The sequence below is a fragment of the Pseudolabrys sp. genome (assembly GCF_035943735.1).
Lineage (GTDB): Bacteria > Pseudomonadota > Alphaproteobacteria > Rhizobiales > Xanthobacteraceae > Pseudolabrys.
Window position 1 is genome coordinate 1 of the sequence record NZ_DASZBV010000017.1, and the last position, 57,671, is coordinate 57,671.

At 63.1% G+C, this 57,671-nt stretch carries 40 protein-coding genes; 26 read left to right on the plus strand and 14 right to left on the minus strand.

From position 1 onward, the window contains the following. Positions 1 to 694 (plus strand): threonine synthase (locus tag VGV41_RS11185; protein WP_326863914.1); only part of this gene is annotated, 694 nt, incomplete at its 5' end. A 179-nt stretch (positions 695 to 873) separates the two neighbouring features. Further along, a complete protein-coding gene (locus VGV41_RS11190; protein ID WP_326863915.1) occupies positions 874 to 1,023 on the plus strand; it encodes a hypothetical protein in 150 nt (49 codons plus the stop codon). A 166-nt stretch (positions 1,024 to 1,189) separates the two neighbouring features. Here VGV41_RS11190 and VGV41_RS11195 read toward each other — a convergent pair whose 3' ends face one another. From VGV41_RS11195 to VGV41_RS11210, 4 genes are all read right to left on the minus strand, one after another. Beyond that, the gene (locus tag VGV41_RS11195) at positions 1,190 to 1,981 is read right to left on the minus strand and encodes an ABC transporter ATP-binding protein (RefSeq protein ID WP_326863916.1); all 792 of its coding nucleotides are present in this window, start codon (positions 1,979 to 1,981) and stop codon (positions 1,190 to 1,192) included. Position 1,982: 1 nt separating this feature from the next. Continuing rightward, positions 1,983 to 2,945, minus strand: a complete 963-nt coding sequence (locus VGV41_RS11200) for a branched-chain amino acid ABC transporter permease (protein WP_326863917.1) — start codon at positions 2,943 to 2,945, stop codon at positions 1,983 to 1,985. 1 nt (position 2,946) lies between these two features. After that, positions 2,947 to 3,804 (minus strand): branched-chain amino acid ABC transporter permease, encoded by an 858-nt coding sequence (locus tag VGV41_RS11205; protein WP_326863918.1) that lies wholly within the window; start codon positions 3,802 to 3,804, stop codon positions 2,947 to 2,949. 82 nt (positions 3,805 to 3,886) lie between these two features. Then, positions 3,887 to 5,098, minus strand: coding sequence for an amino acid ABC transporter substrate-binding protein (locus tag VGV41_RS11210; RefSeq protein WP_326863919.1), 1,212 nt, complete (start codon positions 5,096 to 5,098; stop codon positions 3,887 to 3,889). Positions 5,099 to 5,608: 510 nt separating this feature from the next. Here VGV41_RS11210 and VGV41_RS11215 point away from each other — a divergent pair. Genes VGV41_RS11215 through VGV41_RS11230 form a run of 4 tightly spaced genes read left to right on the plus strand, consistent with a single transcriptional unit; the run spans position 5,609 to position 10,081 of the window. Then, positions 5,609 to 6,328, plus strand: coding sequence for an ABC transporter ATP-binding protein (locus VGV41_RS11215; RefSeq protein ID WP_326863920.1), 720 nt, complete (start codon positions 5,609 to 5,611; stop codon positions 6,326 to 6,328). Positions 6,329 to 6,343: 15 nt separating this feature from the next. Next, positions 6,344 to 7,207, plus strand: coding sequence for a xanthine dehydrogenase family protein subunit M (locus tag VGV41_RS11220; protein WP_326863921.1), 864 nt, complete (start codon positions 6,344 to 6,346; stop codon positions 7,205 to 7,207). Beyond that, the gene (locus VGV41_RS11225) at positions 7,204 to 7,701 is read left to right on the plus strand and encodes a (2Fe-2S)-binding protein (protein WP_326863922.1); all 498 of its coding nucleotides are present in this window, start codon (positions 7,204 to 7,206) and stop codon (positions 7,699 to 7,701) included. The genes VGV41_RS11220 and VGV41_RS11225 overlap by 4 nt, the downstream gene beginning before the upstream one ends. Before the next feature lie 10 nt (positions 7,702 to 7,711). Then, complete coding sequence (locus VGV41_RS11230; RefSeq protein WP_326863923.1) at positions 7,712 to 10,081, plus strand: xanthine dehydrogenase family protein molybdopterin-binding subunit; 2,370 nt, start codon at positions 7,712 to 7,714, stop codon at positions 10,079 to 10,081. A gap of 106 nt (positions 10,082 to 10,187) precedes the next feature. Here the strand turns inward: VGV41_RS11230 and VGV41_RS11235 are convergent, their stop codons facing one another. Further along, positions 10,188 to 11,123, minus strand: coding sequence for a helix-turn-helix transcriptional regulator (locus VGV41_RS11235; protein ID WP_326863924.1), 936 nt, complete (start codon positions 11,121 to 11,123; stop codon positions 10,188 to 10,190). Between the two features lie 1,142 nt (positions 11,124 to 12,265). Between VGV41_RS11235 and VGV41_RS11240 the strand changes: the two genes are divergently transcribed. The 4 genes from VGV41_RS11240 to VGV41_RS11255 all read left to right on the plus strand — a co-directional run bounded on the left by VGV41_RS11240 (position 12,266) and on the right by VGV41_RS11255 (position 33,930). Then, the gene (locus tag VGV41_RS11240; protein WP_326863925.1) at positions 12,266 to 12,610 is read left to right on the plus strand and encodes a hypothetical protein; all 345 of its coding nucleotides are present in this window, start codon (positions 12,266 to 12,268) and stop codon (positions 12,608 to 12,610) included. Positions 12,611 to 13,720: 1,110 nt separating this feature from the next. Continuing rightward, positions 13,721 to 31,483, plus strand: a complete 17,763-nt coding sequence (locus tag VGV41_RS11245; protein WP_326863926.1) for a leukotoxin LktA family filamentous adhesin — start codon at positions 13,721 to 13,723, stop codon at positions 31,481 to 31,483. Positions 31,484 to 31,547: 64 nt separating this feature from the next. Then, positions 31,548 to 33,233 carry a ShlB/FhaC/HecB family hemolysin secretion/activation protein gene (locus tag VGV41_RS11250; RefSeq protein WP_326863927.1) on the plus strand — a complete coding sequence of 562 codons (1,686 nt, stop codon included), beginning with the start codon at positions 31,548 to 31,550 and terminating at the stop codon, positions 33,231 to 33,233. A gap of 1 nt (position 33,234) precedes the next feature. After that, positions 33,235 to 33,930, plus strand: a complete 696-nt coding sequence (locus VGV41_RS11255) for a hypothetical protein (RefSeq protein WP_326863928.1) — start codon at positions 33,235 to 33,237, stop codon at positions 33,928 to 33,930. Positions 33,931 to 34,510: 580 nt separating this feature from the next. Here VGV41_RS11255 and VGV41_RS11260 read toward each other — a convergent pair. Next, positions 34,511 to 34,990, minus strand: coding sequence for a MarR family winged helix-turn-helix transcriptional regulator (locus tag VGV41_RS11260; protein WP_326863929.1), 480 nt, complete (start codon positions 34,988 to 34,990; stop codon positions 34,511 to 34,513). Between the two features lie 138 nt (positions 34,991 to 35,128). Between VGV41_RS11260 and VGV41_RS11265 the strand changes: the two genes are divergently transcribed. The 6 genes from VGV41_RS11265 to VGV41_RS11290 all read left to right on the plus strand — a co-directional run bounded on the left by VGV41_RS11265 (position 35,129) and on the right by VGV41_RS11290 (position 44,930). After that, a complete protein-coding gene (locus VGV41_RS11265) occupies positions 35,129 to 36,091 on the plus strand; it encodes a tripartite tricarboxylate transporter substrate binding protein (protein ID WP_326863930.1) in 963 nt (320 codons plus the stop codon). A 72-nt stretch (positions 36,092 to 36,163) separates the two neighbouring features. Then, positions 36,164 to 37,651: an amidase family protein gene (locus tag VGV41_RS11270; protein WP_326863931.1), complete on the plus strand. Its 1,488-nt coding sequence runs from the start codon at positions 36,164 to 36,166 to the stop codon at positions 37,649 to 37,651. 683 nt (positions 37,652 to 38,334) lie between these two features. Next, the gene (locus tag VGV41_RS11275; RefSeq protein WP_326863932.1) at positions 38,335 to 40,368 is read left to right on the plus strand and encodes a tripartite tricarboxylate transporter permease; all 2,034 of its coding nucleotides are present in this window, start codon (positions 38,335 to 38,337) and stop codon (positions 40,366 to 40,368) included. A gap of 43 nt (positions 40,369 to 40,411) precedes the next feature. Next, positions 40,412 to 41,443 carry a Bug family tripartite tricarboxylate transporter substrate binding protein gene (locus VGV41_RS11280; protein WP_326863933.1) on the plus strand — a complete coding sequence of 344 codons (1,032 nt, stop codon included), beginning with the start codon at positions 40,412 to 40,414 and terminating at the stop codon, positions 41,441 to 41,443. A 116-nt stretch (positions 41,444 to 41,559) separates the two neighbouring features. Continuing rightward, positions 41,560 to 43,935, plus strand: a complete 2,376-nt coding sequence (locus VGV41_RS11285) for a xanthine dehydrogenase family protein molybdopterin-binding subunit (protein ID WP_326863934.1) — start codon at positions 41,560 to 41,562, stop codon at positions 43,933 to 43,935. 11 nt (positions 43,936 to 43,946) lie between these two features. Beyond that, a complete protein-coding gene (locus tag VGV41_RS11290; RefSeq protein ID WP_326863935.1) occupies positions 43,947 to 44,930 on the plus strand; it encodes an ABC transporter substrate-binding protein in 984 nt (327 codons plus the stop codon). Positions 44,931 to 45,093: 163 nt separating this feature from the next. Here VGV41_RS11290 and VGV41_RS11295 read toward each other — a convergent pair whose 3' ends face one another. The 7 genes from VGV41_RS11295 to VGV41_RS11325 are packed head-to-tail and all read right to left on the minus strand — an operon-like array spanning position 45,094 to position 50,228. Next, positions 45,094 to 46,158 carry a tripartite tricarboxylate transporter substrate binding protein gene (locus tag VGV41_RS11295; RefSeq protein WP_326863936.1) on the minus strand — a complete coding sequence of 355 codons (1,065 nt, stop codon included), beginning with the start codon at positions 46,156 to 46,158 and terminating at the stop codon, positions 45,094 to 45,096. A gap of 59 nt (positions 46,159 to 46,217) precedes the next feature. Continuing rightward, on the minus strand, positions 46,218 to 46,619 hold the full coding sequence (locus tag VGV41_RS11300) for a cupin domain-containing protein (protein WP_326863937.1): 402 nt from the start codon (positions 46,617 to 46,619) through the stop codon (positions 46,218 to 46,220). Between the two features lie 15 nt (positions 46,620 to 46,634). Next, positions 46,635 to 47,621 (minus strand): amidohydrolase family protein, encoded by a 987-nt coding sequence (locus VGV41_RS11305; RefSeq protein ID WP_326863938.1) that lies wholly within the window; start codon positions 47,619 to 47,621, stop codon positions 46,635 to 46,637. A 25-nt stretch (positions 47,622 to 47,646) separates the two neighbouring features. Further along, positions 47,647 to 48,000: a hypothetical protein gene (locus tag VGV41_RS11310; protein WP_326863939.1), complete on the minus strand. Its 354-nt coding sequence runs from the start codon at positions 47,998 to 48,000 to the stop codon at positions 47,647 to 47,649. Between the two features lie 14 nt (positions 48,001 to 48,014). Continuing rightward, positions 48,015 to 48,410: a RidA family protein gene (locus VGV41_RS11315; RefSeq protein ID WP_326863940.1), complete on the minus strand. Its 396-nt coding sequence runs from the start codon at positions 48,408 to 48,410 to the stop codon at positions 48,015 to 48,017. Beyond that, positions 48,403 to 49,500 (minus strand): Ldh family oxidoreductase, encoded by a 1,098-nt coding sequence (locus VGV41_RS11320; protein WP_326863941.1) that lies wholly within the window; start codon positions 49,498 to 49,500, stop codon positions 48,403 to 48,405. The genes VGV41_RS11315 and VGV41_RS11320 overlap by 8 nt, the downstream gene beginning before the upstream one ends. Then, positions 49,497 to 50,228 (minus strand): GntR family transcriptional regulator, encoded by a 732-nt coding sequence (locus VGV41_RS11325; RefSeq protein WP_326863942.1) that lies wholly within the window; start codon positions 50,226 to 50,228, stop codon positions 49,497 to 49,499. Before VGV41_RS11325 ends, VGV41_RS11320 begins: the two co-directional genes overlap by 4 nt. 189 nt (positions 50,229 to 50,417) lie before the next feature. On the opposite strand from VGV41_RS11325, the gene VGV41_RS11330 reads away from it, so the two are divergent. The 3 genes from VGV41_RS11330 to VGV41_RS11340 are packed head-to-tail and all read left to right on the plus strand — an operon-like array spanning position 50,418 to position 53,021. Next, a complete protein-coding gene (locus tag VGV41_RS11330) occupies positions 50,418 to 51,443 on the plus strand; it encodes an ABC transporter substrate-binding protein (RefSeq protein WP_326863943.1) in 1,026 nt (341 codons plus the stop codon). A 13-nt stretch (positions 51,444 to 51,456) separates the two neighbouring features. Further along, the gene (locus VGV41_RS11335; RefSeq protein ID WP_326863944.1) at positions 51,457 to 52,263 is read left to right on the plus strand and encodes an ABC transporter ATP-binding protein; all 807 of its coding nucleotides are present in this window, start codon (positions 51,457 to 51,459) and stop codon (positions 52,261 to 52,263) included. Beyond that, positions 52,260 to 53,021 carry an ABC transporter permease gene (locus VGV41_RS11340; RefSeq protein WP_326863945.1) on the plus strand — a complete coding sequence of 254 codons (762 nt, stop codon included), beginning with the start codon at positions 52,260 to 52,262 and terminating at the stop codon, positions 53,019 to 53,021. Before VGV41_RS11335 ends, VGV41_RS11340 begins: the two co-directional genes overlap by 4 nt. 372 nt (positions 53,022 to 53,393) lie before the next feature. Here VGV41_RS11340 and VGV41_RS11345 read toward each other — a convergent pair whose 3' ends face one another. Then, positions 53,394 to 53,615 carry a DUF3606 domain-containing protein gene (locus VGV41_RS11345; RefSeq protein WP_326863946.1) on the minus strand — a complete coding sequence of 74 codons (222 nt, stop codon included), beginning with the start codon at positions 53,613 to 53,615 and terminating at the stop codon, positions 53,394 to 53,396. Positions 53,616 to 53,859: 244 nt separating this feature from the next. Here VGV41_RS11345 and VGV41_RS11350 point away from each other — a divergent pair, with 244 nt between their 5' ends. The 7 genes from VGV41_RS11350 to VGV41_RS11380 all read left to right on the plus strand — a co-directional run bounded on the left by VGV41_RS11350 (position 53,860) and on the right by VGV41_RS11380 (position 57,665). Then, positions 53,860 to 54,117 carry a hypothetical protein gene (locus VGV41_RS11350; protein ID WP_326863947.1) on the plus strand — a complete coding sequence of 86 codons (258 nt, stop codon included), beginning with the start codon at positions 53,860 to 53,862 and terminating at the stop codon, positions 54,115 to 54,117. Beyond that, positions 54,117 to 54,416, plus strand: coding sequence for a DUF1488 domain-containing protein (locus VGV41_RS11355; RefSeq protein WP_326863948.1), 300 nt, complete (start codon positions 54,117 to 54,119; stop codon positions 54,414 to 54,416). The genes VGV41_RS11350 and VGV41_RS11355 overlap by 1 nt, the downstream gene beginning before the upstream one ends. 27 nt (positions 54,417 to 54,443) lie before the next feature. Next, positions 54,444 to 54,716, plus strand: coding sequence for a hypothetical protein (locus VGV41_RS11360; protein WP_326863949.1), 273 nt, complete (start codon positions 54,444 to 54,446; stop codon positions 54,714 to 54,716). A gap of 704 nt (positions 54,717 to 55,420) precedes the next feature. Further along, complete coding sequence (locus VGV41_RS11365; RefSeq protein ID WP_326863950.1) at positions 55,421 to 56,248, plus strand: sensor histidine kinase; 828 nt, start codon at positions 55,421 to 55,423, stop codon at positions 56,246 to 56,248. A 53-nt stretch (positions 56,249 to 56,301) separates the two neighbouring features. Next, positions 56,302 to 56,511, plus strand: coding sequence for a hypothetical protein (locus VGV41_RS11370; RefSeq protein WP_326863951.1), 210 nt, complete (start codon positions 56,302 to 56,304; stop codon positions 56,509 to 56,511). Between the two features lie 744 nt (positions 56,512 to 57,255). Continuing rightward, positions 57,256 to 57,426 (plus strand): DUF2934 domain-containing protein, encoded by a 171-nt coding sequence (locus VGV41_RS11375; RefSeq protein WP_326864106.1) that lies wholly within the window; start codon positions 57,256 to 57,258, stop codon positions 57,424 to 57,426. An 11-nt stretch (positions 57,427 to 57,437) separates the two neighbouring features. Beyond that, complete coding sequence (locus VGV41_RS11380) at positions 57,438 to 57,665, plus strand: DUF6894 family protein (protein ID WP_326863952.1); 228 nt, start codon at positions 57,438 to 57,440, stop codon at positions 57,663 to 57,665. The last annotated feature ends 6 nt before the right edge of the window (positions 57,666 to 57,671 follow it).

A 57,671-nucleotide genomic window follows, 5' to 3' on the forward strand; every position in this document is an offset into this window, starting at 1 on the left:
CGCGAACGTCTACCGCGTCAACGGTCTGATCGACGACTGCGGCAAGATCGTCGGCGAGGGCAAAGCCAAAGTCGGCTGGTTCGACACCTCGACGCTGAAGGAGCCGTACCGCATCGAGGGCAAGAAGACGATGGGCCTCGAACTCGCCGAGCAGCTCGGCTGGGACGTGCCGGACGCAATCTTCTATCCAACCGGCGGCGGCACCGGGCTGATCGGCATGTGGAAGGCGTTCGACGAGTTGGAGAAGATCGGCTTCATCGGTTCGAAGCGCCCGCGCATGATCGCCGTGCAGGCGGCGGGCTGCGCACCGATGGTCAAGGCCTACGAGGAAGGCAAAGAACACGCGCCGCGCTGGGAGAACGCGCACACCATCGCGTCCGGCATCCGCGTGCCGCAGGCGGTCGGCGATTTCCTCATTCTACGCGCCGTGCGCGAGTCGAGCGGTTTCGCCATTGCTGTGGAGGATCCGGCGATCGAAGTGGCGCTCGACGAGATGGCGCGCGAGGAGGGCTTCCTGTTGTGCCCCGAGGGCGCCGCGACCTACGCCGCCTACAAGCAGGCGCTCGCCGACGGCCGCGTCAAGAAGTCGGACCGCGTCGTGCTGTTCAACTGCGCCAGCGGCTTGAAGTATCCGCTGCCGAAGATCGAGAAGAAACTCGATCGGCACGAGCCGATCGATTACGCGGCGCTGTAGCTTTTTGCTATCTCCTGGTCGCGGGAGGGTGACTTGCATGTGACTAATCGGTACTGCCGCTCCAGTTTAGCCGTGAAGGGAAGCGGAGCCGAGCTAGTGGGAGTGCGGGCTGAGTGTCCGCTCGCTAGTCAGTCCGCGGGAGGCAGTAGATAAACGTCGTCTCAAATGAGCGCGTACGCATGGACATCCTGTCGTTCGCCCGGAGCTTTGCGTTCGTGCTCAAGTGGACGCCGGCTCAGTCTCTAGAGGCGATCGACAGTCGCTATTCAAACCGCAGTGGTGTCATTGTCGAAAACGAGCGGGCAACGCTGCGGAAAGCAGGATGCTGAGTGACGTCCTGCACCCGTTCGTTGCCGAGATGATCGTGTGTCCGTCTCGAAGGCTGCTTAGGTAGTCCGCACCATACCGCAGCATTCTAGCTCTCCGAAATTGTCGATCGCGTGATATGTCCAACGACGATGTAGCCAGGAAACATCGCTGAGTGGCCGATCCCGCTTACGGGCTTGGACGTCCCTCTTCCGTCGCCTCGTTCGCGCTCTCCGTCTGTGCGAATCGTTGTGCGAACTTGTTCCCGATGTAGGCCTTGATAACCGTGGGATCGCGCAGCACGTCGGCCGGCCTGCCTTCGCTCAGCTTTGCGCCGTGATGCAGCACAATGATACGGCTCACCAGCGAGGCGATGATCTTGAGCAAATGCTCGATGATGACGATGGTGACGCCACGCGCTGCAATATTGCGGATTAGTGCCAGTGCCGCGTCGAGCTCGCCGGTGTTGAGACCGGCATTCACCTCGTCAAGGAACAGGAGACGTGGCCGCATGGCGAGGCTCTTGGCGAGCTCGAGGTGCTTGCGGTTGGCCAACGAAAGTTCGGAAGCGAGATAGCCCGCGTGACTGTCCAGTCCGGTAAATTCGAGACATTCGTGCGCCATCGTCACAGCGGCGGCATGGCCGCCATTGCGGCCTGAGAAGATCGCGCCTGCGAGCACGTTTTCGAAGACGGTCATTTCCGAGAAGGGCTGCACGATCTGGAACGTGCGCGCGATGCCTTGCCGGGCGATAAGGTGCGGGGTGGCCGCCGAAATATCGCGTCCTTCGAAGCGTACGGTGCCGGCGGTCTTCGGCAGGAATCCGGTGATGAGATTGACCAGCGTCGTCTTGCCGGCGCCGTTGGGTCCGATCAGGCCGACGATCTCGCCTGGCGCGAGCGACAAGGACACGTCGTTGACGGCGACGACGCCGCCGAACCGGCGCGTGAGACCCTGCACGTCAAGGATCGCTTCTGCCATGTCAGGCTGCTTTCGCCGTGTCGCGCCGCAGTAGCACCGAGCCGCGCTTGACGAACTCGCGCACGACTCCCTGCGGGATGAAGTAGATCACCGCGATGATGATCACGCCGAGCACGGCCGAGTGATAGTTGATGAAATTGATCCAGACGAAGTTGTCGAGGACCATATATATGACGGCGCCGACCAGCGGACCCAGCACCAGGCCCGCGCCGCCCAGCGTCACGATAACCGGCACGCTGATCGACATCAGGATATTGAAGGCGTCGTCCGGATTGATGAAAGCGACCATCGACGCGTAGATCGCGCCGGTTGCTGACATCAGCGCGCAGGACACGACGAAGGCCGCCACCTTGTAGCGCAGCACGCCGATACCGACCATCGAGGCGGCCTGCTCATTCTGCTTGATGCAGCGCAGGCCGAACCCGAATTTCGAGCGTGCGATCAGAAGCGTCAGCAGCAGCGCGAATCCCGCGAATGCGGTCATCACGAAGAAGAACAGCATGCCGACTTCGCGGGGCGAACCGGCCACGATCGGCAGGTTGAGGCCGGTGGCGCCGGCGGTGAGGGCCTCCCAGTTATTGGAGACCTCGCGCATGACCTCGACCACGGCGATGGTGCCGATCGCGAAGTAATGGCCGCGCATGCCGAGCAGGATGCGGCCGAGCACCGCAGAAAAGATCGCGCCGCCGAGCGCGGCGGCCGGCCAGGCAAGCCACATCGGTGCGCCGGCGTTCTGCGCAATGGCGCCGGCATAACAGCCGAAGCCGAAGAAGGCGGCCGTGCCGAAGGACGGATAGCCCATGTAGCCGCCGACGATGTTCCAGGCATAGGCGAGTGCGACGTACATCGCGAGCGTCGTGCCGGCCTGTAGCAAGAAATTATTGGCTGTTACGCCGAAGCCGATGGTCGCGAGTACGAGCGCGGCGCCGAATGCGATTGTCCAGGTGCGCTGCTGCGTCTTCATCTCACTCGAACCCGGACCTGCCGGCGATTCCTGCCGGCCTGAAGACCAGAATGGCCAGCATGATGACGAAGCCGACGGTCGCGCTCCATTGCGAGCCCAACGTTACCGCCCCGAAGCTCTCGAGCAGGCCGAGGACGAGACCGCCGATCAGCGCCCCCGGCACGCTGCCGAGGCCGCCGAGGACGCAGATGACGAAGGCCTTGCCGAGGAAGGTGCCGTCAAGCACGGGGGTGATGGGAAAGGCCATCGCCATGGCGCCGCCGCCGGCCGCAGCCATGAGCGCGCCGATGCCGAAGGTGACGGCGTAGATGCGTGGCACGTCGAGGCCGAGCAGGGTGGCAGCATGCCGGTCCATACGCACGGCGACGATGGCGCGGCCGATGGAGGAATGCTTGAGCAGCCAATAGAGCAGCCCGGTCAGCAGCAGGGCAAAGCCCATGGCGATCAGGCGCGCGACGGACAGGCTCAATCCTGCGATCTGCAGGCTGCCATAGCCAATAGTCAACGAACGCGGCGTTGCGGTGAAGACGTTGATCATCAGGTTCTGCGCCAGCAGATCCATGCCGAACGTCAGCGTGAAAGTGATGAAGATCGGCGCAGCCACGACCTTGTTGATGAGGCCGAGCTGAACGAGGTAGCCGATGGCAAAGAGAATGATGCAGGCCACCCCGGTCCACAGGATCGGGCTGCCCCCGAAGGACTGGACGCCGAAAATGACGATATAGGCGCCGAGCACGACAAAAGCGCCGTGCAGCATGTTGATGATATTGAGAACGCCCCAGACCAGCGAAAAGCCGACGGCCAGACACGCGTAGAGCGATCCGATCAGCAATCCGTTGATGATGTACTGAGCCAGCATTCCGTGCGCTTCGCCGATAGGAAGGCTGGCTGAGGATCAGGGAGCTGATCCGCAGCCGGCATCGAGGGGCAGGGCCGTCCGACTATTTCTGCAACGGGGTCTCGACGTTGCCGGTCTTCACCGAATCCGGTGCCAGCACTGTGAAGTTGCCGTTCTGGATCTGCAGGATGACAGGGCTCGCCACCTTGTTCTGTCCGTCTGGGCCGAACTTGACCGGCCCATAGAAGGTATTGAAGGTCTTGCTCGACAGCACCTTGCGCACCGCGGCGTGCTCGGTGGTCTTGGCCTCCTCGACGGACTCGGCCAACACCTCGCAGCCGGCGGTTGCCGCGGCCTCAAGATAGCTCGGCTCTTGCTTGTATTTCGCCTGGAAGACCTCGTCGTACTTCTTGGTGTCGCCGAAGATGTACGCGTCCTGGTAATTGACGCTGCCGTGCCACCAGGCGCTGCTGGTTACGTGGTCGGCGAGCGGCCCGAGGTTGCGCTGGTATTCGCGATAGGCGGCCGCAGCGTTCATCGTGACGATCTTCGGGTTGAGGCCGAGGCTCGCCATCTGCTTGCGCATCAGCACGAGCTCCTGGATGAAGCCGGTGGCATAGATCCAGTCCGGGTTCTTCGCCTTGATCTCGGTGAGCACGTTGGAGAAATCGAGCGTGTCGGGCGAGTAGAGGCCGTCATAGACGGTCTGCAGCCCTTCCTTTTCGGCCGACTTCTTCAGTTGCGCGCCGATCGCCTTCGGGAACAGCGAGTTCATCGCGATGATCGCCACGGTTTTCAAGCCGGGCACCGCCTTCTTGTAGTAGGCGGCTTCCGCGTCCGAGATCGCCTCGTTCGGGAAGAGGATGCCGTACAGGTTCTTGAAATGCTGGTCGAAGACCGACGGCGTTGCCGCAGCCGTCGACATCATCGGCAGGTCATAGCGCTCGGCGGTCACCGCGGTGACCTTGGTGGCGCCGGAGTTGTACGGCGCCATGACGAAGTCGACCTTGTCGACGGTGGCCATGCGCTGGATCATCTGCGACGCCTTGTTGGTGTCGCTCTGATAGTCGTATTTGACCAGATCGATCTTGCGCATTTCGCCGCCGACCTTGACGCCGCCCTTGGCGTTCACCGCGTCGACGCACATTTCATAGCCGTGCAGCAGCTTGCCACCTTCGTCAGCAAGCGAGCCGGTGAGCGCGACCGGTGCGCCAAGCTTGATCGGATCGGCCGCGTGACCGGGCGTGACGAAAGCGAGCGCCGACACCACGGCGGCGCCGGCCGCAAAACAATTCCTCTTCGCGGTCTTGATCATCCCTTCATCTCCCCTGACGAAAATCGTGCTGCGAGCCCAGACTATCGAAAACGTTAGCATACGGCTTTTCGCTGTCAACTTTTTGGGACAAGAGCCAAACGTGTGCCACCTTGCGGAGGGCGGCGGGCGAGGGGAAAGGCAGGGGCTGACATGCGAATGGCATCTGCAAGCGCCGGCAAGGCGCTGATTCCGGAGCTTCGCGTTGATCGCGCCAGCTTTTTGCCCGGGCGCTGACGAGATTCTGGGCATGGCGAGAGGTCCTGATTTTAGCGACAAAACGCATCGCCGCGCACGGCCTGGCGCGGGCTGTGCAACGGTCGGGAGGATGACCGAGGATGGCCGACACAGGCGTTCGTGCCACTCTGGTGCGGTGCGCACTTTGCGTCCGACAAGGCGTCGAGGGACCAGGAAACGACTCCGCCGGCGATCGGCGCGCGGTGCGGACTGGACGCCACCAAATGCGTAATGTACTCTTTTCGTTACACTAGTTTCCGCGCTTTCGGACCCCACATGATGCCTGAACCCCTGCTCAGCGCCCGTGCTCTCGAAAGCGGCTACGGCGACGTGCAGGTGCTGTGGGGCGTCGACATCGACGTCGCGCCGCGGTCGATCGTGTCGATCGTCGGCTCCAACGGAGCGGGCAAGACGACGCTGCTGCTGACGTTGTCCGGCATGCTCAAGCCGCGACGCGGCAGCGTCGCCTTTGCCGGTGAGAGCCTGGCCGGCCTCAAGCCCAGCCAGATTGTCACGCGCGGTATTGCCCATGTTCCGGAGGGGCGGCGGCTGTTCAAGACGCTGAGCGTTCGCGACAACCTGTTGCTCGGCGCCATCCACCGCAACGACGGTTCGGCCGTCCTGCGCGACCTCGACTTCATCTATTCGGTCTTCCCGATCCTGCGCGAACGCGCCGGGCAGGATGCGACCACCTTGTCCGGCGGCGAGCAGCAGATGTGCGCAATCGGCCGCGGGTTCATGGCGCGACCGAAGCTGCTGATCATCGATGAACTGTCGCTCGGCCTGTCACCCGGCATGGTCGAGGTGCTGGCGGAAAGCCTGGCCAAATTCCGCGATCAGGACATGGCGATCCTTCTGGTCGAGCAGGATGTCATCACGGCTTTCGAGATTTCGGATTACGGCTACGTGCTGGAGTCTGGCCGCGTCGCCTTCCACGGCGAACCGGACCAGCTCCTGAACACGGCCAGAATCCGCGACTCTTATCTCGGCATGTAGCGTGAGAACCGCGGCATGAAAGCCCCGAACATCACCTATATCCGTCCGTGCTCGCTCACCGAGGCGTGCCGCATCCTCGCCAAGCACGATGGCGAGGCGGTGCCGCTCGCGGGTGGACAGAGCCTGCTCGCCGCGCTCAATCTACGGCTCGCTGCGCCGAAGCTGCTCGTCGATATCGGCGAGTTGCAGGAACTGCGAGATTCATCGTTCGGCTCCGGCGATATCCGCCTTGGTGCTCTTACCCGCCATCACGAACTGCTCGACAGCGACGAGGTAAGACGCGCGCTGCCGCTGCTGCCGCGCGCCGCCGCCTTTATCGGCCATGCCGGCATCCGCAATCGCGGAACGTTGGGCGGGAGCCTCGCCTTCGCCGATCCTGCGGCGGAGCTGCCGGCCTGCGCCGTCGCGCTCGGCGCGACCATCTCGATCGCCGGGCCGGGCGGCGCCCGCGAGCTGGCGGCCGCAGATTTCTTCACCGGGTTGATGGAGACCGCGCTACGGCCGGGCGAACTGATCGCCGCCGTGCGTTTCCCCGCGGCCACGCAAGGCACGCGTTATGTCATCGACGAGCTGTCGCGCCGTCACGGCGATTTCGCCGTCGCCGGCCTAGTCATCGCCGCGCCGATGGACGGCAAGCGTGTCGGCGAGGCACGCATCGTCTATTTCGGCTGCGTCGACCGCGCCCAGGTGGCGCGCCAGGTCTCCACCGCGCTTAGCGGCCGCGAGTTGACCCAATCCACCGTTGAGGCCGTGATCGACGCGGTCGGCGAGGATCTCGCGCCGGACGACACGCCCGGCTGGCGTGCCGAAACGAAATTGCGGCTGGCGCGAACGCTGACACGACGCGCGCTGGCGCAACTGACAGGAGCGGCGGCATGAGTGTGGCCGAGAGCGGGCACGAATTCATCGACGTCGAAGTAATTGTCAATGGCCGCACGGTGCGGAGCCGGGTGCGCGCCCGCCAGCATCTTGCCGATTTCCTGCGCCAGGAGCTTGAGCTCACCGGGACCCATCTCGGCTGCGAGCACGGCGTCTGCGGCGCCTGCACGGTGCTCATCGACGGCCGCACCGCGCGCGGGTGTCTTACTCTGGCGGCGCAGGCGCACGGCAAGCGCATCGAGACGGTCGAAGGCTTGTCGGGGCAGGGCGCCTTCGCGCGCCTGCAGGACGCTTTCATCGGGTTGAACGCGGCCCAGTGCGGGTTCTGCACCTCGGGCATGCTGCTGACCGCTTACGAGCTGGTGTCGGAAAAGGTGCCGCGCACGCGCAACGAGATTCGAGACTATCTGTCCGGCAACATGTGCCGCTGCACAGGTTACCACGCCATCATCGATGCCGTCGCCTCGGTGCTGGCCGAAGTCGCGCCAGCTTGAGGAAACTTCCATGAGCGAGGCGACTACAATCGGCAACGTCATTGGCGCCAGCATCCCGCGGCGCGAGCTCAACCGGCTGGTCAGCGGCAAGGGCCGTTACATCGACGATATCAAGCTGCCGCGAATGCTGCATCTCGCCTATGTGCGCAGCCCGCATCCGCACGCGCGCATCAAGGCGATCTCGACCGAGGCGGCCCTGGCCGCGGCAGGTGTCGAGGCGGTGCTGACCGCCGCCGAGATCAATCCAATGTGTCAGCCGCTCGTCGGCGTGGCGCAGCACCGGCCCGGCCATAGGTCGCCGCCGCAGAAGCTGCTCGCCGAGGAGCGCGCGCTCTGGCAGGGTCAGCCGGTGGCTGCGGTGGTCGCTGCGACACGCGCCGAAGCGGAGGACGCGGCTGCTCTGGTCGAAATCGCATGGGAGCCGCTCGAGCCGGTCTGGCTGCCGCACGATGCGCTCGATGCCAGACGGCCGGTGGTGCATCCGGAGCTTGGCGACAACGTCGCCTTCGACTTTAGCATCGAGAAGGGCAATGCCGCCAAGGCCTTTGCCGAGGCGGCGGTGATTGTCGGTGACGATTTCCGCTTCGAGCGCCAGCAGGCAATGACGCTGGAAGCGCGCGGGCTGATCGCCGATTTCAATTCCGCCGACGGCACCCTCACGGTGCACCATGCGCACCAGTCACCGTTCCAGATGCAGGATCTCTATAGTCGGCACTTCGACATCCCCGAGCACAAGGTGAAGGTCGTCGCACCGGATATCGGTGGTGGCTTCGGCATGAAGCTCAATGTCTACACCGAGGAGTTGGCGGCGGTCGCCGCCAGCATCCGCCTAGGCCGGCCGGTGAAATACTGCGCCGACCGGCTGGAGGCGTTTCTCGGCGATGCGCATGCGCGCGATCACGTAATGAGCGCGCGCATGGCCGTCTCCGCCGACGGCAAGATCACCGCTATGGAAGTCGATGATGTCGGCGCCGTCGGGGCTTACGGCATGCCGCTGCGTTTCAACGTGGCCGAAGGCATGATGCTGATCACCATGTGCGGCGCGCCTTACGATTTCTCCGACTATAAGGCGCGCACGCGCTCGGTCTACGTCAACAAGAATTTGATCGGCATGTATCGCGGCGTCGGAATGCCATTCGCCTGCATCCTGCCGGAAGTGCTGGCTGACCGCGCCGCCAATCAGCTTGGCATCGATCCGGTTGAATTTCGCCGCCGCAATTTCCGCCGCAAGGAGACTTTCCCCTGCCTAACGCCAGGCGGTCAGAGGCTGCAAGGACTATCGTTGCAAGCAAGCCTCGACAAGCTCGTCGTCTCGATGGACTACGACGCGCTGCGCGCCGAACAGACAGAGTTGCGCAAGCGTAGCATCTATCGCGGCATCGGCATCGCTACTTTCCTCGAGCAAACGGCTTACGGCCCGCCATACTATGGACCGTCCGGCGCGCGGATCTCGACGCAGGACGGTTGCCATCTGCGGCTGGAGCCGTCGGGCACGATACGCTGTGTCACCAGCATCACCGACCAAGGGCAGGGAACGCTCACCGGAATCGCGCAGATCGTCGCCGATAGCGTCGGCGTCGGTTACGATGATGTCGGCATGATTGCCGGCGATTCGACTATCTCGCCTTACGGCGGCGGCGCCTGGGCTTCGCGCGGCATGATGGTCGGCGGAGAGGCAGCGCTCGGTGCGGGCCGCAAACTGAAGGCCAACATCCTCGCCTTAGCAGGCGCCATCACACAGACGCCCCTCGGCGATCTCGACATCGTCGCCAGCCAAGTGGTGAATACGGGCACCGGCATGGCTGTCATCAGCCTCGCCGACGTCGCCAAGATCGGCTACTTCCGCCAGGACACGCTGCCGCCGAAATTCGACGTGCAGCTTTCTGTCACCCACAGCTTCGTGACCGGCGAGCTCTGCTATATCGCCAATGGCGTTCAGGCAAGCTATGTCGAACTCGATCCGGAGACGGGCTTCATCAAGATGCTCGGCCAGTGGGCAGTTGACGATTGCGGCCGCATCATCAATCCGCTGCTGGTGAACGAGCAAGTGCGCGGCGGCATCGCGCAGGGCATCGGTGCCGTGCTCTACGAAGAATGCATGTACGGACCCGAGGGCTATCTCGAAAACGGCACTATGATCGACTATCTGCTGCCGATGGCCGCCGATCTTCCCGACATCGTGGTCGAGCACGTGGAGACGCCGGAGGCGTCGACGGATCTCGGCGCCAAAGGTATCGGCGAGGCAGGCCTGATCGGCGCCATGGGCGCGGTATGGGTGGCGGTAAACGACGCGCTTGCGCCGTTTGGCACCGCCATCACGCATCAGCCGTTCACACCTGAGCGCGTGCTCGATGCGCTAGCGAAGTCCACCCGCGGGTAGCTAGCTGCGTGCGCTCGTAGATATTCTGAAAATCCAGAAAGTCGACAGTCCGAAGTTGCGCCGGTGCGTAACGTCCTGCGTCAAAAGCGCATCTAAACAATGTGACTCATGAATAAATTGCCGGCGCTAATGACGGGTAGGAATTTGCAGCACGCTGGTTCGCCTCCGCCTTGGCGAGGAGCTCGCGCAGGTAGGCGGCCGCCTCGCGGCCCTTGATTGCGGTGTACCAAGCTTCCTTCACGACGTCTTCGTGCAGGCTCAGCGCGTCCGGCGCGGAGCTCACTACGGCGACGCCGACGCGGATGTTCGGACGTTCGCCGAGGCGGAACGGGCTGATGGTGAGCACGTCGCCCGAGCGGCGGCGGAAGATATGGAAGCCCATGTGCGGCAGGCTGTCGGTGACGAGGCCGACCTGCACGCCGATCGACTCCTCTTCGGCGATCGAGGCGAAATGCTCGACCTCGGCGCGCGCCATGTCGCGGCGCACCGCCTTTTGCCGTTCGGTCAGGGTGACGCGGCCGATCAGGCCGTTGTTGAGGAACGGCTCGATCTGCATGGCGGAGATGAGATTGACGATCGGCGGCTTGCGCTCGTGATAGGCGCGTTTGCGCTCGTGCAGGATCTCCATGATCTTCTCGACGTCGGCCAGCGCCTTGGCGCGATTGGACAGGTCGTCGGGAATGCTCTCGCGCAGCACCTGGTCGAGCGCCATCTCGAAATTGTTGGAGCCGAGCAGAAAGGAAATGGGGCCGGACAGCACGACGATGTGCTCGGCCGTCTCCTCGAGCTGCCGGATGCGCTCGAAATAGGCGACCGCCGACGGGATGTATTCGATGCCGACGCCGAGCAGGGTCGGCAGCGAGACGTTCAAGAGCTCGGACAGACGCTCGAGCGTCTCGATCTTCGCCAACTCGCCCTTCTCGAAGCGGTACAGCGCGGTCCGCGAGATGCCGAGCCGGTCGGCGACCTCGTCGGCGCTCAGTCCGGACGCCAGCCGGAAGGCCCGCAGGCGCTGTCCGATCTCGTCATATTGCAGCGCCATTTGCCTTTGCTCCAGAGCTCAACACAGTTGAGCCGGGGGGACCGCCGCGCGCGTTCACGTCACATTCCATCGGTCGCTTTCGTCGTTGTGTACCATAGCGCGCCATCATGTCTTCCTAACGCTGTAAAGCCGCATTTCACGATGGCGTTTAGCGGCCCCGCAACTGTTCAGCAACTTCGCCAAATCCCGCGACTCTCTCGCGATTGCGTCGGACGAAGCGCTGACGGCACTTATCGTTATCTCGCGAAAGAGCATCGCATATGACGGCGGATAAGCGCGCTCGGTATCACGCGCTTTCTCGCCGTAGTTTTGGCTGAGCGCCTGCTGATGCCTTGGGCTGAACCGGCCATCGTTAGTGCCGCAATTATCGGTCGATCAGCTTTGAGGCGGAATGATCAGCTCCCTGTTATCGGCTCCGGCTTCCCTGTTCCCGCGAGTCATTTTCCCTGATCTAGGGAGTAGGGAATGTGGCTCTAACCCGCTGATTCGCCGCGCCAAAAGATGCTGGGTTGGCCATGGCCGGCGGGATTTCATCGAAATTCCCTGCAAAATTCCCTGTTTGCAGGGAATTCGTTGAGAGACCGGCGCGATCAGCACTGCCGCCCCAGCCAGGCAGTCGGGTCTCTCCCCCAGGTGGTCGCTAAAAACGCGAAAAGGCCGCGAAACCGCGACGTCTTGTGGCTAGAGACGGGTCTCCGGACTACCGAATTCCCAGGGTACGTGCCGACGTACGGGGAAATCTCCAGGCACGTCCGCCAAAATTCCCATTTTGGGGAGACGGGAGCCGGAGACTGGCGTCTCGCGTGGCGGGGAAGCCATCGGCTTGTCCGGCCGCGATTGGTTCGTGCCCTCTAAGCGCGCACACGAGAGCGCCCGCCGCAATCCTCAGCCGCAAGCAAAACGTCAAATCATACCCGAAACGACGCCCCAGCCGCGTCTTCCGCGCGGCTATTTAACGCGCGGCGATATACAAGCTGAATTAGCGAAGTACTATATGCACGGCGTCGTGTAGTGTTTCTTGTATATCGCGGCCAACCGAGGCGGCGCGAAGATTCGGTTGACGCGATACCGGCGGTTGATTGCTTTCACCGGATCAGGTCCGGATACTCGGCCGCGGGAAGTTCGGGGCTAGGCTTGTGATTGTGAAAAAGGCGACCGTTGCGGTCGCGTGGGTAACACTGACAGCTATCGCCGTTGCAGGCTGCTCGTCGCAATCGACGTCCATCGTCGGTGACGATGCGGCGCTGTGCCAATATTCGACAGATGCAGGCAGCGGCGATGACATCTCGCGTTGCCGCGGCCGTCTCGACGACCAGCACCGGCGTCTCACCGCGGGCAACGCGACGCGGATCGACGGCTACGCCTTGCTTAATACGCCTGAGCAGCAGCCGAGCGCCGTGGTCGATCGATGTAAGACCCCGAACGCCCCGAAAGATTGTGGCGCGGGCGACATAACCGGCACGATTCCTGCGGGACCGAGGCGCTGAGACGGAAGGTCTCAGCCAGCTGAAGTCACTATGTTTCGGCAGGCCCGCGGAGGCCATCAGCGCTTTGGTCTGCCGAAGGCGTTCAAGATAGAGCGGGCTTGCGTTCGCTATCGGCAAGGAAACATTGTCAGGTGTCGATCCGGGCCGCAGTTTCGTACCGGCTGCGATGGCAGCCTCGGCGTCCTTGTGTCGGCCGAGGCGTTCATAGGCCGCGGCAAGGACGAAGTGCGTACGGCCCGGCGCTGGCGGTGATTGCGAGCGAGCGCTGCAGCCATGGCAACGCGTCATCACGACAATCCGGTATCACATAGATCAGGCCAATGCCGAGCAACCAGGTCCGGCGGGCAACCTGCCGCGTTTTCGGTGCCGGGGTCGCGGTCTGCGCGAAGACGCGCTCGCCACATTTCGGGAAGCCGACCGGTTCGACAGGACTCATTGAAAGAGACTGTCTTCGCTGAAGTGAATGTTTGGCCAGACCGTCTCCACCAGTTCTTGCTTGCTGACGATGCGTCCGGCGTTTTGCGCCAGTTGCCGCTACAGCGTTAACGACTTACGGCGCCGGTGAATGACTTCGCCGTCAGGCTGGGGCAGTTCGGCGCACGTCGGGTCGACTTCGAAACCGGCGAAGCTAAGCACGAGATAGCCGTTATGCCGGCCATCGGCACTTTAACCTGGCTATCAAGAAAATTCAGAATGCCCCCGGAATTTTCGAGACTCACGGCGGCAAAACGTGAAATCCTTTATAAGAGTTTAACGAAGTCGGCGAAGGCCGCTGGGGAGACAGTCTTGTCGTTGCGATTGCGCGAGAGCGCGGGCCCGAACGGGTCCCGCTTGCGTTGCGCTGCTAGTGCGTTGGTCGCGCTGGTAATTTCGCGCGTCTTGGCGTTAGGCGCGGCTAAGATTGATAGCCGAATTGGCGTTGGCAGTCGACGTTCGTGCACAGCCCATGCTGCTGCCTTAGCGGTAATGCCGAACTACCGCGGCCGCGGCGAAGGCGGGCTCCGCGTAATTCCCGAACGCCCTAACCGCAATTTTAAATTGATTGTAAATCGTATTGCAACTAATGCGATTTCCGCTTCGCTATCGTATTTGATGGCGGCCTGGCCGGTCATGGCGCAGCAGCCCAACGTCATTATCCCGGACGGGCGCACTCAAACCCAGGTTCAGACCGCCGGCGCTGTCACGAACATCACTACCGCGACCGTTTCGGGGGTTAACGGTTTCAACTCGTTCTCGCGGTTCGGGGTCGGATCGGGAAATACGGTCAACCTGCAACTTCCGGGCGGCACGCAGAACCTGATCAACCTGGTGCACGACGCGCCGGCCTACGTGAACGGCACGCTCAACGCCTACAAAGACGGCCGCATCGGCGGCAACGTCTACTTCGCCGACCCATACGGGTTCGTCGTGGGCCGATCCGGCGTGGTGAACGTTGGCAGCCTCACCGTGTCGACGCCAACGCGCGAATTCGTCGACAGCGTGATCAGTCCGAGCGGGCAGATCAATGAGGGCGCTGTCGGCAAACTGCTCGCGGGGACGGTGCCGATCTCGCCGGACGGCACCATTCGTATCCGCGGCCGCGTCAATGCCGTCGACGCGGTGCGACTGACCGGCCAGAACGTGTTCGTTGGCAGCGGCCGCGATGCGGTCAATCGCGATCATGCCATCAAGTTTGCCTCCACCGTCAATTCGCGCGGGCTGCACAGCGCCAACGGCATCGTCGTCCGCAACGGTTCGATCCAGATCGTCGCGAGCAATCGCGCAAGCGTGTCGAGTCGCCTGGTCGCGCGGAGCCGCACCAACACCGGCGGCGACATCGTCATCACGGCTGGCAAGGCCATCCGGATCGCCTCGACGGCGAAGCTCAAGGCAGCCAGCAAGCGCGGCAATGCCGGTAACATCATCCTTCGCGCCGGCAGCGACCTCACAGTGAAGTCCGGTGCGTCTTTCGACGCCAGCTCCGCGGTCGGCAACGCCGGCGTCGTCGAGCTCAGTTCCTTCGGGACGTTCAACGTCGCCTCCGGCTTCAAGGTCAATCTCGGCGCGCCGAACGGGCAGAAGGGCACGCTGCTCGTCGATCCGACCGTGGTTGTGATCGGCGATTCGAGTCTCGATACCGGCGTCACGATGTCGAACGCCACAGTCGCCTCGATGATCGCGGCGTTGACCGAGGGCGGCACCTTCCAGGTGAGCGCGACCGGCACCGGCGATTCGATCACGCTTGCGCCGCACGCGGTGATCGATACGCGCCGCCTCAACAGCTCGAACGTCTCGACCGGCAACGCGTATAATGTCGAGTTGGACTCGCCGACGATCGACATCCAGGCGGGCGCGAAGATCCTCGCCCAGGCAGTCAACGCAAACGGCTCGACATGGACAAGTGGGACCGTGTCGTTGGTCGCCACCGCGAGCAACATCTCAGGCCTATCGCTGACAGAGTTGGATGCGACGACCGGCATCGACATCGCCGGCACCATTACCGGTGCGTCGATTAGCGCGGTCGCCAATTCGACCGCGAGCCTCTCGGTCACGAATTATTCGGCGCTCGGTATGGCCCAGTTCGGCGCCGGATTCCTTCTTGGCGCGCTGACGGGCGTCAATGGCAATTATCTCAAGTCGTCCGCCACAGCCAAGGTCACGCTCGAATCGACCGCCAACTTGACCGCCAGCGGCGCGGTCACTTTGTCGTCCGTCGGATCGGAAACGGCGTCGGATCCAGCGATCACCTTCTCGGTGGCCGCGCTACAGAACGCAATCGGCGTGGCGGTCATTGTCGGCATCGTCGACGCCAACATCGCAACCGAAGTCAAATCGGGTGCCACGATCTCCAGCGGCGATCTCAACGTCCTGTCGTCGAACAACGCGACCCTGGACGTCTCGGCGCTGTCGGCCAGCACGCAAACGAAAGTCGGCGGTTCGTTCGCCTATTCGACCGGCACCGTAAACACGAGGGCGCTGGTCGATCCGGGAGCCACGATCACCAAGGTCGGCAACGTTACCGTCGGTGCGCAAAACACGAACAGTTTTTCGACCTCGGCGTCGACATTCGCCGCAGGAACGGGATCGGCGGGCGTTTCGGTCGCGCTCAGCGACATGACCAACAACGCCGTCGCCAATCTCGGCGCCAGCCTTCCGTCGTCGGCGTCAGCGGGCGCGGTCACCGTCTATTCGGGCTCGAACACGACGTCGAACGCCGTCAGCGCGTCGGCCTCAGTCGGCAGCAGTTGGCTCGTGGCGGACGGTATCCAGTCGTTCGGCGGCACCTTCCTCAGTTCGGTTTTCGGAGGCGGCGGAACCTTCGATAGCACCGGCGCCGGCCAGTCCGCGTCGTCGCAAGGTACGCTGACCACCTCGCGGGCCGGCGTCGTCCTCTCGCTCAATCTCGCGTCGCTGAACTCCTCGGCGTCCATCGCGGCCGTCGCGCCGGACGCGACGACCGGCAACATGACGGCGTCTGGCACCGCGCCGACAATCGTCGCCTCGGGCGGAGTCGGCGTGATCAGCACGCTGACCGACGGCGGCATTCGCGGTAACGCCGAGTCGACGATCAACTCGCCCGATACCGGCACATCGAGCAATCCGGCCACGACCTCGGCTCTATCGATGGCGGTGAATGTCGACCAACTGACGCAGTCTTCGAACGCTTATATCGGGTCCGGCGTTTCGGTCACCGCGCCGTATATCGGCGTGCACGCAGACATGTCGTCTCCGATCACGAACACGTGGACCGATTTCGACTCCTTCTCGGCGGTGACGTCGCACCTCAACGCCAATGGCGGCATCGTCAACAACATCCTGACGAGTTACGCCAACGCAACGTTCGACGGCGGAGCGAGCAATCCTAACGGCTCACCGACCGGTATCGCCGGCGCGGTCAACTACTTCGAAATCACCAGCAACACGACGGCCTGGGTGGGCAGCGGCGCGACGCTCACGCAGAGCGGCACGAGCCAGTGCGGCGGGACCGGCACGTGCTGGTCGTCGAATCTGGCAGTCTCGGGCTTGGGCGGGGCTCCGACATCCGTGAGTTGGGCCAACGACATCGTCGTCACGGCGGCGACGTCGACCTCGACGATCAATATCGGCGGCAATTTTTCGTGGCTGACCCTGTTCGGGACCAATTCGTCCTCGCAACAAGGCACGGCGGTCGGCGGCTCGGCTAACGTCAATATATTCAACACCAGCACCGTGGCCGGCATCGGCGCCGGCGCAAGCGTCACCACGAACGGTACGCTGGACGTGTCGGCGACCACGAGCGACCTCATCTATGCGGTCGCGCCGACGTCGGGCAAAGGCGCGGGTCTCGGCCTGAACGGTGTCGTGTCGGTTCTGCAGCTCGACAACACGACGACGGCGGCGATCGACAGTTCGGCGACCGTGTCCGCCGAGACGGTGAATATCGACGCAGAGCAACACATGTCCTCGTTCGACGTCGGCGGCGGCGTCGGCGCGAGCAAGGGCACCGGCGTCGGTGTCGTCGTCGCCATCGCCGCTATGTCGGCGGATACCTCGGCCTTTATCGGCGACAGTTCGAACGTGCTGTCGGCGACCGGTGCGACCGCCGACGATTCCAATCTGACGCCGACATCGGCGGGTTCGGTCAGCGCCTTCGATTTGTACGTCGACGCCCTGACGGTCGGGCGGCTGACGACAGTGTCGGTCGCCGCGCAATATAACAACGACGCGCCCAACTCGACGCCTTCGACCCAGGTGCCGGCGACGCAGCCGTCCTCGTTGAGTAGTGCCGCCATCTTGTTCTTCAAGAACATCGGGACCGGCATCTCGACGAAACTCACGAATGCCTACAACGCTCTGGCGGCAAAAACGTCCGGTCCGGTTCAGGCCCAGAACTCGACGGCGGGCGCGGGCAGCGCTGCCGTCGACCTCACGTCGCTCACGACCTCGGCGTCCATCGCCCATAACGCGACGGTGAAGTACACCCCTGGCGGCAACAACCACGTCACCGTTCAGGCGCTCAACAACACGATTATCGACACGGCCGGCGGCGCGGCTGCCGTGTCGAAGGGCGCACCGGGAACCAATTACACGGTGGGGCTTGCCGGCGCCGTCGCGGTCACGATCAGCAGCGACATGACCACGGCGACGATCTCGTCGTCGAGCATCACCGCGAATAGCACGACCGTGCAGGCGTTGGCGGGCGGCCAGAGCACGACGGTCGGCCTCGCGGTCGCCCTGACCACGGGCACCTCCACCAGCAGCGGGCAGGCCTCCGCGTCGGTCTCGATCGCTCAGATCGATGACGGCGTGCAGGCCGGCATCGACAGTTCTACCGTTGGCCAGGCCGTTGGCGGGAGCGGGAATGCTGGTGCGCTTTCCATAGTCGCCGATGAGACGACTAATATCGGTATCGGCGCCGGCTCGCTTTATGGCGGCTTCGGTTCGGGCAACAGCAACGGCTTCGGCGTGGCATTGACCTACGCTGAGATCGGCGATCCATCGAGCGGCGCGGGGGTGTCGGCGGTACTCTCCAATTCCAGCGTCCAAAACACCGCCAGCCTGAACGTCGAGGCGCTGAACACCAGCCGCATCATTTCCGGCGCGGCTGTGGGCGGCGGCGGCGCCGACGCCAGCGGCTTCGCCGGCTCGGTCGTCGTCAACGATATCGATCCAACCATCCTCGCCGAGATCACTTCGACGCCGGCGGTGAGTGGAACGGCCGCCGTCACCGGTGGCATCACCGTGAGCGGCGACGTCACCGTGACCTCCTCGGGCGGCTCGGTGGCCACGCTCGACGCGCTTATCGCCAACGCAGCGACCGCGGGGAGTTGCCTGACCGGATCGACCTGCGATTCAGGCATCGACTTCACGGGCTCGGCCCTGTCGCCGACGAACACGACCGGCGCGGCCATCCTGGCGGTTGCCGGCAACGTGCAGATCACAGGTAAATCCAACGTCGGCATCTCTATCGTCGTGAATCGGATCGGGACGCGGCACGAGGCCCTGATCGACGGCGCCTCGGTGACGTCCACCGGTGGCGTCGTCAGCGTGTCGGCGAATGACGACTCGGAAATCCTTGGAATTGCCATCGGTGTCAGCGCGGCGGGCGGCTCCATGGCCGGCAATGGCTCGTTCGCCTACAACGCCATCGACAATGACGTGATTGCCCAGATCGGCCACGGCGCAAATACCAGCGATCCGGTCAATACGGCCACGGCGACTGTCGCGGCCGCGGCTGTCGCCGTGACGGCAAATGACGACGCGAAGATCCGCGGCGCCGCGGGTGCGATCTCGATCAATATCAAGGGCGGCAACGCCGTCGGGCTTTCGGCCGCGATCAACCAGATTTCGACTTATGTTTCGGCGGCGGCGGTCGGGGCTCACGTCACCGCCGATAATACGTTGAGCGACAGCAGCCCGCTCGTTACCGGCAATCTCCGGACCGGCGCCGTGCTCGTCGCCGGAAATTCCGACGCCGGCATCCTCACGATCTCGATCGGTACGGCCATTACTGTCGGGAACAACACCAATTCGCCGCCGCCGACGCCGCAACAAAATCTTTCCTCGCTGGTCGGCAGCATGAAGCCGGGCACGCCGTCGAGTCTCACCGGTTTCGGGGGCGGGGGGGTGACGCCGCCAACTGCGCCATCTGCGCCGGCTGCCCCATCCGTGCCGTCAACCGGCATGGCGGGCGCCGGTTCATTCGCGATCAGCACCGAGGGGACTTCGGTGTACTCGGCGATCGGCAGCGGCGGCAACGGCTACAATTCCGCCGTCGACGCCAAGGGCAACGCGCTCGTGCTGGCGTCGAACTCCGACGCGATCTCCGCCTATGCCGGCGCGCTCAGCATCTCGGCCGGGGCCAAATCGGCGGCCGGCGCCTCGGTGGTCGTCAACACCATCAACGGGACGACCTCGGCGCAGATCAGCAACAGCGGCGTCGACGCGCACGGCCTCGGCGCCGGCGCCACGGTCGATAACGGCACCATGGCCACCGCCATCGACCCGTCGTCGGCCGTCACACCGGCGACCGATCCGAACCTCGCGGACGGCACGCAGACCATCAACGGCATTGCGGTCGTCGCGACCTCCCGGCAGTCCGCCGACACGGTCAGCGTGGTGGGCGCCGTCGCCAGCACCGGCGGCGCGATGGACGCCAATGCGGTGACCAACGTCATGGGCGGCACGACCTCGGCACAGGTTCTCTCCTCGAACCTGGACAAGAATCTGTCGAGCGGCGAGACTTCGGCGGTTCAGGTGACCGCCGCAAGCGCGTCCTTCGCCAACAATCTCGACATCGGCATGGCCGATTCCGCGTCGAGCGCCTCCGCCACCATCGCGCTTGCCATCAACACGATGAACCGCACGACCACCGCCAAAGTGGATTCGACCGATATCGGCTCGAGCGTCGTCCCGGTCGGCGCGGTCGGGGTGCTGGCCAATTCCTTCCAAGGGACCTCGGGCGAGGTCGTCGGCGCGGCCGGTTCGGGCAGCAGCGGCGGCTTCGCCGGCTCGGCGCTCACCAACCTGTTCCAGGCGACGACGACCGCGTCGCTGGACCACGGCAACGTCTATTCCAGCGCGCTATCGGTGCAGGGCAACGGCCTGAACGGCTTCTTCGCCGCCGCGGGTGCCGGCGCGCTCGGCGGCTCGGCCGGCATCGGCGCCACCGTCGTCGTGACGACCAGCGACAACACGGTCCAGGCGCTGGTCGGCGACTCCGATGCGAGCACGGCCGCGACCAGCCTGCATCTGACCGGCGCGCTGGTCATCGCGGCGAGCAACAAGACCAACACGTCGAGCTACGCGATCGTCGGCGCGCTCGGCGGCACCGCCGGCATCGCGGCGCAGTTCTCCGGAATGTTCATCACCAACACGGTGGACGCCGAGCTCGACAACGCGTCGGTCACCAATACGGCGACCACGGCCGCCGATGAGGCGGTGACCGTCTCCGCCACTGAGACTGACTCGATCACCCCCATCGTCGGCGGTGTCGCGGGCGGCGGCACGGCCGGCATCGGCGCCGGCGTCAATCTGGTGATCCTGAAGAGCAACACAAAGGCGCTGATGGCCGGGGCGACCGTCACCACCGGCGGTGATGTCGCGGTGACCGCGCTGAGCAACCGCGCGGTCAAGCCGATCACGGCGATCGCGGGCCTCGGCGGCCAGGTCGGCATCGCCGGCACGGTCGGCGTCGTCCTCATCGGCTCGGCTGCGACGTCCGATGAGATGAGCGTGCTCAACGCCGGCGCCACAAGTGGCGACTCGAACAGCGGCACGCTCGGCAACGCCGGCGCCGCGACCGGCACCGATGTCGTCGCCGCGACCGGCAGCGGCGTCGACGGCATCTCCGCGCAGATCATCGGCGGCAGCGTGACTGCGAACAAGGTCGACATCAGCGCGACCTCCAACGTAGCGACGCGCAATATCGTCGGCGCGCTCGCAGTCGGCCTCGGCGGCGGCGGCTTCGGCGCGGCGGTGGGATATACCGATGTCGACCAGACCATCACCGCGAAGGCCACCGGCGGCAGCCTGACGACGCCGACACTGTCGATTGCGGCATCCGCCGGCGACGAAAGCGGCAGCCACGCCGCCGAGTCGTGGGGTATCGCGGGTGCGGGCGGGCTTTACGTGGGCATCGGCGCGGCCGTCGGCGACTCGAACGTCGATAACACGATCGTCGCGGAGCTCGGCTCGACCACCGACGGCGGCAGCACTGGCGCCGCGTCCGGCACCATCGCCGTTAGCGCGACCGATGCATCAAGCCTGGCGTCCTACGGCTACGGCTTCGGCGCCGGTGCGGCGGCGGTCGGATTGTCGCTCGGCTTCTCCAACAAAAAGAGCTCGGTGACCGCCGACTTCGCTCCCTCGACCAGCGTCACGAACTTCGCAAACGTGGCGATCGGGGCCAGCGGCAGCGGCAGTGTCGCTGCGACGACCTATGCCGGCGCTGCAGGCATCGCCTCCGGAGCCGGCGCCTCGGCGCAAGGGAGCGATAACGAAACGATCGTCGCCGATATCGGGCATAACGCGTCAGTCTCGGCGGCGGTCGCCGGTGTGCTGGTGAACGCCACCGCCGCTCCGGACGTCTCGACCACTTCGTACGGCGTCGCCGTCGGCGGCGTCGGCATGGGCGCATCGGTCGCCGAATCGACGGCGGCGGTGAACGTGTCGGCCTATGTCGATCACGACAGCACGATTTCCGGTGGAGGCCTCACGATTACCGCCTCGGCCTTGCTGCCGGGCTCCGGCCATACGGCCCACGCCTATGCGGTCGCCGCAGGCGGCGGCACGTTGTTCGGCGGGCAAGCAACCTATGTCGACACCGAAGACAATTCGAACGTGACCGCCTATGGCGGAACGGGCCTGCATCTTCCCTCGGCCAATGTCACGATCGCCGCCGAGAACGACACCAACCAGCTGTCGGAGGCGCTCGGCGTCGCGGCCGGATGGATCGGCGTCGGCGCCACCGTCGCAGAGACGTCGTCCAACGGCAGCTCGGTCGCCTATCTCGACACCGGCGCCGTAACGGCGGCGAGCAATCTCGGCGTGCTGTCGATCACCGCGACCGGCACGGACTCCAACACGTCGAACGCGACGGCCGGATCGGGCGGCGTCTATGCCGGCGCCGCCGCCATCGCCAACACCACGAGCACCAGCACGACGACCGCCACGCTGAAGGGCAATACCACCCAGGACACGCTCTATTTCGGTGGCCTCGGCATCAACGCCGCGCACACCGTGAGCTTCTCGGCCGACGCCGACGCCTTCCAGGCATCGGTGGTGGGCGCGAGCGGCGGCGGAACCAACAATACGGTCAACGACACCGTCACCGCCGAGGTCGGCCCGTACCTCATCATCAATTCGGCCGGCGGCAACATGAACGTCATCGCCTCCGATACGGTCAATGAAGCGAGCGGCGGTGCGCGCGCCGGCTCGGGCGGCGTGGCGGCCGGCGCGGCGACGTTGAGCAGTTCGACCGTGACGCAGACGGTCGAGAGCCATATCGACAATCACACGATCTTCAGCCTCAACGACAATCCCGCGACGTCGACGGCCTCGATCGACATCGAAGCATACAATTTCCTCAATACCGTCGACTCCGTGAGCCTGTCGGCCGGCGGTCTGTTCGCCGGTGGTGGCGCGCAGTCGTACATGACTGCGACGGCCACGGATTCGGTCGTCATCGACGACAACGTCACTTTGTTCAGCGCCGGCAATATCGCCATCGGCACCGCGGCGCGGATGGCGGCGAGAAACAATGCCAACGCCGATCTGTACGGCCTCATCACCGGCGCCGGCGCCGACACCAAGTCTGACCTCAAAGCGACGCAGTCGGTAACGGTCGGGGACAGCCTGATCGAAGGCTGGGGCACGATCGGCATCTATGCAGGGCAGAGCGGCGACGGCGCCTACACCACCACTGTGTCGGCGAACGGCACAACGGTCGTCTACAATTACGCCCTGATCCCAATCACCGCCGTTTACAAGGGCGCCTCGTCGGCGGAAAGCGATGCGACGTTGACGCTGGCGACCGGCTCGCGCGTGCTTGGCGCCAATAACGTCTCACTCGGCTCGACGTGGGGCACCGTCGCGTCGAACGGCAGCGGCACGAACTACAACCCGTACCTGTCGCTGTTCAGCACCGAGAACCATGATGACGCTGGCGCAACGCCGGTGACCTCGGCCGATGTCATTCTCAACGGCACGATTGCCGCTGGCATCCATCATCAGGACATCATCACGATCGCCTACAACGGCACGGTGACCTTGTCGCCCGGCACCTCGCCGTATGCGCTCACGCTCGAACAGGTCAGCGATCCGAGCCAGTTCAGCCCGGTGATGAGCTACAATCACCAGACGATCCAGTACGCGACCGTCGGTGGCTTCAATCCGAAGCTGGACGTGCTGAGCCAGATCGCGTCGCTGAGCGGACAGACCTGCGACGCGACCTGCTCGAACATCAAGGCCGAGATTGGCAGCCCCAACCCGCCGACCGCGCAGAACGACGATTCCGCCGGCACGAAGCAGCGGCAGATCAACACGCTGATCCAGGAAATCGCCTATATGGCCGACGCCTCCGGACCGTCTTACGTGTTCGGAAACATCGTCGCTTCGGCCGGCAACGTCTCGATCCTGGCCAACACGCTCAGCGGGGCCATCGTCAATGGCGTGACGCCGTCGGTGACCGCCTACGATTCGCCGAAGATCAGCATCGACAACCAGGGCATCGATTTCCTGTTCGTGCATGACCTGCTGCTGAGCGGCGTCTCAGGCGGCCGCGTGAACTTCACCGGAGCGGCGACCGACAGCAGCGTGGTCCAGTCTGCAATGCAGGGGATCACCTTCAGCCGCGACCTCAGCGCGCAGACGCCGTCGATCATCGTCAACGCCAGCTACAACGCGACCAACGTCAACCGCCAGCCGATCGACCAGAATGGCAATGTCCTGGCCACGACGCCGGACATCTATTTCGGCGGCACGGTCACGACCTACAGCGGCCTGCTCAGCGTCACCAACCAGCTCGGCAACGTGCTGCTCGCGGGCACCATGAACGCGGGCACCGTGTCCATGAACGTGCCGAACGGTATGATCGGCGGAAGCCTGGGCGCCAACAGCGTCTATAATTCGAATTACGACGTCGCGTCGCAGTGGACGAGTGTCGAATACCGTCCGACCGACATCGTCACGGCGGTCGAGGCGGCGGCGACGTATCTGGGCGCGGTTGCCCCTCCAGGAACGACCGGCATTGCGTATGTCGACGGCAACGCGAACGCGCTGCCGTACTATTACTACACCGGCGAAGGGAACGGGCCTCAGTACGCGCCGGTCAACTCGTCGGGGTACGGCAACCCCAGCGCGGTGTTCACGGCGCGGCTGATGGCGCTGTTCTACGGCTATGGCTCGCTTTACTCCGCTCTCTTTCTGCCCGTCAGCACAGGCTACGGTCCGGTACCCTTGACGTCCGGTGCAAGCGGATCCGATTGGGAGCGCCACGCCTATCAGGGGCAAGCCTATTGGGGTGACGATTCCGGGCCCTTCAATTGCAGCGGCTGCGGCAACTTCTTCCAGATCGTCCAGTTGCAGAATCAGGTTATCAGCGGCGTGACGGCAAACGCTGCGAGCGCGTCCGCACCGTCGACGATCAACGCGGGCAAAGCGCTGATCATTTCGGCCTCTATCGTCAACATCAACGGCAACATCTCGGTTGGCCAAAGCAGCAATTATTCGGTCAACATCGGCACCGACGCGCTCAACGCCATCAATGCCCTCAAGGGCAACGCGACGGCACTGGCGCTGGCGAAGAGCAACGCGGCATCCGGGCATTACATCGATCTCACCGGCGACGTCGCGGCCGCCAACGGGTCCGATGTGAAGATCGCGGCGTCATATGACGCGGCGACGGATCAGATCATGCTGAGCCCGGTGGTGCAGGGCACCGGCGGCTACGTCTACCTCAACGGCAAGATCATCAGCACGTCGTCGAGCGGCAGTTCGATGGGCAACATCACCGTCCACGGCGGCGCCGGCACGGTCACGGTCAACAATACGACCGGCGTCGACCTGGTCACGAACGTGATCAACACCGGGGTCAGTGCGGCGAGCGTTATCGAATTTGTCGACCAGTCGAAGAACCAGACCACCTGGTATGTCTACAACGCCGGCGCACCTAGCAATCAGCAGGTCAGCGTCTATCAGCAGGCCGGCGTCAACAATGGCGGCTACAGCGGGCTCTCGCCTACGAGTGTCACGGCGAACGCTAATCTCCAGTACCTGCCGGCCGACCAGCTTTACCAGTGGACCGACAGCACGCATTTGACCCGCGCCGATTCGACCGACGTATCCGTGTTCGGCTGGAATTTCGTTGCGCCGGCTAACGGTGGACTCACCGACTATTCGCGCACGCAGGGGACGGTGATCAACGGCACGCAGGCGACCAATTTCTCCGAGACGGTCACTGCCACCGGCTCCTATGTTACGCACGCTCTGGGCACAGCCGATGCGATCAACGGTACCGACTTCAAGAACGGTACCTGGTATCAGGAACGCTACGATGACCTGACGCTGACGATGACCAACCGCGTCAAGGCGAACTTCGGGATCAATCTCAGCTTCACCGGCGGCGGCACCAGTAATATCGCCGTTACGTCGAACTCGAACATCGTCATCGACGCCTCGATCAACAACCTGCAAGGCAACACCTCGCTGACTGCGACTGGCGTGAACTCGAAGGGCACGCCTTCGGCGATCGTCAACGGAGCGTCGCCATTCGTCTCGGGCGTGTCGATCGCGCTGAGCGCGCCGGGCGGCATCGGCGCGGCGAACGCGCCGCTGCCGATCGCCACTTACGGCGGCCAGCTGACGGCGACGTCCGTCGACAGCGATATCGCTATCTCGGCGGCGGGCGGCCTGTCGATCGCGCAGGTGAAGGCCAACCCGGCCGTTACCGGTGCCGCGCCGCAGGGTAACATCTATCTGTCGGCGACGGGGGACATCACCTCGGCGACGCCTTACGACCTGTCCAATCCGATCGTCGCCGGCAAGTCGATCACCATCAACACGTCGGGCGGCGCTATCGGCGCGGTTTCGGGCGTCGACAGCAACGGCCTCGCCACGCTGACCAACATCAATCCGATCGTCATCGAAGCGACCGCGACGGCGTTGTCCGACGGCACGTTCGACGGCGGCCTCCTCAACAGCACGTCGGCGGCCGGCGCCTATATCATCCAGTCGACCGGCAACCTGCGGCTCGGCACCGTTTCGTCGACCGGCGCGCTTTTCCTCGCGGCGGCGGCAGCGGACGGCCAGCCCGCCAACATCCTGAACGGCGTGGCGAGCGGCGGCCTCACCAAGGAGCAGACCGACTACCTCAAGAGCGTCTGGTCCGATCTCGACCTGCTCAACACCAGTTGCGGCAGCGCCAACTGCACACCGCAGTCGGTCGTCAGCTACCAGTCGATGATCAACGCGGCGTACAACGATTACTGGCAGCTGCGGAACATCGCGTTCAGCGACGGCGTCACCTATGCCATCTCGGCGCTTGGCACCAAGGCGATTGGTGCGCAGCTCATCGCCGCGGGCGTGCTGGCGCAGGGCACCGACCTCGTGACGCCGTCGACCGCGACGCAGACCGCGATCCAGACCGAGGCCAACAATCGCTTCATGAAGGATCAGTACCTGCTCGGACTGAAGACGACGGCGCAGCTCGGCGTGTCGCTCGATACGCTGTTCGGCACGCAGGCCGGGCAGGGAAGCCAGTTCCAGGCGGCGGTGTCGACGTCGGCTCTCACGGCCGCACTGACGACCTACAATTCGTCGTTCGCTTATACTTTGCCGACGCTGTCCACCCTGTACACGAACTTGGCCTCCGGCTCGCAATGGACCCAGGACCAGCTCACCTACATCGTCAGCGCCGGGGCCAACCCGGAGAACAACACGCCGCCGCCGTCGATCGCGTCGCTGCCGCTGAACGTGAGCGGCCGGCAGGTGATGCTCTACGCGCCGAACGGCACGATCGGCAGCCTGGCCACGCCGCAGACCTTCTCGTTCACCAGCGACGGCTCGCTGCCGCTGACCGACGTGCAGAAGGCGCTGATGGCGTCGGCCGGCCCCGGTCAGCTCACTGTCACCACTTCGACCTATAACGGCCCGAATGGAGCCGTGCCGGAATACACCGTCTCGATCGCGCAGCAGAGCCTGGTCAAGGTCAGCTCGCTCGGCACCGTCTCGGCCAAGGCGCAGGACCAGATCTACCTCGGCAGCGCGTCCGACCTGAGCCTCGGCGGCATCCCGGTCGCGACCTTCGGTCCGATCGCCGCTGCCTATTCCGCCGGCGTGCAGACGATCGGCGGCGGCGACGTCCTGCTGCAGGCGGTCGGCAGCATCCTCGGCGGCGTGGCCGGCCAGGTCGCGATCTCCGGCGACATCACCAACCTGACGCTGATTTCGGAGACCGGCAGCATCGGCGCGGCCGGCCTTGCCGGGGTCAATCCCGCACAGAATGACAACGCGTTGTTGCTCGCCCTGTCGGGCGCGACTGTCGGTAATCTCGATCAGCTCCAGGCGACGCACGGCATCTATATCCGTCAGACCACGGGTGATCTGGTGCTTGGCAACGTCAATGCCGGCAGCGGCGCAGACGGCGTGCTCCAGCTCGCCGCGACCGGCAGCATCTATGCCGAGTCCGGCTTTACCGACCGCACGGCCGTCCACGTGGTCGCGTCGGCGCTCGACCTGAGGGCGGGCGGGAGCGTCGGCTTCAACGGCGCAACCTTGCAGCCGCTGCAGGTCAAGATCTCCGGCGCCATCACCGGCACGGCGGTCGGCGACATGACGATCCTGAGCCCGAACAGCAACATGACCGTCGGCGCGGCGGGCACCTACGGCGTTCTGACGTCAGGTGGCGCGCTGACGCTCGATACGATCGCCGGCACGATCGCAATCAACGCGGACGTAACCAGCACCGGCGCCATGGATCTTCTCGCCAATGCCGCGATTACGTTCGCCGACGGCACGAGCGCTAACCCGGTGGTGGCGCAGAGCACGGGCGGCGCGATCACGCTCGCCTCGGCGTCCCTGAACATGGGCGCTTATTCGGCGCTCGACGCCGCCGGCGTGCTCTCGGTCGTCACGACGGGCGACGTGACGCTCGGCCAGCTCAGGTCGGCGGCGTCCTACGCCGCCGCCGGCAACGCCGCCTCGATCGTCGTTCAGGCCGGCGGTGTGACGACCGGCAACATCTTCAGCAACGGCGACGGCAGTGTGAATCTTGTCACTACGGGTGCTGGTGCTCGGTTGTCGATGACGGCCAGCACCATCGGCACGACCTCGCAGCGCGTAACGGTGAGCTCGCAGTCCCTTGCCGCGACCGCGAGCGACGGCAGTATCTACCTGACTGCCGCACCGGACATGCGCGCGACGTTGTTGTCCGCGGTCGAGGGCACCGTCGATGTAACCGGCGCCGCCAGCTACACGCTCGATAGCGTTCTGGCTAGCACCGCTGCCGGTGCGACGGGCCACTTTATCGCGCAGACCACCGGCCCCGGCACGCTCACTGTCGGCACCGCGACCGGTCGCGGCACGCTGCGACTCCTGGCTGCGGACAGCGTGAGCTTCGGCACCCTCACCAGCCTTGCCCTCGCGGGCGATCCCGGAGACGTGATCGTCACGGCTGGCGACGGCGCGATCCTGGGCGGCTCGATCACGGCCTACGGCGGAGTGACCCTGACGGCCGGCGCGAACCTGCCTGTCGGTTCGCCGCTCGCAGCCAATGCGAAGATTACCGGCACCGGGAACATCGCGTCGTCTACGTTCATTACTCTCAGCGCTCGTGGCCAAATCGATTGGGCAACCCTCAACGCCGCAACGACCATCGACGTGACCTCCACGGACGGCGGAGCAAGGGTTGGTACGGCGACCACAGTTGGCTCCATCACGATGCGCGGCAAGCAGGACGTCGCATTCGATCAACTGACCAACACTGCCGCGCCCGGCCAGGGCGACGTAACGCTTACGTCCGACAATGGCTCGATCATTGGTGGATCGATCACCTCCAACGGTGCCGTCTCGCTGATCGCCGCAGGCTCGATCAGCGCGACCGGTGCGGCCGGAAACGGCGGCACGCTGAACTGGTCCGTGCTTCACGCCGGCGGCAGCATGTTCCTGCACTCGCTCGGCGACGCGATCACCATCGACGTTGCGGAGAGCGGCGGCACGCTCACGCTGTGGGCCAAGAACAACGTAACATTCAGGCAGGTGACCGCGACCGGCAGCGGCAGCGACATCGTCCTGCGTTCAGATGAGGGGGCGATCATCGCGCTCGGGACCGGCCTGGTGAATGTGGATGCCGGCGGCTCGGTGACGATGAATGCCGCAACGAGCATTACCGGCGCAGAGGTCAGGGCGGGCGGCGCGGTCGGGATGACGGCGACCAACGGCCAGATCGCCTGGAACGCCGTCACTGCCGGGACGACCGTCGACGTGCGTTCGTCCGGGGACGTCGTCGATATCGCGACGATTACGAGCGGCGGGACGCAGACCCTGTGGGCCGAGAATAACGTCACATTCACCCAACTGACCGCCACGACTGGCGGCGCTGACATCACATCAAATACTGGCGCGATCGTGGGCGGCTCGGTCGCTCTCGGCGGCGCAACGCGGATGGTCGCTAAGACGACGATCTCGGGCACCACCGCCACATCCACCGCCGGAGCGATGGAAATGAGCGCCGAGGGGATGATCACCTGGAATGCCGTGGACGCGGCCGGCGGCAGTTTGACGATCATCTCGACCCGCGAAACGATGGATGTCCCGAGCCTGTCCAGCGGCGGCAAGATGACGCTCGACGTGGCCCAGGACATGCTGATTACTCAGATCACAACCACTGGCATTCCCAATGATGCCGGCGACGTTGCGGTGACGTCGCATACCGGGCGGATCACGGGCGGCACAATCGCGGCTAACGGCGGCGTGACGCTCGATGCTCCGATATCGATCACCGGCGTATCGGCCACCGGCGCAACAGGGGCCGTGTTTATGAACACCAACGGCCTCATCGACTGGGCCACCGTGATCGCGGGCACTACAGTCAATGCCCGCTCGACCGCCGACAGCGTTCACTTCGACAGCGTCACCAGCGGCGGCACGCAGACCATCCGCGCCGCGAACAATGTCGACTTCAACCGCCTGACGACCAACGGCGTCATCGGCGACGCGGGTGACGTTATCGTCGCCGCCGACACCGGTTACATCCAGGGCACGACAGTGGCCGCGCATGGCTCGGCCTCGCTGGCGGCGGCGACGACGAACAAGGGTACGACGCTGGTCGCCTCGACTGGGTCCGCGACGCTCACCGCGGGCGGCCTCATCGATTGGGCGACGTTGAACGCCGGTACGACCATCGGCGTGCACTCAACCGGCGACGCCATCGATCTTGTCAGTGCCACCAGCGGCGGCTCGCAGACGATCCATGCCAATCAGGACGTCACTTTCGGCCACCTGACGACGACAGGGATCCCGGGCGATCTCGGCGACATCACGGTGACGTCGGACAACGGCTCGATCACCGGCACCTCGGTCTCGGCGAATGGCAATGCCGCCTTCAACAGCGGCAATTCAATTAACGTGACGACGATGCAGGCGGGCTCCGCGACGCTGAGCACACCGCATGACCTGACGCTCGGACTGTTGAGCGTCTACCGGGCCATGACTTTGGGTGCCGACATCATCGACGTGACCGCGAAACAACTGCCGTCGGTGCCACCGGTGCCGCTGCACGTGACGGTGACTGGCTACCGGGGCGGTGTCGCAACCCATGCCAACCTGACCATCGATCCGCCGCAGGTCATCATCGACACGCTGAGCATCATGGACTCGACCATCGACGTCGATTCGCCCAACCTTACGATCACCAACGGCTACGTGCCCGGTCAGATGATGCTGACGACTCCGGCCGGAGAGATCCTTCTGGACAACCGCGGCCCGGGCCCGGTCGGTGGCGCGAACCTGCAGCTCTACGAGCCGGGCGGCGTCTTCACGATGCAGCAGATCGGCAATGCCAACTTCAGCAACACGCAGGTGGTCTATTACGACACGACCATCTCATCGACGATTATCAACTACGGTGGCGGGAGCTTCACCGGCTCGAGCTTCATCCGTAACTCGCTGCAGGACATGCGCAACGGCGACAACGACAATCTGGACGTGACCGTGCTGCGCGCCCTGTATTTCCAAGGGCTGGTCAACGGGGAGCCGGCGCACGGTCCGATCGAGGTCATCGGCAACGGCCCGGCCGTGAACATCGAAGGTCTGTTTGGCACCGGAACGAAGCGTAAAGGGCGTCGGAAGAATATCCACAGAACCTCGATGGATAGCCGCCACGGTGCCGACTTTGCGTCGATCGCCTATGGTAGGTAGTAGAATCGTGCCACCTAGGCCGTTCACGCAGTGGCGGCCGGCTATCGGTCGGGTGCTTTCATCGATGCGGCTTGCCCCTCTGACGATCGGTTTGGCGGTTGTGACTTTATTCGTCGCGCAGGCCCGGGCGCAGACGTCGCCGCAAGTCAATCCGGGCGTCATCAACCAGGACATCGAGCGCCAACGCCAGCGCTTCGAGCAGCAGGCCGCGCCGCCGAAGCAGCAGGGGCCATCGGTCGTCGGGCCGCAACGGGCGCCCGCGATCAAGGTTCCGGGAGGCGGAGCTACCTTCCTGCTGCGAAAGGTCGTCTTCGATAAGTCCAAGTTCATCAGCGACGAAGAGCTGCAGACAATCGCCGCGAAATATGTCGGTAAGCGGGTGGATATCGCCGCGCTGCAGAACATGATCACCGACGTCAACGCGATCTACGCAAAGCGCGGCATCGTCACCGCGATCGCGACGCTGCCGCCGCAGACCGCCAACAAAGGCGTGATCAAGGTCAAGCTGACGGAAGGACGGTTGCAGAAGACGTCCATTCTCGGCACCCAGCAGACCTCGCAGGACTACATCCGCGCCAGCGTCAATCCGCCGACCGGCGAGGTGCTCGACGTTCCGCAGCTCAACCGCGACGTCGTCCGCTTCAACCGGACCAACGACGTGCAGTTGCGCGCTTTGTTGCAGCCGGGCACCGATTTCGGCCTGACCGATCTGCAACTCGCCGTAACCGAGCCGCCGGTCAACACGCTGCAGCTCTTCCTCGACAATCAGGGCGTTCAGAGTACCGGCAAGAACGAAGGTGGCATCTACTACAAGCGATACGGTCTGCTCGGCATCGACGACCGGTGGACGCTTTATGGCGTCAAGTCGCAGGGCAATCTCAACGGCAACTTCGCCGTCAACGTCCCGTTCAACCCGTGGGGTGGACGGATCGGCGCCAGCTATACCCAGGGGCTGATCAAGATCGTCCAGGGTCAGTTCTCCACACTCGACGTGACGGGCACGTCGAACCAGGCTGCCCTCAACGTCTCGCAGCCCTTCTGGGTGGACGAAACCTGGCTGCTCCAGGCGACCGGTGCCTACGCTTACGGCAATTCCGAAAGCGACTTCTCGGCCGTTCCCGTCACCAATGACCGGTATTCAAAGGATACCGGTGGTCTGTCGATCTCGGCGATCGGGACGAACTACAATATCTCGCTCCTGCCCACCTACAATTCGATCAATTGGCACGACAAGATCCTCGGCGGCGAGCGCAGCTTCAACACCTTTTCCGGCTCCGGAAATGGTGCGCTGCAATTGCCTGAACAGCTGAGCGTCATCGCGCTCGGTGGGTACCAATACACTTGGGAAAAACTGCTGCCGGGTGACCAGCTGATTTCGATCGGTGGCCCGACGACGGTGCGCGGCTATCCGACCAACACCGCGTCCGGCGACAGCGGCTATTATTTCAATCTCGAACTGCACAGGAACATGTCGGACCTGGTCAAAGGGCTCGACCTTTTCGTCTTTACCGACAGCGGCGCCGTTTTCTCGACCGCGCCAGCGGTGACGCAGCTCGATTCGTCCGGGTTCGGCCTGTCGTGGACGCCGTATCTGCCGCTGACCCTGGAGGCGAGCATCGGCGTTCCGTGGCGGACCGTCGTTGCCGACCAGGATCACTATCAATTCTACGGCCGCATTACCTTCAGGCCGTTGCTGCTTTTCACCGAACAAGGCCCGCTCCGCGCCGGAGGAGGCTCGAATGGAGGCTAACATGGATGCATCTCGTCTGTCTGCTTGCACTAAGCTTGCGGCTGCCATTGCCGTCGCGGCATTCGCTGTAAGTCAGGGACCTGCGTACAGCCAGGGCGTCAAGAAAGAGCCTGCGCCGGTAGGCGCGCAAGGCGTGCTGTCGACGCCGGTCGCCAAGGTCGACGGCTTTCGTTCGGCGAAGTTCGGCATGACCGAGGCGGAAGTGAAAGGCGCCATTGCGTCGGATTTCGGCGTCAAGGGCAATGCCGTCCGGGAACAGCCCAATGTCGGCGAACGCACCAAGGCCTTGCTCGTGAAAGTGCCTGACGTCTTGCAGGGCGGCGGCACCGCCGAGGTGTCGTATATCTTCGGGTATCACACTAAGAAGTTGATTCAGGTTTCGGTGTCGTGGTCCAAGGCGACCGACGAGAAGATGTCTCCGGAGCAGTTGTTCTCGAATTCGAGCGTGTTGCGTGACTACTTCATGGCCGAGGGCTTCAAGCCCGAGACGGTCGCGACGAACATGCCGATCAGCGGCGGATTGCTGATGTTCCGTGGCAGCGATACCAAAGATCACACTGCAATGCTGATCTTGCAGGGTACCTTCGCGCAGGGCGAGCACAATCAGCGTGTCCTCACGCCCGCCAGCCTGCTGCTGTTTTATATTGAGGATCCGAAGGCCCCGGACGTCTATCGTCTGCCCCGCGGCTCGTTCTAGCGCATCGCGCGCGGCGGCTCGGTTACCCTATATTCGGCAGGATATGAAGGCAGCGCTTATCGCTCCAGCCAGGCGCGGGAAGAGCTGCCGTGCATTCTCGCTCTCAATGTCGCGACGGACGGCGTGCTCCCAGCCATCGAACCGTTCAAATCCCGCGACCAGGGATTTGACGTCCGGCGCCGGGTTGCGGTGGCGCGAAAACGGGAAGTCACCTCCGAAAAGAACGTTGGAAGAATCGGCGAGCTCAATGCCGCGTAGGGCCCGGCGACGCGGTAAGTACGACGACACGCAGAAAAAATCATAGCGAGCTCAATCGGAGCGGTTGAAGTATGAACGCCTCCCAAACGCGTGATGCCGATCCGGTGTTTCGGAAAGACGGCGCGGTTGGTGGGGATTAGGTGCGCGCACACCAAGTCGCTGAATTGCAAAGGCCTCTCAAGATCGAGAAGCGAACCACCCAGCCTGTCAATTGACGTCGTTCGTTGGCGTGGCCTGAGTTCGCGCTCATCATGTCGGCTGAGGCCCCGCTCGCTCCCGTCGTGGGTTGAGAGCTTCAAATCAGCCCTTGGTCGGTGCTTGGTCAGGCCGCAGAGATTTCGGCGTCCACCTCGGGCGTCATGGTCAGCAGGTGCCTTTCCAATTTCTTCAAGAGTCCCTTGAACGTCTTAATCTCCGATGACGTCAGGCCTTTTTCCATGCGCTCTGCCAAGGCGCATGCATACGGCTGAAACCGTCGCATAAACGCCTTCCCGGCAGGCGTCAGGGAGAGCTTCTTGCTGCGGCGGTCGCGAGCGTCCGGAGCTTCCTGAATCAAGCCGCGCGAGATGCAGCTGTAAGCCGCCCGGCTGATCGAGACCGCATCCATGGAGATGCGTTCGCTCACTTCTTTGGCCGAAATGCTTTTGAATCGACTGACCTGGGACATCAGACGCCATTCGCCGACTTTCAGGCCGAATTCGGTGGCGTATTCGGCCTCACAAATTTTGGAGACGCGCCGCGCCACATTGGGCAACCTGTAGAGGAGAAACTCCTCGGTCTCAAACTGGCGTTCGTCGATCACTCAACGGCTCCCTTTTGCCTTTACATGGCCGACACTTGAAAGGCATTGCGTTTTGATCGTTTCTTGTGAAATAATATCATTTGAAAATATTATGTCCAGGATTTTCAAGGGCATACAAAAAAACCGGAGGAACGAACGATGCTTGTAAAACGGCTGGTTCATCTGCTTTCGGCTCTGACCCTCGCCATCCCGCTAGCGGCGCCGGTCTTTGCTCAGGTTCCGAAAGTCGTGCGTATCGTCGTTCCGCTTTCCGCGGGCGGCGGGGCCGACATCATCGCGCGGATCGTCGCCGAGCAGATCAGCCGGGCGAACGGGATCAGTGTGATTGTCGAGAATCGCCCGGGCGCCGGCACTGCGATCGGGACCGATTATGTTGCGCGCGCAGAGCCCGACGGCGCCACATTGTTGATGACCAATCCCGCCTTCCTCATCAATCCGCTCGTGCGGCACCAGAATTACGATGCGTTCAAGGATTTCAAGCCAATCTGCAATATCGTGAACTTCCCGCTGTTCGTCGTTGTCAAGGCCGATTCGCCATTCCACACGCTGGCCGATCTTGTGAATGCTGCACACGCAAAGCCCGGCACCGTCACGTTCGCGAGCGCCGGTCCGGATACCACCACGCACATCGCATTCGAGACGCTGAAGCTTGCGGCCAAGATGAACGTCATCTACGTGCCTTTCCCCGGCACGGCGCCGGCGATCACCGCGCTGCTCGGCGGACATGTCATGGCGGTGTATGCCGACTATACGAGCGCGGCGGAGATGATGAAGAGCGGCGCGATACGCGCGCTTGCTATCGGCTCGGCGCAGCGCTTCAAGGAATTCCCCGATGTGCCGACGGTGATCGAGTCCGGCTACAAGGATTATGACCAGCAGAGCTGGGACGGGTTGCTTGCGCAGGCGAAGACGCCGCCTGCGGTGCTCGAGCAGTTGCGGCGGTTTGCGGGCGATGCTGCCCGTTCCAAGTTCGTGAAGGACAAGCTCGCCCTCCAGGGCTTGCTGCCCGATGGCGCCTGCGGGGTCGATTTCAACGCGATTCTGCAGAAGCAAAACGATCAATACGGCCGGATCATCGGCGCCGCTCATCTGAAGCAATAACAAAGCGGACATGCACCGTTGACCGCCGTAGAGAATGCGGCGGTGCCGGGTTTGCTGGAGAGAACAAGGGTCATGGGCCGAAACGCGACATTCGAAATCAAGGAAGCGACCATTGCGGGTATCCACGCGGCCTACCACAACGGCGCGCTGACGGCGCGTCAGTTGGTCGAGGGCTATCTGGAGCGCATCGAAACCTATGACAAGAAGGGCCCCTCCATCAATGCCGTGATCTCGCTCAACGCCAAGGCACTCGAGGAGGCCGACCGCATCGATGCCACGTTCAGGGCATCGGGCTTTGTCGGCCCGCTGCATGGCATTCCGATGCTGGCGAAGGATCAGATCGACATCGTCGGGATGCCGACGACGCTCGGCTCCGTGCTGTTCAAGGATTACAACCCGGGCCGCGAAGGCTTCGTTGTCAGGAAGCTGCGCGAGGCCGGTGTCATCTTCCTCGGAAAGGTCACGCTCGGAGAACTGGGCGGCGGCGATACGCATGGGTCGTTGTTCGGCTCGACGCGCAACGTGTACGACCTCGAGCGTACGGCCGGCGGCTCGTCGGGGGGCTCGGGCGCCGCTGTATCGGCGAATTTTTGTACGGTCGCGCTCGGGCAGGAGGGCTTCGCCTCGATCCGGCGGCCATCGATCTGGAACGGCATTGCCGGCATGAGGCCGACGATCGGTCTGGTGAGCCGCTCCGGAGTTTATGGCGGCTGGCCGACCATGAACGGTTCGGTTGGGCCGATGGCGCGGACGGTGAGCGATCTCGCGGCCTTGCTCGACGTGATGGTCGGCTACGACCCGGCTGATCCGGCGACGGCGCACGGCGTCGGTCACACCGAAGAAAGCTACGCCAGGGGCCTCGATGCCACAGCACTCAAAGGCGCGCGACTCGGCATCCTGCGTGAGCCGATGGGTTACCACACGGAGCCGGAGTCCGACGATTTCAAGCAGGTGGATGAGGTTTTCAACCGCGCCATCGACGAGCTTCGCGCCGCGGGCGCCGAGATCGTCGATCCGATTGTCATTCCCGATCTGCGGTCGTTGTTGGCGCTCCGCGCGCGGGATGCCGCAAACGACGACGCGATGTTCGAGACCTATCTCAAGGGCGGCGGAAGCCCCTACCGCACACGCCAGGATGTGATCGGCTCCCCTCTGTTCAAGCAGGTGGTGCCCGGATCGCAACGGCGCATCGCGCATGACGATACGCCCGAGCGGCATCATGCCTATATGATCGCGCGCGATACGTTGATGACCAGAATGCTGAAGGTCATGGCGGACAATCGGCTCGACGCGATCGTTCACAAGGCTGTCGAGCACCAGCCGACCTTGATCAAGGACGGATTGAAGCCGCCCTTCGTCAACCAGAAGGGCGCGTCCCATATCAATACGTTCCTGATGTTCGTCCCTTCGGTCGTCGTTCCCGCCGGCTTTACGCGCGACAGCTTGCCGGCCGGCATCACATTCCTCGGCAGGCCTTACGACGACGGCAAGATGATCCGGCTTGCTTACGCCTATGAACAGGCGACGCGCCATCGGCGTCCCCCGAACGCGACACCGTAATTTGCGAGTGTTTCGCATATCGTTGTTCGCTGCCAAGAAAGCTACAAAAATCGTGGCCTTGAATTCTCCAGATCAATGCGGGTGCCTTCTCATTCGAAGCAGCGAACCCACCCACGAGTTGGATGGCAGGTGTGGCAGACCGTAAAGCTGCCTGACGGAATACTGCTGATTTCGGGCGTGATCTCGCACACCACGGTGCTAGTGGAGCATCCGGAACTCGTGGCTCATCGTATTGAGCGCTTCGCCCGAGCCGTCGGCCGCGAGAACATAATCGCGGGCAGCGATTGCGGCTTTGCGACGTTTGCCGGGAGTAAAGAGCTTCGCCCGAGCATCGTCTGGCCCAAATTCGAGTCCCTCGTCGCTGGTGCTCGGATCGCGTCTGAACGGCTTTGGAAGCCTAAAGACGCTTGCCGACAAAAACCCGAATTCCGGCCCTGCGGGAAAAGGGGGCACGAGTGCTACGACGGCCTCGGTGCATAAACATTCCTGAAAAAGCACAAGTATGGAGGTGGTCGAGGACGAAATATGGCGTCTTGTCCCAAAAAAAATATACCTCGCGCTGGGCGTCGGAGAAACCGGGCGCGTAAAGCAAGCAGCGCATCGCGCTCGACTGCTGCGGTTTCCCTCGAAGTTGACCCTGTCTGATGAGCGTGATTTACTGACCTAAAATTGGTACAAGTGCCATGAGTGGCATGACCGCGGGGACATCGTCGGCAATGGCGCATGCCGCACTGGAAGCGTTGCTTGCATTGGCCGATCCTGTGCGTCTCGCGATCCTGATCGCGGGTGTGCTGGTGGGCCTGGTCCTCGGTGTGATCCCCGGCTTGGGCGGCGTGGTCGGACTGACCTTGCTCATTCCCTTCACTTACAAGCTCGACACGTATTCGGCGTTCGCCCTGCTGCTCGGCATGGCGGCCGTGACGACCATTTCCGATCTCATCCCGGCGGTGCTGTTCGGCGTGCCCGGCAGCGTCGGCGCGGCGGCGACCGTGATCGACGGCCACGCGCTGGCGAAGCAGGGGCAGGCCGGTCGGGCCCTCGGGGCGGGCTATACCGCCGCACTGATCGGTGGCGTGCTCGGCGCGCTGCTGCTCGCCGCCGTCATTCCGCTCATCCGTCCGTTCGTTCTGTATATCGGCTCGCCCGAGCTGTTGAGCTTCAGCATCTTCGGCATGTCGATGGTTGCCGTGCTCAGCGGGCGGGCGCCGCTCAAAGGATTCGCCGGCGCTGGTCTCGGCATCATGCTTGCGATGATCGGTTCGGGATCGCCGACGGGCAACGAGCGCTGGACCTTCGGGACCATCTATCTGTGGGACCACTTGCCGCTCATCCCGTTCACGCTCGGGCTTTTCGCGATGCCGGAGCTCGCCGAGATGGCGATCCTGCGCACCAGCATCGCGCGCAATCCGAAGAACCTTGATTTCTCTGTGGCGGCGCAGTGGCAGGGCGCGCGCGACGCGCTGCGCCACTGGTGGCTTGTTCTGCGCTGCGGCTGGCTCGGCGCGCTGCTCGGCACCGTACCGGGGCTCGGCGCCGCCTCCATCGACTGGATCGCCTACGGACACGCCGTCCGCAGCGAGAAGAACGGCAGGTTCGGCGAGGGCGACATTCGCGGTGTGATCGCGCCCGAGGCGTCCAACAATTCGAAGGAAGGCGGCCATCTGGTCACGACCATCGCTTTCGGCGTGCCGTCGGGCGTGTCGATGGCGGTCCTGCTCAGCGCGTTCCTGCTGCACGGCCTCGTGCCCGGTCCCGACATGCTGACCAAGCACCTCGACGTCACGTTCCTCATCATGTGGAGTCTGACGATCGCGCACGTGATCGGCGGCGCGATCTGTCTCGCCGCGAGCGGAGCCTTCGCCCGTCTCGCGCTGGTGCCCGCCGGCAAGCTGGTGCCGATCATCCTGGCCTTGATGTTCCTCAGTGCCTTCCAAGGGTCGCAAAGCTGGGGCGATCTCTATTCGCTGGTCTTTTTCGGCGCTGTCGGCTGGGTGATGAAGCAATTCCACTGGCCGCGGCCGCCGCTGATGCTCGGTTTCGTGCTCGGGTCGGTGTTCGAGCGCAACTACTTCATCTCGACCGAGATCTATGGCTGGCACTGGCTGCTGCGGCCCGGCGTCCTGGTCATCCTTGCCGTGACACTATGGGTCGTTGCGCGGCCGATGCGCGACAATGTCGTCGATATCGCGCGCACGTTTCGCCGCAATCACGGCATCCGTGCGCGCTTCACCTCGTCGGCTGCGTTCAATGCTCTCATCCTGTTCGTTGCGGCGGCGGCCCTCTGGCAAGCGAGCGAATGGCCGTGGCAGGCCCGGCTGGTGCCGGCGACCGCGGTCTATCTGGTGCTGGTGGCTGCGACGCTGAATCTCGCGATAGAGGTGTTTTTCGTCAGGAGCGAAGATGACGAGCCGGCGCATGGCATGGACAGCAGGTTGGCCGCGCCTGTCCCGCTCGCGGCGAGCCTGCGTCACTTCGGCTGGATGGTCTGCTTCCTGATCGTCGCTTACGGCATCGGCCTGCTGCCGGCGCTGTTCCTGCTCATTCTCCTGCACAGCCGGCTCGAATTCCGGCAGCGCTGGCAGACCGCTATCATCTCAGCTGTGCTGGTCACCGCAGTGTCGTGGCTGGTCTTTGACCGCATCTTCGCGGTCGTCTGGCCGCCATCCCTGTTGGGAGACCTCATGTCCGGCAACGGTCCGAATTTTGCATTTGGATGAAGCGTGACAGACGAGTGACCCCCGACTGGAAGGAAACCGAATCATGTCGAAACTAGCCGCCATCGCCGCCGTTGCCGCCGTCTTCTGCCTCGCAGCGCTGCCCTGCACGCCCGCCCGCGCCGAAGATGTTGCTTCCTTCTATCACGGCAACACCGTGCACATGGTGGTCGGGTTCAGCCCGGGCGGGGGTTACGATCTTTATGCGCGGGTTGTGGCGAAGTACATCGGCAAGCACATTCCCGGCGAGCCGACCGTTGTCACGCAGAATATGGCCGGAGCGGGATCGCTGCGCGCGGCGATATATCTCTATTCGGTCGCGCCCAAGGACGGCACCGCGATCGGCATGTTCTCGCGCGGCATGCCGCTGTCGCCGCTGTTCAAGCTGCCCGGCGCCACCTTCGACCCGGCCAAGTTCACCTGGCTCGGCAGCGTCGCCAAGGACACGATCACCTGCATTTCATGGAAGACCTCGGCGGTGAAGAGTTGGCCGGATCTCTTCAAGAACGAATACAAGGCCGGCGGCGAGGGCAAGGGTGCGGATCCGGACGTCTACGCCACGCTCATCAAGAATTCACTGGGCGCCAAGGTCAAATTGGTGACCGGTTATCCCGGCAGTTCGAACATCTCACTGGCGATGGAGCGTGGTGAAGTCGACGGCATGTGCGGCATCTCCTACAGCACGCTGGCGAGCAAGCACGCCGACTGGCTGAAGAACAAGGACGTCAATATCCTCGTGCAAGGCGCGCTCGAGCCCGATCCGGCTTTGCCCAAGGTGCCGTTCATGCTCGACCTCGCGAAATCAAAAGAGCAGAAGCAGATTCTTCAGCTCACTCTGGCGCCGCAGGCGATGGCGCGGCCGTTCGTCGCGCCGCCGGGTGTGCCCGCCGATCGCGCCAAGGCCTTGCAGACCGCCTTCATGGAGACGATGAAGGACCCCGACTTCCTCGCCGAAGCCAAGAAATTGCATCTCGACGTTTCGCCGATGAGCGGCGAGCAACTCGCCGATCTGCTTAAGAGGTTGTACGCGACACCGGCGCCGCTGGTGCAGGAGGCGCGCAGCGCGCTGGGCTACTAAGCGCGCGCGGGACTTCAGCGAACAAGGCGTTCTTCGGCAATTCCATCAGGCGATGGCAAGGGAGCCGCCGTCCATGCGCCGAGGCGCAAAAAAGTAGGCATGTCACACGTAGCCGCATGACCGTGAGCGAAGACCAGGAACCCGCCGCGTATGTCGGGCCGATCGGCGCCTCCTTGCCGCGGATCGAAGATCTGCCGCTGCTGACCGGCAAAGGGCGCTATCTCGACGACATCCGCATGCCGGGCGTGCGCCATGTCGCTGTGGTGCGCAGTGGCATGGCGCATGCGGTCCTCCGCGCCGTTGAGACGCGCGCGGCCGCCGGCGTTCCCGGCGTACAGGCTGTCTTCACGATTGCCGATCTGATGCCAATGCTGCGCAGCGCCCGCATGCCGCTCGGCGCGATGGGCGCGGGCAAGCAGGGCACCAACACGCCCTTCGTGCTGGCGCGCGACGAGGTGGCCTATGTCGGCGAGCCAATCGCGCTGGTGGTCGCGGAGAGCCGCTATTGCGCCGAGGACGCCGCCGCGCTCATCGAGGTCGAGTACGAAGCGCTTGAAGCGGTGCATGATGCGCGTTCGGCGATTCTGCCCGGCTCCCCCTGCGCCCGCCGCGAACTTTCGTCGAACGTGCTCGACACGATGAAGGTCGGCTACGGGGAGGTCGACGCTGCCTTCGACAGGGCAGCGCACGTCTTCGCCGACGAACTGCTGCAGCATCGCGGCTGCGGCCAGGCGATGGAAGGCCGTGGCGTCCTCGTCGAGCCCCGCGCCGCCGACGGTAGTCTCTGCGTCTGGTCATCGACGCAGATGCCGAACGATCTACACAATATGCTTGCGGAGGCGCTCGGTCTCGACGACGGCCTCTTACGCGTGATCACGCCGGACGTAGGCGGCGGCTTCGGCCCGAAGTATTGCATCTATCCTGAAGAGATCGCGGTCGCGGCGGCGGCGCGGCTACTCGGCGTGCCGCTGAAATGGACCGAGGATCGACGCGAAAGCTTCCTGAGCGCGGTGCAGGAGCGCGACCAATATTGGAGCCTGGAGGTTGCGGTCGACGCCGAGGCGCGGCTACTCGGCATTCGCGGGCGTCTGCTGCACGACCAGGGTGCCTATGCGCCGAAGCCGGTGAACCTTCCCTACAATTCCGCGACCGCAATGACGGGCCCTTACGTCGTGCCGGCCTATGCCATGGATGTGGTCGTCGCGCACACCAACAAGGTGCCGGTCTCGTCGGTGCGTGGCGCCGGCTATCCGCAGGCTGTCTTTGCCATGGAGCGGATGCTGGATCTCGTGGCAACCAGGCTCGGGCTCGACCGCGCCGAGGTGCGGCGACGCAATCTCATCCCGCCCGAGAAGATGCCGTACGAAAAGCCGCTCAAGGTGCGCTCTGGCACCGGCATCGTCTACGATAGCGGCGACTATGTCGGAGCGCAGGCGAAGACGCTCGCGGCAGCCGACTGGGATGGCTTCCCCGCGCGCAAGGCCGCGGCGCTGGCGCAAGGGCGCTACATCGGCATCGGTCTTGCGAATGCGGTGAAGGGCACTGGCCGCGGTCCGTTCGAAAGCGGCACGGTCAAGGTGAGCGCGTCGGGTCAGGTGACGATTTTCACCGGCGCGGTGGCGATGGGGCAGGGGCTTGCCAGCGCGCTGGCGCAGATCGCCGCGCAGGAGCTCGGCGTTTCTCCTGACCGGATCAACGTCGTCGCGGGCGACACGGCGACCTCGCCTCTAGGGCTGGGCGGCTTCGCCAGCAGGCAGCTCGTGACGGCGGGCTCGTCGGTGCATCTCGCAGCGAAGGCCGTCTCGGCGAAAGCGAAGCGCCTTGCCAGTCATCTCATGGATATAGACGAGGCCGCGCTCGATCTTGTCGACGGGCGGGTTTCCGTGCGCGGCGGCAACAACAGCGTCTCGCTCGGCGAGCTCGCCGGCATTCTGCGCGGCGCGCCGGGCTACGGCTTTCCCGCCGATCTCGAGCCGGGCCTCTCCGCCGCCATGCACTGGCGCAGCGATGCGCTGGCTTACGCCAATGCCTGCCACGTCGTCGAGGTCGAGGTCGATGTCGCGCTGTGTCATGTTCGTATCGAACGTTACGTCGCCTTCCACGATTCCGGGCGGCGCATCAATCCGATGATCGTCGATGGCCAGGTCGTCGGCGGTATCGTGCACGGCATCGGCAACGCGCTCTACGAGCTGATGGCCTATGACGAGGCGGCGCAGCCGCTGACGACGACCTTGGCCGACTACCTGTTGCCGACCGCGGCGGTGGTGCCGGAGATCGAGCGTCTCTACGAAGAGACGCCGTCGCCGATCAATCCGCTTGGCGCCAAGGGCGTCGGCGAAGCCGGGACGATCCCGGCCGCCGCCGCCATTCTCTCTGCCGTCGAGGATGCGCTCTCCCCGTTCGCTATCCGCATCTCGCGCACGCCGATGACGCCGGACGTGTTGTTCGAGGTCATCCGAAGCACGCTAGCGAAATCCGATTTCGACATCTAGGAAGTGACCCAATGAGCAAACTGAGCCTGACGCTAGCCTGCGGCAACTATGAAATCGTGCGCGCCCTCAAGGAAGGCGCCGTGCAGCCGGAGGGGATCGACCTCAACATCCTCACCGACATGGATTCGACCACGCGCCATTGGCGCTTCCTGCGTCAGGAGCAATTCGACGTCGCCGAGGTGTCGATCTCGTCCTATATCGTGTCGCGCGACCGTGGGATGCCCTTTCGTTCCATCCCGGTGTTTCTGCATCGCCGCTTTCGTCACGGCTTCATCTTCATCAACACCACGAAGGGCATCACCAAGCCGACCGATCTCATTGGCCGTCGCGTCGGCGTGAAGTCGTACCAGGTGAGCGCCATCCTGTGGCTGCGCGGCATGCTCGAGCACGAGTACGGCGTGCCGCACAAATCGATTGAATGGTTCTCCGAGCTTGACGAGGATGTCGAGTTCACGCCGCCGGAAGGCCTGCGGCTGACCAAGATTGCGGACGACAAGTCGATCGAGACGATGCTGGCCGAAGGCGAGATCGACGCGCTGCTGCACCCGGACATAATCGATCCGATCCTCGACAAGGATCCGCGCGTCGGCCTTCTCTTTCCCGACTACAAGGCGGAAGAGATCGCCTATTACAAGAAGACGGGTATCTTCCCGATCATGCACACGATGGGATTCAAGGCCGAGCTGGTCGAGCGCTTTCCATGGATCGTGCCGAACCTCTACAAGGCCTTCGAGGAGGCGAAGGCGATCGCGATGAAGCGGCTGTTCAATCCGCGCGTTGTGCCGCTGGCCTGGTACCAGAACGCGTGGGAGGAGCAGGAGGAAGTGCTCGGCAAGGATCCGTGGCAGTACGGGATGACGCCGCTCAACGTCAAGAACCTGGAGACCGTGGTCGGCTATTCGCACGAGCAAGGCCTGATCAAGCGCCGCATTCCGCTCGACGAACTGTTCCTCAGCGTCTCGGAAGGCCGCAAACGCGGCCATTTCCGCGCCTAAATGTGGTGTCTGAGGAGGTTCATCCAGGCTAACGGCAAGCTCACCCTCGCCCGCGGGCCGCTACCAGCGAGAATGTCCCGAAGAGCTCATCCATCTCGATATGAGTAAGCTCGTCCGTGACGTGTCGGCCCAGCACGGCTGGGCGAAGTACTCGATGTTGAACCTACTTGATAGCGATCCCGGCCTTTGCGACGACCTCGCGCCACATCACGGTTTCGTCGGTCATACGCTTCTGAAGCATGGCGGCGCCATCGGCGGCGACCTCAACCCCGGCGGTGCGAAGACGCTCGCGGATGTCGGGCGCGGTCAGCGCGTCGATTGCGGCGCGTTCGAGCCCGGCGCGGATTGGCGCGGGCGTTGCGCTCGGCGCAAGGAGGGCGAACCAGGCGCTGGTATCGAAGCCTGGCAGTCCAGACTCCGCGAGCGTTGGAACATCGGGCAACTGCGGCGCACGCTGTGATGTAGTGACGGCAAGCGCGCGGAGCTTGCCCGATCGGATAAACTGGAGGACCGAGGGCAGGTTGTCGAACATGATCTGCACCTGCGCCGACAGCAGGTCCTGAACGGCGGGCGCGCTGCCCTTATAGGGCACATGCAGAATGTCGACCCGAGCGCGCTGCTTGAAAAGTTCTCCGGTCATCTGCCCGTTGGAGCCCACGCCTTGGGAGGCGTACGAAAGGCGCCCGGGTTTGGACTTCGCGAGAGCAATCAAGGAGGTTACGTCGGCCACAGGAAGCGATTGGTTGACGACAAGCACATTTGCGACCACTCCGGTACGCGTAATCGGTGCAAGATCGCGTGAGACGTCGTAGGACAGTTTTGGGTAGAATAGAGGGTTAATTGTAAGCGCGCTCGATGCCACAGCCAGGAGAGTATGGCCATCAGGCGTCGAGCTGGTCACCGCGTTTACACCGATGCCGCCATTGGCGCCCGGCTTGTTCTCGACAATGACAGGCTTATCCCAGCGCTCATGAAGCTTCTGCGCGAGAATACGGGCTATGATGTCGCTGGTACCTCCGGCCTGATACGGCGAGACGATTGCTACGGTTCGCGAAGGAAAACCGCTGGCTTGAATCGACGCTTGGGCGTTGGCGGGACCTCCTCCAAGAGGCGCGCCAAGGCCGAGGGCGGCCAAGCCACCGAGAAATGCGCGTCGGCCGATGGCAACATCGATGTCGACGGCTCCGCTACCAGGGCAGAACCGCGAAGAGTGTCGATCATCGCTCATCCTCTCATCTCCGTTCTCACATTACCTTATCGGCTGATGTCTGAAGCCCCTCTGATATCTTAGTGGGCATCGCGTTCGTCGGTGTACCAGTCGGGCTTGTGCGGATAGTGCGGGCCGTCATAGATCTCGACGACCACGGTGTCCTCGCGGGCGATGGCCGGGCCATGCACGTGCCCTTTGGGATTGCAGTAGAAGCTGCCGGGCGTGAGCGTGACGCCAGTTGATGTGTATTCATATTTTCCTTGCAGGCAGAACATGAATTGGTTTGAGGCGTGATAGTGCGGGGCAGGGATGCCGGAGCCTTTGTCGAACCTGATGAGCGCTATCGAGGCGCCGGTGTCGTCGTTGCGCCATAGCATCTTCTCGTGCACGCCTTCGAGCGATTTTGCCCGCCATGGCATGCCTTCTGACTGGATCAGAATTTCCTGCAGATCGGGGGCGCCTTCGGGAAGCTGTGTCATGAAAGTCTCGCTGTTTTACTGTTGCGTCCAGGATACAAGACGTGCGCCGAACACGTGCTCGGCATTGGTCTTACGAATTTTGAATGTCTGCTCGCGGGTGAGGTGGCCGAGGTCGTGGTCGGCCGATGCTGCTCCCATCGGGAAGGGCCAGTCGCTGCCGAGCAGAATGCGGTCGTCGCCGACGATTTCGATGACCGCAGCAAGAAACGCAGGCGAATGGACAATGCTGTCGACAAAAAAGCGTCGAATTGCGTCGCGCGGCTCAAGCGGGAGCGGTGGAATGCCGGGTCGGTTCGTCGTCGCGCCCAGTTGCCAGCGCCCGCACAGAGCGGCGATACAGCCGCCGCCATGCGCCAGGATGATTTTGAGGTCGGGGAAGCGGTGCATCACGCCGGCAAAGACGAGATTGGCTGCGGCAATCGTGGTTTCGACTGGATTACCCAGGAGGTTAGTCAGGTAAAACGGATCAAGCCGCGGGTCTGGTGACGAGCCAGGATGAATAAAGAGCGGCAGCTTTTTGTCGCTTAACGTCTGCCACAACGAATCGTATTGCTCGGAGGCATAAGACAGCGGTCCGAGCTCGGTGCCGGCCACGGCGCCGGCCCACTGGCCGTCGAGGTTGGCCGCAATTCTGGCCGCGAGCTCGGGCTCTTCGACAGGCAGATAGGCGAATGGGCGCAGCGGCGTATGCGTATGGCAGGCGGCGAGAAGGCTGTCGTTGACGAGATGCGTGTAGCTTAGGCGATCCGCGGATGAGAGATCGGGACGAAACAGCGGTGGGGGCACCGACACCACGGCGCCGTCCAGCCCGTCGCGCTCGACGCGGTCCACCAGCGCATTGATGTTGGCCAGCGGATGCAGCGGCACGCCATGCGAACAGATATGCAGCGTCTTCGAGGCCGTCTTCATGCCGAACCGGCCCTTCTCGGCCGCGGCGATGATCGCCAGAGGGATGACGTGAGTGTGGACGTCCCACCCTCCCAATGCGGCTGCTTTCTGCATCCTCGTCCGCCTCACACAATTACATTCATGTCGCGGCCCAAGTGACCGATTTCATCTCGACCAGCCGGGACAAGTAGGTGACATTCGACCTATTGGTCAGTTGGTGTACTTCGCGCATATCATTGATAAACACGTAAGTACCGGCCGGCTCTTCAGTGGCCATCTTGCGGCCGGAGATCGTCTCAATTTCATTGGACCCGCCGCTCAGCGAGATGACGAGATAGGGATGGTAGTGAATGTGAAACCCAAGCGTTTCGCCAGGCTCCAGCTTTACCTCCCACATTCGAACAAATTCGTTCTCAAGCAGGATACTGTCGCCGATGGCGCGAAGCTTGATGCCGCGATCGGTAGCGGCCTTTAACCCGTATTTATCGTCCATGGCAGGGCTCCGGCCTAAGGAATAACGGCGATCGCGTTGATCTCGATCAGGTAGTCAGGTGACGTCATCTTATTGATCTCGACCATGGTCGATGCCGGCAATGGCTCCTTAAAATATTGCGCGCGTACTTTGTGGATTGCCTCAAAGTGCTCCATGTTGCGCACATAGACATCGACCCGGCAGATATCCTCCATTGTGCCACCGGCTGCCTCGATCGCCGCCTTCACATTCTCGCAAACCTGACGGGTTTGTTCGGTGATATCGCCGATGCCCGCGATGCTGCCATCCGGTCGCCGCGCGGTCATTCCGGAGATGAAGACGAACCGGCCGGTGGCTTCGATTGCCGTCGCATGTGAAAATACGCCATTTGGCTGGCGCAGCTTCGGACTCTTGATTTGCACCTTAGGCATGAGGCCCTTCCTTGGTCGTGTTCCGTAGGGGATTGTTCGGCACCCCGAGCTCATTGGCGAGACGGGTCAGCATTATCGAGACAGCAGAATCGAGCTTGACCTTGCCCTTGGCGGCTTGGTGTCGCCGCCACTCCGGCTCGCCAGGTATGAAGAGGTGCTCGACCCCGGCCGCACGTTTGCCGTTCCGTATGCGCTCTGCCGCGGCAGCCACTTGCTGGCGGAACCAACCGACATCGCAGAAATGCGCGACATCGACGGCGATGAAGAGATGCGAGCAGTCGTATGGCACGGCGAAGTCGCCATAGAGCGGTTGTACCTGGGGGCCGAAGGCGCCATGGGAGAGCAGGCCGCACATAAGATCGATCATGAACGATAGGCCAAAACCCTTGGCGCCGCTGGCCGGCAGTAGCATCCCGGCAATGGCCTCGGTTGGGTTGGTCGTGGGCTCGCCGTTCACCGTTACGGCCCAGTTCAGCGGGATTGCTTCTTTGGCCTTTTCGGCCATGCGGATCTTGCCCATGGCCGCCTCGCTGGTGGCCATGTCAAGCACCACCGGAATTTCTCCCGCCGTCGGCAGCGCGATCGCCAGCGGGTTATTGCCCACCACGCGCTCGGCCCCGCCCGGAGCAGGCATCAGAGGCCGCGTATTGCACATGGCGATTCCGATGCAGCCAGCCTGCGCCGCCTGCCTCGCGTAGCGTCCGGCCGTTCCGAAGTGAAAGCCATGTCGCACCGTCACGATTCCCGTGGCGAATTGATTGGCCTTCTCCACCGCGATCGTCATTGCTTGACGCCCGGTGAGGTGCCCGAGCGCGTGGCCTGCATCGAGGACCACGGCCCCGTTGCGCTCCGAGACAACGGCCGCGCTTGTGTTGCGCAAGACGGAGCCCTTACGCAGTCGGTCGATGTACATATCGGCGAGCATCACACCATGCGACGACAGCCCGTCGAGATCCGCCTCGACGAGACCGCCGGCAACCTCGGACGCAGCGTGGTCGGGCAAGCCAGCCGCGACGAACAGGCGGGAGACGAAGTCAATGAGCTCGTTTGCGGCAACGGAGCTCGCAGTTGTGCGACCCTGTGCACTCATCGCAACCGCTTTCGGCCGGTCGAGCGAGCCTCGCCGGTGGCCTGAGCCGCAGCAAGCGACATGGCGACCTTGTCCAAGGTCCGCGTGATGTGAACGCAATTAAGCTCAATCGCCCGTTCCGTCTCTCGATTGAGTGCGGCGCGCATCAATTGCTTGTGCTCTGTGACATCGTCGCGCAGCGGTCCGCTCGACATGATCGAGAGTGCGACGTAGCGGTCCGCCTGTTCGAATAGTCGTCCGCGGATCGCCATCATTGTTGGTGAGCCGCATGCGGCGACCAAGGCTGCGTGGAAATCGGCGTGCTCACGGCTCCAAGCCTCGCTGATAGCGTCTGGTTTGGTTGGGTCGACTTTGCTCTGCCGCGACAGGCGATGGAACGCGCCCAGCAGATTGGCCTCCCACTCGACGCCGCCTTTCTCGATCGACCAGCGCAGCGCGATTGTCTCTATTTCTATGCGGGTGCGCATCAAATCTAGCAGGTTCGAGTTCGAAACCTCAGAGACTCGGAAGCCCTTGTTCTGCTCCAACTCGACCAAGCCTTCGGCCTCGAGTCGCATCAAGGCTTCGCGGATCGGACTTGTCCCCATCCCGTATCGCTCTCGCAGGGCCTCGACGCGCAAACGCTCGTTTGGCATCAGGCGGCAGGCGATGATGTCCGAGCGCAATTGCGACAGCGCCGAAGCGTTCAGCGTCTGCCCGGAAGGGGTCTTGGCGAGTGTTTGTTGCATTGCAACTCCTGAAGCGGTCGCGATGGAGACAGCTCCTGCACGACTGGAGATACGACAGACGAAAACGGCAATCAACGGATTTTCGAAAATCTGTTGACCCTTCGATATTGAGGGTGGCAGGATATGGGGTGGGTCAGGGGGTCTTGCATCGCCGGCCCGCGGGGCATCGACGCTGGAGGGAGAACGGCAATGGCACGTTTGAACGGATTGGTACTGACCGCGATCTCCGCCCTGACTTTGATCTCGGCGCTGCCCCGGGGCGCCGCGGCGGAGGACAAGCCGCTTACCAAGATTACGTTTTCGCTCGATTTCATCCCATTGGGCCGCCATGCACCCTGGTATGCGGCGATCGCCGAGGGCTACTTCAAGCAGGAGGGGCTCGATGTCTCGATCATCCCCTCACAAGGTACGGCGCAGACAATTCAGTCGATTGAGGCTGGCACAGCGCAGCTAGGTTTTACCGACGTCCCGAGCCTGGTGCTCGCCCGTGCGAACGGCGCAAAAGTGAAAATGGTCGCCGTCAATTACGAGAAAGCGCCTTACGCAATCTTTAGTCTGAACACCGGCGCGAACGTAACGCAAATAAAGCAGCTTGAGGGTCTGACGCTCGGTAGCGGCGCCGGCAGTTTCACGCCGAAGGTCATTGCCGGGTTCATGACCCAGCACGGCCTTGATCCGAAGAAGCTAACAATTTCCAACGTCGCGCCGCCGGCGCGCGCGAGTGCTCTGCTCTCGGGCCAGGTGCCGTCGATCGAGTTCTTCGTAATGGCGAAGCCGGGACTGGAGGCGGCGGCGAAGGCAAAGGGCGCGGAGCTCCGCACCTTCCTGCTCGCCGACCACGGACTGACCCTCTATTCAAACGGCATCGTCGCCAGTGACGACTATCTGGCGAAAAATCCCGAGATCGTTAGGCGTTTCGTGCGCGCAAGCCTGCGCGGCTGGCAATTTGCGCTGAAAGATCCAAAGAAAGCAGCGGAAGACCAGGCGAAGTTCGTGCCCAGCCTCGATCCGGCCAAGAGCGTTGCCGAAATCGCCGTGGTGAAAGACCTTGCCGTGACGCCGTATGTCGAAAAGCACGGTCTCGGCTCGTTCGATCCCGCCGAGATGAAGTCGAGTCTCGATTTCATGGTGAAATACGTGGGCGTCACGAATGCGCCTGCGGCAACCGATCTCTACGCCACGGGCTTCCTGCCCGCCAAGCCCGTGAAGCCCTAACGTTTCGGACGTAATGCAGCAAACTCAGCCAACGGAGCGGCGTCTGATCGACGTTGCGCCGGCATTCGGTCACTTCAAGGACGTCCGGCAGGAGTATCGGCTGCCGTCGCGTGCGGACTTGGTGGCGATCGAGAACATCTCGTTCGACCTTAGGGCAGGGTCGCTCGTGAGCCTGTTGGGGCCTAGCGGCTGCGGCAAGACGACTTTCCTCAAGATCGTCGGCGGCCTGATCCGCGCCAGTAGTGGCGTTATCCAGATTAACGGCGAGGATGTTCACGGGCCGCACGCTGATTTCGGGATGGCATTCCAACAGCCAAACCTCATGCCGTGGCGAAGCGTGCTGAAGAACGTGCTGTTCCCGATGGAACTGCGGGGCGACACGGGAACGCGAGTGACGCGGCGGGCTCGCGACCTACTGGAGTTGGTCGGGCTCGAAGGCTTCGAAGACCATTATCCCGCGCAACTCTCCGGCGGAATGCAGCAGCGGGTTGCGCTCTGTCGTGCACTCGTCCATGAACCGAAGCTGTTGTTGATGGACGAACCGTTCGGTGCGCTGGACGAGCTGACCCGCATGGAAATGCAGGATCTGCTGCTTAATATTCGCGCCAAGACGAACGCAACGATCGTGTTCGTGACGCACAGCATTGCTGAGGCTGCGTATCTTTCCGACGTTATAGTCGTTTTCTCAAAGCGTCCTGCAGTGATCGCGGACTACATCGACGTATCGTTGCCGTATCCGCGCACGGCGGAAATCCGCTACTCTGTCGAGTTCACCGAGCTTGAACATCGCGCCGGCCGTGCCTTGGGGATCACGCGATGATCGGATCTGCGCACCGGCTGCTTTATCCCCTTATCGGTTTCGCGGTGATCATTGTCCTTTGGCAGGGGTATGTCGACGTCGCGCATGTGAGCAAGATTGTTTTGCCGAGCCCGATGGATATCCTGCATGCATCCTGGCAGCGGTCAGACTTGCTCGTGCGCGAGACCGTGCCGACGATGCTGGAGAGCCTTTACGGTTTTGCGCTCGCAATCGTAATCGGTATTCCGTTGGCGGTCTGTGTCGTGAGCTCGCGGGTTCTTAATCTCACGATGTATCCAATCCTGATCGCTACTCAGTCTGTCCCGAAAGTTGCCGTCGCCCCGATTATTCTGGTTTGGTTCGGCCTGGGGATGCAATCGAAGCTAGCTATTGCATTCCTCGTCGCATTCTTCCCCATTGTAGTTGACACGGCGACTGGCCTGCAGGCGACGCCGCCCGGGCTCCTAGAACTGGCGCGCTCACTGCGGGCATCCCGTTGGCAGACATTCTGGAAGGTGCAGTTTCCAGCGGCGATGCCCTTCATCTTTTCTGGAGCGAAGGTGGCCGTCACTTTGGCTGTAATTGGTGCCGTCATTGGAGAGTTCGTGGGCTCGATCAACGGCCTAGGAAATCTGCTTTTGTCAGCGAATTCGCAGCTGGACGGACCGCTGGCCTGGGCGGCGCTCGTCTGGCTGAGCGCGCTCGGTATCGCGCTCTTTCTCGGCGTAGTTTTGGCTGAGCGCCTGCTGATGCCTTGGGCTGAAGCGGGCCATCATTAGTGCCGCGCTTATCGGTCGATCAGCTTTGAGGGGGAATGATTAGCTCCCTGTTATCGGCTCCGGCTTGCCTGTTCCCGTGAGTCATTTTCCCTGATCTAGGGAATAGGGAATGTGGCTATAATCCGATGATTCGCCGCGTCAAAAGATGCTGGGTTGGCCATGGCCGGCTGTGATCTCGGCCCCCGTCGCCGATCCTGCCGGCGTTCCTCCTCTCCCTGTCGCTTGCGTGCCTGTTCCTCCCGCTCGCGCTTCCACTCGATGAGGATGGGCCCGGCCGCGGTCACGAGTTCATATTCGCGGGTGGCAGTTGATGCCCGATGGACTTGAGCGTGAAGGGCCGTCCGAAGGCCATCGTGCGACGCTTGGTGCGAATCATCGCGCCAAGCCATATAATGCGCGCCGCTGCAGATGTTCCCGCACGTCGGAAACCAGCGGTCCAACCGCTTCCACTGCCGCCCCGAGTTGCGCGGCCGGCCTTCCCAATTCGCGAACCCAATGGCGCATTTCGGCCGGCGCATCGACGTCAATTCGGGTGCGGTCGATCGGGCCAAGCAGACGAGCGTCGTTGGGCGTGATGGTGGGGTTGGCGGTCATCGCGGCTCCTGAAGATGTCGCGCCCGGCGGGGTCGGGAGAAAAGGCGTGTGCTTTTGCGCTTATTGATACAACCTGAGCCGAATCGTTGCGCAAGTCGAGCAAATACTGGGTCATGGTTGGTGCTATTTATCGCCCGTGTTTGCCAGCTACCCTCGCAAAGCGGGTAAAGCATCGCCATATAAGGGCGATCCACCCATCTGCAGCGCGACGCACGCGGGAGGCGCTCTAACCGAAAGGGCTGCCATGACCTCGCTCGAGACCGACATCCTTCATGCGAAGGAGGCCGCGCAACGCGAGCGCAGTCTCCGGACGCTGGCCGACAACGTGCGGTGGCTCGACGAACACCGCGGGCAGACCGTGCATCCCCAAGCGTCGACGTTGCAATCGGAGCTCACGCAGCAGGCGTCGGAGCCGAAGATCGAGGCCCACGGAGCGGCGACGTGCTCCAGCGCTTGCCCAGCCGGCGAGCCCGCGCAACCAGCAGAACAAGGGCAACAATAATGTGGCCCTGGCAGCGGCTGGCGAATGCGACTCATGCTCGGGTGACATTTCCGAACCAAAGCCGCAGCTATGACGCGTCTCTCCGCGCCGTCCGGTTCTGGGGTTACGACCGCTCGATGGAGAATTCGTTCTTCGTAACGTCTGAGGCGTTGCGGCGAATCGAGCCTGAACTGCAAGCAGACGAAGCGAGCATCCTGCGGGCATTCGACGGCAATCGTGCGCGAATCTACCAGGCTGCGGCCAGGGTCTATGCGCGAGGACGCAGGAGCGTCTACGACCTTGTCGCGGGCGACTTCTAATTTGCGACAGAACAAACAGGATTTCAGATGCAAAAACACAAACATGATGACGAGCCAAAAGACGCCGAGACGGGGAAAGCCCGCAAGCTGTCCGCCAACGCCAGGCCCATCGACGGCTTCGCTCTCGTGGTGGACGGAAAATTCAAAACGCAGTTCGAAACCTCCGACGCCGCGATGGCTGCGGGCACGAAGCTCAAACAGAGATACCCGGTTATCCGGATCGCGATCTTCGATGCAGTGGAGCGCAGCTACGCGACGGTGGAATTGACCGAAATCGCGGCCAAGCCAGGTAGCGACTGACAAGTATAATCCTCGCTGCGCCTTGCGAATTGACGGTCGAACGCAATCCTGGCGGATTTAAATTGCAAAGGCGTGCGACGTCCCTAAACGTCATCGGCGCCGACGAATCCGCACGAAATGAAATATTCAATCATAATCTAAAAAGACTACCGCCGCCCTGATCCGGAAGGCGCAGCTCACGGAAGCAACTGTCAGGGTCTGGCCCGTTTCCCGGACGATGATACGAGATCGCTTTCAGTAACTACGCGCTCATGTTTTTCCGAGGGACTCTTGATGCGATAGGACGGATCGCCCGGCTCTCGCTCCGAGATCGGGACAAGGTAGCGGATTTCGTACGGCCCTGGCGCACAGGGACGAAGCACCTTCGGCTCAAGCTCAACGAGCTGGCCTACACAGAAGTGATGAGTCATCAGGCTGATACTTTCGTGTTTATGAGTGGGCGCTACCGGCCACCATAGCTTCCGTCGTCTTTGGCTTTCGGTGGTATGCAGAGCGTATGCCTCCATGTGGCATTATATATGGATGCGATCGTGCCGGATTGCGAGCCTGCGCGCCCGCGAATAGCGGGCAATTTGTTACTTAACACTCATCAGTCGACTTCCAAGGAATTAAGGCGCAAGCTGATCGGTCGCTCAGGCGTTCGCGCCGCTTAAAGACAATGGCGCAGGTTCGGGCTCGTCTCGCAGGCCGAGCGAAAGGTCGACATGTCAACCGTGACGCTATCGAAGGAGGCGCCATATGTAGATCTCAACGATGGCCTAGTGCTGGCGCAGGCCGTTGTCGATACCATGCGCGACCCGCTTTTGGTGCTCGACCACGATCTTCGCGTCATCGCTGCCGGGCGTTCCTTCTGCCAGACCTTTCGGCTCGTGCGTGAGGATGTCCGCGGCCACCTGCTGTATGAGATCGACGGCGGGCAATGGAATATCCCGGAGCTCCGCGAATTGTTGGAGGCGATCTCGAACGGTCAATCAGCCATCGAGGGCTACGAGGTCGAGCTCGAATTCCCGACCATCGGTCATCGTATCATGCTGCTCAATGCCCGTAAGGTCTTCTATGAGGCGGGTGCCCACAGCTCGGTGCTCCTGGCATTCGAAGACGTTACCGATCGGCGTGCGGTCGAGCGGCAAGTACAGGATTTGATGCGTGAAAAGGACATGCTGTTGGAGGAGATTCAACACCGCGTTGCCAATAGCCTGCAAATCGTCGCCAGTATCCTTATTCTCAAGGCGAGAGCCGTTCAATCGGAGGAAACGCGGCTGCAGTTAGAAGATGCGCATCGGCGTGTCTTGTCGATTGCTGCGGTTCAGAAGCATCTGCATGTCTCCGGTGGTGGTAAGCCGATCGAAGTGTCCGGCTACCTGGTCAAGCTTTGCGAAACGTTGGCTCAATCGATGATCGGTGACAGTCGGCCTATCTCGCTCACGGTCGAAGCCGACGCAGGTGCGATGACCTCGCACGACGCTGTCAACGTCGGACTAATAGTCACCGAATTGGTAATGAATGCGCTGAAACATGCTTTCCCGCTATGAAGCGCGGCGCCGAGATTATTGTCTCTTACAGAGTCGGGGGACGCGGATGGAAATTGGCGGTTTCCGATAACGGGCTCGGAAAGCCCGATGTGGTCGGTAGCAACGCCAAGTCCGGTCTTGGCACGAATCTCGTTCAGGCGCTGACGCGACAACTCGACGCCGTGGTCGATATTGTGAGCGGCATGCACGGTACTGTCGTATCCGTGACGCACGCGACGTTCGAGGCAAAGGCGCACGGGACGAATCGATTGCTACCGGGTTGATCACCGGGCCCCTCACTAAGCGGCAAAGCGCCGTGTCGGGGATGAGGCGCTAAGCCACAATGCCATACGCACAAATAAGCTCAGCCCATTGTATGGGTGCGCCAATGGCGGCGCTGCGAGAATTGGCGCCGCCTAACGAAGTGCGGTCACTCTGACGGTCTGCGCTTCGCCGCCGTACGGACATGGTTTGCCGCGGGTCCGGCTATCCGCAGGAAGCCATCGACGTATCGTCCATAGCATTCTAACGTTCTCGTGCGACAAACGCCGCCTGCCTGCTAGCGGCAGGCGGCGGAGCAGGAGGGCTGACATTGCAGCTATTCGATGAGAAGGAAACCACGGCGGATCTGGACGGCTTACTGCGTAAGGCGGGACACGATCCAGCGAAGCCGCAGGTGAAGGAAATAAGACCATCATCAGTGGCTACTACGCAGGACGGACGGCGCAGGTGCTGGAGCGGGTCCGCGAAGTGTTGGACCGGGTGACGCAGTCTCAGCACTGAGAGGAACCGGCATCCGCTTCCGGCCGTTCGTTCCATCGGAGCAACGGCCATGCACGGCCACGCCTCCAAAGAAGGCTGCATCCGCCAGCGGGCACAGGTGATATGCAGTCTGAAGGCTGTCCGGAAGGCCGTGACAAAGGCCAATGGGCGAAGGCGGAGCAGGAGGTCGATCGCATGGATGAAACCACGAACGGGAGCGGCCGCGTTCGTACGGCAATCAGCCCCGCGTTGGCACCATCGCCATGATGACAGAACCGCCTGAACGCGATCGGCTGGTACGTGAGCGTGCCTACCGCATTTGGGTGGATGAGGGTCGGCCTGAAGGGAAGGACCTCGAGCACTGGGACCGAGCAAAACGCGAAGTGGAAGAGGAGTTCGCGATGACCGAGGGGCACCACGAGCTTAAGCAGTCCTGAGGCGGCAACATATGCCGCGCTACCGCTTCGAAGTTACTAATGACGATACCATCTACGAGGATACGGAAGGCGAGGCCTATCCGAGCGATGAAGCGGCACTCAGGCGAGCGGAGAGGCTAGTGGTGGAGTTGTCCCGCGAGAACGCCGAACTCCTCGGCTGTACCCTTACGGTGGTGGAAGAAGCGGGCACGACGATCGGCGAGTTCACTATTCAGCCGACCCAACAGCTACTCCAATGACCAGTT

Bases quoted from the DNA above. Each gene is read 5' to 3' on its own strand.
- VGV41_RS11190 (WP_326863915.1), top strand. From the start codon at position 874: ATGGACATCCTGTCGTTCGCCCGGAGCTTTGCGTTCGTGCTCAAGTGG.
- VGV41_RS11195 (WP_326863916.1), bottom strand. From the start codon at position 1,981: ATGGCAGAAGCGATCCTTGACGTGCAGGGTCTCACGCGCCGGTTCGGC.
- VGV41_RS11200 (WP_326863917.1), bottom strand. From the start codon at position 2,945: ATGAAGACGCAGCAGCGCACCTGGACAATCGCATTCGGCGCCGCGCTC.
- VGV41_RS11205 (WP_326863918.1), bottom strand. From the start codon at position 3,804: ATGCTGGCTCAGTACATCATCAACGGATTGCTGATCGGATCGCTCTAC.
- VGV41_RS11210 (WP_326863919.1), bottom strand. From the start codon at position 5,098: ATGATCAAGACCGCGAAGAGGAATTGTTTTGCGGCCGGCGCCGCCGTG.
- VGV41_RS11215 (WP_326863920.1), top strand. From the start codon at position 5,609: ATGATGCCTGAACCCCTGCTCAGCGCCCGTGCTCTCGAAAGCGGCTAC.
- VGV41_RS11220 (WP_326863921.1), top strand. From the start codon at position 6,344: ATGAAAGCCCCGAACATCACCTATATCCGTCCGTGCTCGCTCACCGAG.
- VGV41_RS11225 (WP_326863922.1), top strand. From the start codon at position 7,204: ATGAGTGTGGCCGAGAGCGGGCACGAATTCATCGACGTCGAAGTAATT.
- VGV41_RS11230 (WP_326863923.1), top strand. From the start codon at position 7,712: ATGAGCGAGGCGACTACAATCGGCAACGTCATTGGCGCCAGCATCCCG.
- VGV41_RS11235 (WP_326863924.1), bottom strand. From the start codon at position 11,123: ATGGCGCTGCAATATGACGAGATCGGACAGCGCCTGCGGGCCTTCCGG.
- VGV41_RS11245 (WP_326863926.1), top strand. From the start codon at position 13,721: ATGGCGCAGCAGCCCAACGTCATTATCCCGGACGGGCGCACTCAAACC.
- VGV41_RS11250 (WP_326863927.1), top strand. From the start codon at position 31,548: ATGCGGCTTGCCCCTCTGACGATCGGTTTGGCGGTTGTGACTTTATTC.
- VGV41_RS11255 (WP_326863928.1), top strand. From the start codon at position 33,235: ATGGATGCATCTCGTCTGTCTGCTTGCACTAAGCTTGCGGCTGCCATT.
- VGV41_RS11265 (WP_326863930.1), top strand. From the start codon at position 35,129: ATGCTTGTAAAACGGCTGGTTCATCTGCTTTCGGCTCTGACCCTCGCC.
- VGV41_RS11270 (WP_326863931.1), top strand. From the start codon at position 36,164: ATGGGCCGAAACGCGACATTCGAAATCAAGGAAGCGACCATTGCGGGT.
- VGV41_RS11275 (WP_326863932.1), top strand. From the start codon at position 38,335: ATGAGTGGCATGACCGCGGGGACATCGTCGGCAATGGCGCATGCCGCA.
- VGV41_RS11280 (WP_326863933.1), top strand. From the start codon at position 40,412: ATGTCGAAACTAGCCGCCATCGCCGCCGTTGCCGCCGTCTTCTGCCTC.
- VGV41_RS11285 (WP_326863934.1), top strand. From the start codon at position 41,560: ATGACCGTGAGCGAAGACCAGGAACCCGCCGCGTATGTCGGGCCGATC.
- VGV41_RS11290 (WP_326863935.1), top strand. From the start codon at position 43,947: ATGAGCAAACTGAGCCTGACGCTAGCCTGCGGCAACTATGAAATCGTG.
- VGV41_RS11295 (WP_326863936.1), bottom strand. From the start codon at position 46,158: ATGAGCGATGATCGACACTCTTCGCGGTTCTGCCCTGGTAGCGGAGCC.
- VGV41_RS11300 (WP_326863937.1), bottom strand. From the start codon at position 46,619: ATGACACAGCTTCCCGAAGGCGCCCCCGATCTGCAGGAAATTCTGATC.
- VGV41_RS11305 (WP_326863938.1), bottom strand. From the start codon at position 47,621: ATGCAGAAAGCAGCCGCATTGGGAGGGTGGGACGTCCACACTCACGTC.
- VGV41_RS11310 (WP_326863939.1), bottom strand. From the start codon at position 48,000: ATGGACGATAAATACGGGTTAAAGGCCGCTACCGATCGCGGCATCAAG.
- VGV41_RS11315 (WP_326863940.1), bottom strand. From the start codon at position 48,410: ATGCCTAAGGTGCAAATCAAGAGTCCGAAGCTGCGCCAGCCAAATGGC.
- VGV41_RS11320 (WP_326863941.1), bottom strand. From the start codon at position 49,500: ATGAGTGCACAGGGTCGCACAACTGCGAGCTCCGTTGCCGCAAACGAG.
- VGV41_RS11325 (WP_326863942.1), bottom strand. From the start codon at position 50,228: ATGCAACAAACACTCGCCAAGACCCCTTCCGGGCAGACGCTGAACGCT.
- VGV41_RS11330 (WP_326863943.1), top strand. From the start codon at position 50,418: ATGGCACGTTTGAACGGATTGGTACTGACCGCGATCTCCGCCCTGACT.
- VGV41_RS11335 (WP_326863944.1), top strand. From the start codon at position 51,457: ATGCAGCAAACTCAGCCAACGGAGCGGCGTCTGATCGACGTTGCGCCG.
- VGV41_RS11340 (WP_326863945.1), top strand. From the start codon at position 52,260: ATGATCGGATCTGCGCACCGGCTGCTTTATCCCCTTATCGGTTTCGCG.
- VGV41_RS11345 (WP_326863946.1), bottom strand. From the start codon at position 53,615: ATGACCGCCAACCCCACCATCACGCCCAACGACGCTCGTCTGCTTGGC.
- VGV41_RS11350 (WP_326863947.1), top strand. From the start codon at position 53,860: ATGACCTCGCTCGAGACCGACATCCTTCATGCGAAGGAGGCCGCGCAA.
- VGV41_RS11355 (WP_326863948.1), top strand. From the start codon at position 54,117: ATGTGGCCCTGGCAGCGGCTGGCGAATGCGACTCATGCTCGGGTGACA.
- VGV41_RS11360 (WP_326863949.1), top strand. From the start codon at position 54,444: ATGCAAAAACACAAACATGATGACGAGCCAAAAGACGCCGAGACGGGG.
- VGV41_RS11365 (WP_326863950.1), top strand. From the start codon at position 55,421: ATGTCAACCGTGACGCTATCGAAGGAGGCGCCATATGTAGATCTCAAC.
- VGV41_RS11375 (WP_326864106.1), top strand. From the start codon at position 57,256: ATGACAGAACCGCCTGAACGCGATCGGCTGGTACGTGAGCGTGCCTAC.
- VGV41_RS11380 (WP_326863952.1), top strand. From the start codon at position 57,438: ATGCCGCGCTACCGCTTCGAAGTTACTAATGACGATACCATCTACGAG.